This window comes from Micromonospora sp. DT15 (genome assembly GCF_049841475.1).
In the GTDB taxonomy this organism is placed as follows: Bacteria; Actinomycetota; Actinomycetes; order Mycobacteriales; family Micromonosporaceae; genus Micromonospora.
The window spans coordinates 1-49,037 of the sequence record NZ_JBNCKJ010000013.1; the positions used below are offsets into that span (position 1 = coordinate 1).

At 70.5% G+C, this 49,037-nt stretch carries 47 protein-coding genes and 3 tRNA genes; 23 read left to right on the forward strand and 27 right to left on the reverse strand.

Features of this window, described 5'->3' with window-relative positions:
• The 7 genes from ACLQ3F_RS25680 to ACLQ3F_RS25710 all read right to left on the reverse strand — a co-directional run.
• A partial coding sequence (locus tag ACLQ3F_RS25680) for a non-reducing end alpha-L-arabinofuranosidase family hydrolase (protein ID WP_425851922.1) occupies positions 1-884 on the reverse strand: 884 nt, incomplete at its 3' end.
• A 527-nt stretch (positions 885-1,411) separates the two neighbouring features.
• Positions 1,412-3,028, reverse strand: a complete 1,617-nt coding sequence (locus tag ACLQ3F_RS25685) for a serine/threonine protein kinase (protein WP_425851924.1) — start codon at positions 3,026-3,028, stop codon at positions 1,412-1,414.
• Between the two features lie 168 nt (positions 3,029-3,196).
• A complete protein-coding gene (locus ACLQ3F_RS25690; RefSeq protein ID WP_425851926.1) occupies positions 3,197-3,355 on the reverse strand; it encodes a DUF3455 domain-containing protein in 159 nt (52 codons plus the stop codon).
• Positions 3,356-3,973: 618 nt separating this feature from the next.
• Positions 3,974-5,089, reverse strand: a complete 1,116-nt coding sequence (locus tag ACLQ3F_RS25695; RefSeq protein ID WP_425851928.1) for a ricin-type beta-trefoil lectin domain protein — start codon at positions 5,087-5,089, stop codon at positions 3,974-3,976.
• A 418-nt stretch (positions 5,090-5,507) separates the two neighbouring features.
• The gene (locus ACLQ3F_RS25700; protein WP_357193777.1) at positions 5,508-5,789 is read right to left on the reverse strand and encodes an SCO0607 family lipoprotein; all 282 of its coding nucleotides are present in this window, start codon (positions 5,787-5,789) and stop codon (positions 5,508-5,510) included.
• Positions 5,790-5,971: 182 nt separating this feature from the next.
• Positions 5,972-6,047: transfer RNA gene (locus ACLQ3F_RS25705), tRNA-Arg, on the reverse strand.
• A gap of 35 nt (positions 6,048-6,082) precedes the next feature.
• A tRNA-Ser gene (locus ACLQ3F_RS25710) sits at positions 6,083-6,173 on the reverse strand.
• A gap of 239 nt (positions 6,174-6,412) precedes the next feature.
• On the opposite strand from ACLQ3F_RS25710, the gene ACLQ3F_RS25715 reads away from it, so the two are divergent.
• Positions 6,413-7,801: a hypothetical protein gene (locus ACLQ3F_RS25715; RefSeq protein WP_425851930.1), complete on the forward strand. Its 1,389-nt coding sequence runs from the start codon at positions 6,413-6,415 to the stop codon at positions 7,799-7,801.
• 4 nt (positions 7,802-7,805) lie between these two features.
• Here the strand turns inward: ACLQ3F_RS25715 and ACLQ3F_RS25720 are convergent, their stop codons facing one another.
• Positions 7,806-8,576 (reverse strand): CPBP family intramembrane glutamic endopeptidase, encoded by a 771-nt coding sequence (locus ACLQ3F_RS25720; protein ID WP_355004423.1) that lies wholly within the window; start codon positions 8,574-8,576, stop codon positions 7,806-7,808.
• 144 nt (positions 8,577-8,720) lie between these two features.
• On the opposite strand from ACLQ3F_RS25720, the gene ACLQ3F_RS25725 reads away from it, so the two are divergent.
• Positions 8,721-9,836 carry a globin domain-containing protein gene (locus ACLQ3F_RS25725; RefSeq protein WP_425851932.1) on the forward strand — a complete coding sequence of 372 codons (1,116 nt, stop codon included), beginning with the start codon at positions 8,721-8,723 and terminating at the stop codon, positions 9,834-9,836.
• Between the two features lie 68 nt (positions 9,837-9,904).
• Here the strand turns inward: ACLQ3F_RS25725 and ACLQ3F_RS25730 are convergent, their stop codons facing one another.
• Complete coding sequence (locus ACLQ3F_RS25730; RefSeq protein WP_425851933.1) at positions 9,905-11,434, reverse strand: peptide deformylase; 1,530 nt, start codon at positions 11,432-11,434, stop codon at positions 9,905-9,907.
• A 326-nt stretch (positions 11,435-11,760) separates the two neighbouring features.
• Here ACLQ3F_RS25730 and ACLQ3F_RS25735 point away from each other — a divergent pair, with 326 nt between their 5' ends.
• A complete protein-coding gene (locus ACLQ3F_RS25735; RefSeq protein WP_425851935.1) occupies positions 11,761-12,537 on the forward strand; it encodes a hypothetical protein in 777 nt (258 codons plus the stop codon).
• 21 nt (positions 12,538-12,558) lie between these two features.
• On the opposite strand, the gene ACLQ3F_RS25740 is transcribed toward ACLQ3F_RS25735, so the two are convergent.
• Positions 12,559-14,292, reverse strand: coding sequence for a hypothetical protein (locus ACLQ3F_RS25740; RefSeq protein WP_425852117.1), 1,734 nt, complete (start codon positions 14,290-14,292; stop codon positions 12,559-12,561).
• 314 nt (positions 14,293-14,606) lie between these two features.
• On the opposite strand from ACLQ3F_RS25740, the gene ACLQ3F_RS25745 reads away from it, so the two are divergent.
• The gene (locus ACLQ3F_RS25745; RefSeq protein WP_355004428.1) at positions 14,607-15,317 is read left to right on the forward strand and encodes a class I SAM-dependent methyltransferase; all 711 of its coding nucleotides are present in this window, start codon (positions 14,607-14,609) and stop codon (positions 15,315-15,317) included.
• A gap of 108 nt (positions 15,318-15,425) precedes the next feature.
• Here the strand turns inward: ACLQ3F_RS25745 and ACLQ3F_RS25750 are convergent, their stop codons facing one another.
• Positions 15,426-15,968 (reverse strand): YbhB/YbcL family Raf kinase inhibitor-like protein, encoded by a 543-nt coding sequence (locus ACLQ3F_RS25750; protein WP_357193753.1) that lies wholly within the window; start codon positions 15,966-15,968, stop codon positions 15,426-15,428.
• Between the two features lie 143 nt (positions 15,969-16,111).
• On the opposite strand from ACLQ3F_RS25750, the gene ACLQ3F_RS25755 reads away from it, so the two are divergent.
• Positions 16,112-16,267, forward strand: coding sequence for a hypothetical protein (locus tag ACLQ3F_RS25755; protein WP_357193751.1), 156 nt, complete (start codon positions 16,112-16,114; stop codon positions 16,265-16,267).
• A gap of 51 nt (positions 16,268-16,318) precedes the next feature.
• Positions 16,319-17,503, forward strand: coding sequence for a low temperature requirement protein A (locus ACLQ3F_RS25760; RefSeq protein WP_425851937.1), 1,185 nt, complete (start codon positions 16,319-16,321; stop codon positions 17,501-17,503).
• A gap of 89 nt (positions 17,504-17,592) precedes the next feature.
• Here the strand turns inward: ACLQ3F_RS25760 and ACLQ3F_RS25765 are convergent.
• A tRNA-Ser gene (locus tag ACLQ3F_RS25765) sits at positions 17,593-17,682 on the reverse strand.
• Between the two features lie 161 nt (positions 17,683-17,843).
• On the opposite strand from ACLQ3F_RS25765, the gene ACLQ3F_RS25770 reads away from it, so the two are divergent.
• Positions 17,844-18,842, forward strand: coding sequence for an NAD(P)H-quinone oxidoreductase (locus ACLQ3F_RS25770; protein WP_425851938.1), 999 nt, complete (start codon positions 17,844-17,846; stop codon positions 18,840-18,842).
• Here ACLQ3F_RS25770 and soxR read toward each other — a convergent pair.
• Positions 18,835-19,308, reverse strand: a complete 474-nt coding sequence (gene soxR, locus ACLQ3F_RS25775) for a redox-sensitive transcriptional activator SoxR (RefSeq protein WP_425851940.1) — start codon at positions 19,306-19,308, stop codon at positions 18,835-18,837. The two genes, ACLQ3F_RS25770 and soxR, sit on opposite strands and share 8 nt — an antisense overlap.
• Positions 19,309-19,355: 47 nt before the next feature.
• On the opposite strand from soxR, the gene ACLQ3F_RS25780 reads away from it, so the two are divergent.
• Both ACLQ3F_RS25780 and ACLQ3F_RS25785 read left to right on the forward strand, forming a co-directional pair.
• Positions 19,356-20,048, forward strand: coding sequence for a transketolase (locus ACLQ3F_RS25780; protein ID WP_425851941.1), 693 nt, complete (start codon positions 19,356-19,358; stop codon positions 20,046-20,048).
• An 8-nt stretch (positions 20,049-20,056) separates the two neighbouring features.
• A complete protein-coding gene (locus tag ACLQ3F_RS25785) occupies positions 20,057-20,950 on the forward strand; it encodes a transketolase family protein (RefSeq protein ID WP_425852119.1) in 894 nt (297 codons plus the stop codon).
• Here the strand turns inward: ACLQ3F_RS25785 and ACLQ3F_RS25790 are convergent.
• Positions 20,936-21,643: a glycosyltransferase family 2 protein gene (locus ACLQ3F_RS25790; protein ID WP_091397575.1), complete on the reverse strand. Its 708-nt coding sequence runs from the start codon at positions 21,641-21,643 to the stop codon at positions 20,936-20,938. The two genes, ACLQ3F_RS25785 and ACLQ3F_RS25790, sit on opposite strands and share 15 nt — an antisense overlap.
• Positions 21,644-21,766: 123 nt before the next feature.
• Here ACLQ3F_RS25790 and ACLQ3F_RS25795 point away from each other — a divergent pair, with 123 nt between their 5' ends.
• Positions 21,767-23,989 carry a glycosyltransferase family 39 protein gene (locus ACLQ3F_RS25795; RefSeq protein WP_425851943.1) on the forward strand — a complete coding sequence of 741 codons (2,223 nt, stop codon included), beginning with the start codon at positions 21,767-21,769 and terminating at the stop codon, positions 23,987-23,989.
• A 147-nt stretch (positions 23,990-24,136) separates the two neighbouring features.
• On the forward strand, positions 24,137-25,738 hold the full coding sequence (locus tag ACLQ3F_RS25800) for a ricin-type beta-trefoil lectin domain protein (RefSeq protein ID WP_425851945.1): 1,602 nt from the start codon (positions 24,137-24,139) through the stop codon (positions 25,736-25,738).
• A gap of 44 nt (positions 25,739-25,782) precedes the next feature.
• On the opposite strand, the gene ACLQ3F_RS25805 is transcribed toward ACLQ3F_RS25800, so the two are convergent.
• From ACLQ3F_RS25805 to ACLQ3F_RS25825, 5 genes are all read right to left on the reverse strand, one after another.
• Positions 25,783-26,382, reverse strand: a complete 600-nt coding sequence (locus tag ACLQ3F_RS25805) for a hypothetical protein (RefSeq protein WP_357193720.1) — start codon at positions 26,380-26,382, stop codon at positions 25,783-25,785.
• 57 nt (positions 26,383-26,439) lie between these two features.
• Positions 26,440-27,903: a sensor histidine kinase gene (locus ACLQ3F_RS25810; RefSeq protein WP_425851948.1), complete on the reverse strand. Its 1,464-nt coding sequence runs from the start codon at positions 27,901-27,903 to the stop codon at positions 26,440-26,442.
• Complete coding sequence (locus ACLQ3F_RS25815) at positions 27,896-28,588, reverse strand: response regulator transcription factor (RefSeq protein WP_328651712.1); 693 nt, start codon at positions 28,586-28,588, stop codon at positions 27,896-27,898. Before ACLQ3F_RS25815 ends, ACLQ3F_RS25810 begins: the two co-directional genes overlap by 8 nt.
• Before the next feature lie 73 nt (positions 28,589-28,661).
• A complete protein-coding gene (locus tag ACLQ3F_RS25820) occupies positions 28,662-29,168 on the reverse strand; it encodes a hypothetical protein (protein ID WP_357193713.1) in 507 nt (168 codons plus the stop codon).
• A gap of 111 nt (positions 29,169-29,279) precedes the next feature.
• Entirely contained in the window at positions 29,280-30,293 is a 1,014-nt protein-coding gene (locus ACLQ3F_RS25825; RefSeq protein ID WP_425851950.1) for an aminoglycoside phosphotransferase family protein, read from the reverse strand.
• A 182-nt stretch (positions 30,294-30,475) separates the two neighbouring features.
• Here ACLQ3F_RS25825 and ACLQ3F_RS25830 point away from each other — a divergent pair, with 182 nt between their 5' ends.
• Positions 30,476-31,414: a hypothetical protein gene (locus ACLQ3F_RS25830; protein WP_357193708.1), complete on the forward strand. Its 939-nt coding sequence runs from the start codon at positions 30,476-30,478 to the stop codon at positions 31,412-31,414.
• A gap of 81 nt (positions 31,415-31,495) precedes the next feature.
• Positions 31,496-32,380: a maleylpyruvate isomerase N-terminal domain-containing protein gene (locus ACLQ3F_RS25835; RefSeq protein ID WP_425851952.1), complete on the forward strand. Its 885-nt coding sequence runs from the start codon at positions 31,496-31,498 to the stop codon at positions 32,378-32,380.
• Between the two features lie 19 nt (positions 32,381-32,399).
• Here ACLQ3F_RS25835 and ACLQ3F_RS25840 read toward each other — a convergent pair whose 3' ends face one another.
• A complete protein-coding gene (locus tag ACLQ3F_RS25840; RefSeq protein WP_357223351.1) occupies positions 32,400-33,572 on the reverse strand; it encodes a thiolase family protein in 1,173 nt (390 codons plus the stop codon).
• Between the two features lie 124 nt (positions 33,573-33,696).
• Between ACLQ3F_RS25840 and ACLQ3F_RS25845 the strand changes: the two genes are divergently transcribed.
• The gene (locus ACLQ3F_RS25845; RefSeq protein WP_357193699.1) at positions 33,697-34,179 is read left to right on the forward strand and encodes a PH domain-containing protein; all 483 of its coding nucleotides are present in this window, start codon (positions 33,697-33,699) and stop codon (positions 34,177-34,179) included.
• Positions 34,180-34,195: 16 nt separating this feature from the next.
• Here ACLQ3F_RS25845 and ACLQ3F_RS25850 read toward each other — a convergent pair whose 3' ends face one another.
• Positions 34,196-35,107: a rhomboid family intramembrane serine protease gene (locus tag ACLQ3F_RS25850; RefSeq protein WP_357193696.1), complete on the reverse strand. Its 912-nt coding sequence runs from the start codon at positions 35,105-35,107 to the stop codon at positions 34,196-34,198.
• A 94-nt stretch (positions 35,108-35,201) separates the two neighbouring features.
• Positions 35,202-35,732 carry a peptidylprolyl isomerase gene (locus ACLQ3F_RS25855; RefSeq protein WP_272614231.1) on the reverse strand — a complete coding sequence of 177 codons (531 nt, stop codon included), beginning with the start codon at positions 35,730-35,732 and terminating at the stop codon, positions 35,202-35,204.
• Between the two features lie 84 nt (positions 35,733-35,816).
• Between ACLQ3F_RS25855 and ACLQ3F_RS25860 the strand changes: the two genes are divergently transcribed.
• Positions 35,817-36,596, forward strand: coding sequence for a hypothetical protein (locus tag ACLQ3F_RS25860; RefSeq protein WP_425851954.1), 780 nt, complete (start codon positions 35,817-35,819; stop codon positions 36,594-36,596).
• Positions 36,597-36,676: 80 nt separating this feature from the next.
• On the opposite strand, the gene corA is transcribed toward ACLQ3F_RS25860, so the two are convergent.
• From corA to ACLQ3F_RS25880, 4 genes are all read right to left on the reverse strand, one after another.
• Positions 36,677-37,831 (reverse strand): magnesium/cobalt transporter CorA, encoded by a 1,155-nt coding sequence (corA, locus tag ACLQ3F_RS25865; protein WP_357193692.1) that lies wholly within the window; start codon positions 37,829-37,831, stop codon positions 36,677-36,679.
• Between the two features lie 322 nt (positions 37,832-38,153).
• Positions 38,154-39,248 (reverse strand): PLP-dependent aminotransferase family protein, encoded by a 1,095-nt coding sequence (locus ACLQ3F_RS25870; protein ID WP_425851956.1) that lies wholly within the window; start codon positions 39,246-39,248, stop codon positions 38,154-38,156.
• Positions 39,249-39,354: 106 nt separating this feature from the next.
• On the reverse strand, positions 39,355-39,813 hold the full coding sequence (locus ACLQ3F_RS25875; RefSeq protein ID WP_357223364.1) for an ester cyclase: 459 nt from the start codon (positions 39,811-39,813) through the stop codon (positions 39,355-39,357).
• Positions 39,814-39,896: 83 nt separating this feature from the next.
• The gene (locus tag ACLQ3F_RS25880; RefSeq protein ID WP_030487774.1) at positions 39,897-40,289 is read right to left on the reverse strand and encodes a CBS domain-containing protein; all 393 of its coding nucleotides are present in this window, start codon (positions 40,287-40,289) and stop codon (positions 39,897-39,899) included.
• Positions 40,290-40,398: 109 nt separating this feature from the next.
• Between ACLQ3F_RS25880 and ACLQ3F_RS25885 the strand changes: the two genes are divergently transcribed.
• From ACLQ3F_RS25885 to ACLQ3F_RS25905, 5 genes are all read left to right on the forward strand, one after another.
• Positions 40,399-40,851, forward strand: a complete 453-nt coding sequence (locus tag ACLQ3F_RS25885; RefSeq protein WP_181518408.1) for an NUDIX domain-containing protein — start codon at positions 40,399-40,401, stop codon at positions 40,849-40,851.
• On the forward strand, positions 40,848-41,618 hold the full coding sequence (locus tag ACLQ3F_RS25890; RefSeq protein ID WP_425851958.1) for a hypothetical protein: 771 nt from the start codon (positions 40,848-40,850) through the stop codon (positions 41,616-41,618). The genes ACLQ3F_RS25885 and ACLQ3F_RS25890 overlap by 4 nt, the downstream gene beginning before the upstream one ends.
• Before the next feature lie 78 nt (positions 41,619-41,696).
• Positions 41,697-42,428 carry a phosphocholine cytidylyltransferase family protein gene (locus ACLQ3F_RS25895; protein WP_355004454.1) on the forward strand — a complete coding sequence of 244 codons (732 nt, stop codon included), beginning with the start codon at positions 41,697-41,699 and terminating at the stop codon, positions 42,426-42,428.
• Complete coding sequence (locus ACLQ3F_RS25900; RefSeq protein ID WP_425851960.1) at positions 42,416-43,483, forward strand: iron-containing alcohol dehydrogenase family protein; 1,068 nt, start codon at positions 42,416-42,418, stop codon at positions 43,481-43,483. The genes ACLQ3F_RS25895 and ACLQ3F_RS25900 overlap by 13 nt, the downstream gene beginning before the upstream one ends.
• The gene (locus ACLQ3F_RS25905; protein ID WP_425851961.1) at positions 43,458-44,177 is read left to right on the forward strand and encodes a CDP-alcohol phosphatidyltransferase family protein; all 720 of its coding nucleotides are present in this window, start codon (positions 43,458-43,460) and stop codon (positions 44,175-44,177) included. Before ACLQ3F_RS25900 ends, ACLQ3F_RS25905 begins: the two co-directional genes overlap by 26 nt.
• 37 nt (positions 44,178-44,214) lie before the next feature.
• On the opposite strand, the gene ACLQ3F_RS25910 is transcribed toward ACLQ3F_RS25905, so the two are convergent.
• Complete coding sequence (locus ACLQ3F_RS25910; protein WP_425851963.1) at positions 44,215-45,393, reverse strand: tetratricopeptide repeat protein; 1,179 nt, start codon at positions 45,391-45,393, stop codon at positions 44,215-44,217.
• A 367-nt stretch (positions 45,394-45,760) separates the two neighbouring features.
• Between ACLQ3F_RS25910 and ACLQ3F_RS25915 the strand changes: the two genes are divergently transcribed.
• From ACLQ3F_RS25915 to ACLQ3F_RS25925, 3 genes are all read left to right on the forward strand, one after another.
• Positions 45,761-46,090: an effector-associated constant component EACC1 gene (locus ACLQ3F_RS25915; RefSeq protein ID WP_425851965.1), complete on the forward strand. Its 330-nt coding sequence runs from the start codon at positions 45,761-45,763 to the stop codon at positions 46,088-46,090.
• Positions 46,091-46,116: 26 nt separating this feature from the next.
• Positions 46,117-48,375, forward strand: a complete 2,259-nt coding sequence (locus tag ACLQ3F_RS25920; protein ID WP_425851966.1) for a CHAT domain-containing protein — start codon at positions 46,117-46,119, stop codon at positions 48,373-48,375.
• A 28-nt stretch (positions 48,376-48,403) separates the two neighbouring features.
• Positions 48,404-49,037, forward strand: a 634-nt coding sequence (locus ACLQ3F_RS25925; protein WP_425851968.1) for a tetratricopeptide repeat protein, incomplete at its 3' end; no start/stop codon positions are given.

The window sequence follows — 49,037 nt, forward strand, 5'->3', positions numbered from 1 at the left end:
TAGAACAACGACGGCGCGACGGTCGCGTTGTTCATCGCGTTCTGGCTGGCCGAGCCCATCTGCGAGTAGTTCGAGAACAGACCGAAGTTCATCGAACCCCAGCTGGACCCGAAGTCGTGCGTGGTGGCGTAGACCAGTTGCTGGCCGTTGTAGGGGGCGACGGTGAAGTCCTTCAGCGACACCCAACCCGACCTCGGGTTCGCCAACACTCCGGTGGAGGACCAGCGGTACGTCGAGGGAAGGTCGCAGGTGCCGCCCGGCGGCGGGGTCGTCGGCGGCGGCGTGGTGGGGTCGGTCCCACCGCCGACGCGGACGAACTGCCACTGCTGGTTGGTGCCGTTCCAGTCGTCGTACTGCACGATGTTGCCACCGTCGGCGGTCGAGGCGCCCTGCACCTCCATCACCTTGTTGCTGTTGCGGTTGATCAACCGGACATAGCCGCTGTCCGAGTCGGCAAGCCGGAACTGCTGGTTGGTGCTGTTGTTGTCGCTCCACTGCACGATGCTGCCGCCGTTGGCGGTCGAGAAGCCCGAGACATCCAGCACCTTGTTGGACAGCCGCGACTTCACCCGGTAGTACCCACCACCGGAGTCGACGAACTGCCACTGCTGCTGGTTGCCGTTGTTGCGGGTCCACTGGGTGATCCGGGCCCCGTCGTTCGTGGCCAGGTTGTAGACGTCCAAGGCCTTGCCGCTGTTGCGGTTGACCAACACGTACCACGCGTTCGTGTCGACAGTCGCCGCAGCGGCGGGTGACGACACCACCGTTACGGCGGCGCCACCGACCATCAACGCCGCCGCGCTGGCGGCGAGGATGCGGGGCAACCACCAACGTCGCCGCCGCGAAGGCGTTGCAATCGATGGAGACCTATCGAGGGCAGACATGATCCTCCTCCAGTGACCAAGAGCCGAACGGCCTGCCCGAGGGTGGGCGTACCGCGACGCGTGGCCGAGCACGCAGGCGTCAGAGAGTTAGCGTTAACAAGACGCCGGCAAGCAGTAGCGCACGCCTGATTCGAGGTCGACGAAGCAAGGCTTGCCCGGAAAGCCGAGGTGTCGTCGTCCTTAGGCATCGACTGTGAGCGATAACATGCCGTTCGTCAAGACGTAACGTGCTGGGAACATCTACCGCTGTCGACCTGCGGATCTTGAGGTGAAACGACTTGAACCGCATTCCCGCAGGCATCGCCCCAGATCCCCGGGCAGGACCACCGCCAGGCCCTTGAGGAGGCCCTGCGAGCGCGTTAACATCGACGACTGCCCATTGCTGATGGCTCACTGACGGTGCCGGTGAATGCAGCCTGACGGGTCGACCGGCAGGAGCGATGGCGCGGCGACGGTAAGGACCGATCGCCATGTGAGCCAAAGCCCACCGGGTGGGCCGGTCCGCGGGGGCCGGGAGCACCCCCGAGTCAGACCGCGCCTCGATCGACCAGGCTGAACGTCGTGTTCAGCGGGGCGTCGCCGAGAAACTCGACGAAGATCTCGCTCTTGGTCGGGCTCCACTGCACCGGGCCGTACTCGTCGTTGATGATGCCGTAGGCGGGGCGCCCCTTGTCGTCCTTGCCGTCACGGTACAACGTGAACAACGTTGCCTTGCTCGGCCGACAGTCGGCCCCGACCAGCGCCGAGTACCCCTCCGAATCGACCTTGACCCCGAGGCACGGTCGGTGGGCGATCTCCGGGTTGACCGATTTGATCATGTAGTCGACACCGACTGGTTCGAGTACGAAGAGCGCATCCTTGCCGGTTCCGTTGCCGACCTCGACCTCGCCGTGGGACGGCAGCGACAGGTCACGGTCGATCTCCACCACGTGCAGCAGGACTCGCCGCTGACCAGCCAGCATGGCCTGGGCCGGGTCCACGCTGGCCGACGGTGAGGCGGACGACTTGCCCGACGCGGGCGTGGACGTCGTCGCCGCCGGCCCGGTCGTCGCCGGGCTACCGCTCGGCGTCGAGCCGGTTCCGTCCTGTTTGGACTGCCCACTCAACAGTTGCGGACCGAACAGGAAAGCGGGCACCAGCACCGCGACCACCGCGGCGGTCGCCCCCAACGCGGTGAGCCAGCCACGCCGGCGTGGATCCGCGCGGCCGGCCTTGGCCGGACCAGATGGCGTCGACCGCGCGCCTTGATCACCACCACCCGCAGCGGGCGACACACGTGGCGGCGTCGCGCCCAGGAGTTGGGCCGGATCGCCGGCACCCACCGGAGACGCGGCGGTCAACAGCCCGTCGAGCAACTCCCGGGACGTGGGCCGGGCAGCTGGGTCCTTCTCCAATGCGCGAGAGACCAGGTCCCGCAGCGGCCCACCGAGCCCGGTCAGGTCCGGTGGTTGAGTGAGGATCCGCATCGCGGTCGCGGTAGGGGAGTCGCCCCCGAAGGGGCTGCGGCCGGTCGCGGCGTAGGCGACCAGGGCCCCCCAGGCGAAGATGTCCGCGGCCGGGCCGGCCGGACGGCCGGAAGCCGTGTCGAACCGCTCCGGAGCCATGTACGAGACGGTCCCGACCATCTGGTTGGTCCGGGTGTGCTGGCTCGTCGCCTCGAAGGCTCGGGCGATGCCGAAGTCGATGACCTTGATCCCACCCGGTGCTACCAGGACGTTCGCCGGCTTGAGGTCGCGATGGATCACCCCGGCGCCGTGGATGGCGGTGAGCGCGGTGGCCACCCCGACCGCGATGCCGTGCAGGTGCGCCCCTCCCAGCGGGCCCTGCTCCCGAACCACCTGGGCCAGACTGGGGCCCTCGACGTACTCCACCACCAGGTAGGGCGGGTCATGGTCCGGGTCGGCGTCCAGAACCTCGGCCGTGCAGAACGGTGGAACCTGGCGGGCGCGGTTCACCTCACTACGGAACCGACCCCGGAACTCCTCGTCGTGCGAGAGGTCCGCACGGACGACCTTGACCGCCACCCGCCGCCCTTGCGGCGACCGGGCCAGGAAGACACTGCCCATGCCCCCGTCACCGAGCCGGTCGAGCACCTCGTACCCACCGAGGCGTGCCGGGTCACCGGGGCGGAGCCCGCCGCTCACGCCGGATGCCCGCAGACCGCGACCACAGCGCGAACCGATCCGCCCATCACCCGTCCCCCTAGGTCACTCCGACGCCGGCCGCAGCCTATCGTCCGCCCACCGAATCCCGTCGATGCTGTCCAACAGTCGGCCACCACCGGGGCTGCCGCCTCGTCGCGGCTGGGCCCCCTACCGCTTCGAGGCCCAGAAGACGTAGACAGCGCCGTACGGCACGGCCATCGTCGCGCCGTCGGTGCAGGCGCCGGCCGGTGCGACGCCGCCCGACGTCAGCAGACGGCTGATGTACACGACGTTGCTGAGAATGCCGGCGCTGGTATGGGTGTCCACAGTCAGCAGCAGCTCGGGGGATGGTCCCCGCCCGTGGGCTCTCCGCAGTCTTCTTCGCCGTGATCAGTGAGCCGTCACGCTCGGACTGCCAGCTCGGGCCCTTGAAGTGATGGACGCTGCTGCCGGTACCGAACAACTGGGCCTCCGGCACCGATGACCCGGTGAACACGCCGCCGGCACAGGTGTAGGTCTGCGTTCCGTGAGTGACGACGTACGCACCGACGGGGCGCGATCCCGCCGGTGGCTTGATTGTCGAGGCGATGCGCGGGATGTCGATTCGGCGTGCGTCCGCGCCCACGGCAGCCGGCGCGGCCACCTCGGCAGCGGACGCGTGCTGGGCGCCCATCGCCCCCACAACACCGGCCATACCGACGACGGCAACCGCTCGGACCGGGCCACGTCATCCTGCTGCTGGCCGCGTGGTGGACCTGGGCGGGCACCGCCATCGACACCGAGTACTACGACCCCCGACGGCGAGCGTGATGTCCCTGAGTCATCAATATGACCCACAGACATCACGGTCGTTCGGGCGCTGCCCTCCGCACGGCCAAGAGGCAGCGCAGGCGACGGTGGTCGGATCACCCGCGATCCGACCACCACCCGCTGCGACCGTACGAGCTATCGGCGGCTCCACTGCTGGTTGGCCTGGCCGGTGCAGGTCCAGAGGACGAGCTTGGTGCCGTTGCCCGTACCCACGTTGTACGGGTCGAGGCAGAGGCCGGACTGCACCCCGGTGATGGTGCCGTTGGCGTTGACGTTCCACTGCTGGTTCGTTCCGCCGTGGCAGTCGTAGATGGTGACCAGGGTGCCCGGCGAGGTGCCGTAGCCGGCGGCGTCGAGGCACTTGTTGCCGTACACGGTCAGCGTCTTGCTGCTTGTGTAGGTCCACTGCTGGTTGGTGCGGCCGTGACAGTCCCACAACTGCACCTGGGTGCCGTTGGTGGTGGAAGAGCCGGGGACGTCGACGCAGCGGCCGGACAGGGTACCCACGATCGCAGTGGTCTGCTGCCCGCCGCCGCTTCCCGGGTCGCCGATGCTGCCGGGCACCGCCTGTAGTGCGCTGTACCAGCGGGCGGCCATCTTGTCGTAACCGCCGGCCGTGGGGTGGACGCCGTCGATCAGGTCGGCGGTGGTGAGTGCGCTGTACATGTCGACCAGGCGTACGCGCTTGCCGGCGTTCACCTTGCTCTGCACGATGCCCGGGATCGCCGCGTTGAAGGTGCGGGCGGCCGCATTCTGGTTGCTGTTGGAGATCGGGATGATCTGCGCGACGAACACCTCGGCGTTGGGAGCTGTGGTGGTGATCCGGTCGATCAGGGTGGAGAGCCGGTTCGGGGCGGTGCTCACGTTGTAGTTCTGGAGGATGTCGTTGGTGCCGATGTGCAGCAGAACTGTCTGCGGCCGCTGGGTGTTCAGCCAGCCGACGATGTTCGCGTCGATCTGGTCGATGCGCCAGCCGGGATGCCCCTGGTGGTCGTGGTCACCCAGGTTGGCAGGCCCGTTGAACTGCGACCCGACGAAGTCCACAGTGTACCGCCCGTTGACGAGTCGCTGCCAAAGTCCGATGCGGTACCCGCCCGGCACCTGCGTGCCCTCGGTGATGGAGTCGCCGAGAGGCATCACCCGCACCCCGCCGTTGGATTCGGCGTTGGCTGGGCCGGTCGAGGTCAGCACCCCGGCGAGGACGACACCGAGCGCGGCGGTCGCCGCGAGCCATCTTGCCCTGGTTCGCATAGATTTCTCCCCTGCACTGGCAGTGCTGACCGAGGGGTCAAGCCGTCGCGACAGTCGCCGCATCGACATGACGATGCCGCCGCAGCACTGGGACGGATTGTTAACGCTAACAGCGATTCATGTAAATTCTTGTCGCTGATCCGGCCCACGTCAAGCGTCAGAAACCCGCGCGCCCTGGCCGGCGCGACGGCGGCCTGCGCCCTGCGTCGCCAGCTGCCACTCGCTGTCGCGCCGCTTGCGCCGCCCCGGTCCCAAAGAAGCGAGCGACTGATCGACTCCGCTTTCATGAAGTCGGGGTGTCCGGGCCCCAGGGATGCCGCGACTTCACGACGCTCACCGCCGGTGCCCAACTGCTCGGCTGATCATCCGATCACCCCGACAGTCGGGTAGTACGAGATGGGCAATCCGGGTGCCCGGTTCAGGTATCGATGATGTTGTTGTTCTCGTCGATGCCGTGGCTGCGCCAGTAGACGTCCCACTCGTCGTCGACGTGCTGCGGGACCTTGCCCTCCGGATAGCGGACGTACGGCGGGGTCGGCTCCTGGCCATCCGGGAAGCAGGCGCTGCCACCCTGCCCGCCCACCGCGATCGCCGGATACTCACCACCAGCGCAGATGTCCTCCCGGAACGAGCAACCGGTGGTGGCCATCAGCCCACCCAGGCCGACTGCGGCCAGAGCGATCATGATTCGCGTTCGCATGGAGGGAATTCTGGTCGCCGCAGCAGCGCCTGCCATGCGCACGCGTACTCATCTCGCGCCGGGCGTCACGATTCCTTGCCCGGATCGACCAGGCCGACGGGGCGAGCAGAACAAGCGCATCCGACACGTACGCCCATACGAAAGCAGGGAATATAGCCTATTGGCTATATTCCCTGCTCAAGTGGTGCGCCCGAAGGGACTCGAACCCCTAACCTTCTGATCCGTAGTCAGATGCTCTATCCATTGAGCTACGGGCGCTCGTGCTCAGCCAGCATACACACCTGGCTTTCGCGCGGAGACTCCGGGATTCGAACCCGGGAGGGGCTTTAAGACCCCAACCGCATTAGCAGTGCGGCGCCATAGACCAGACTAGGCGAAGTCTCCCCGGTGATCCTCAGACCACCGCGCCCGAGGATACAGGTCACCACCCACCGGGAGCAAAACGACTTCCGGGGTACGCCCACCGGGGTCCGTCTGCCCCCGTGTTTCCACGCTGTGCGCGGGCGTGATCGGGACTACGCTCCATCGATATGCAGGAGCAGCCGCCCAGCGAGTCGACCCGTCGAGAGCCTGCTGAACGAGCGCGTCGGCGCTCTCCAGGGGCCACGTTCACGCCGCCGGTCGTGGCAGAGGAGCCCACCGAGACGGTGGGGCCCGAGTCGGCGGTGCCGCCGGCCGCGACTCCGGCGAGCCAGCGTCCTCGACGGGCCAAGGCCGCCCCGGCGGTGCTCTTCCAACCGCCGGAGCCGGATCGCCCCCTGCCTCGACAGCCTCGGCGAGCGCCGGCCGAATTGACCACCAACGCCGAGCAGCCGGAGCAGCCGGAGCACTCGGAGCAGCCGACCGGCGACCAATCGAGCCCAGCAACCGGCCTCGCACCGACACCGCCGAAGGCTCGGACCGCCCCTGTTCGCAGGGCTGACCATCGGCAGGCAGCCGGCACGCCCGCCGAGGTGACCCCGGCCACGCCGACGCCCCGCAAGCGCACCGCAAAACCCACCAATGCCGTGAGCACCACCAAGTCCGCGAGCACCATCAAGACCGCGAGCACCACCAAGACCGCGAGCACCACCAAGACCGCGAGCACCACCAAGACCGCGAGCACCACCGAACCGCAGACCTCCACCGATGCGCAGACCAGCACGGCCGCGGGCACCTCCGGCGAGGCGAGCACCATCACGCCAGCGGCCCCGGCCAAAACCGCAAAGACCACCAGGCGCGCGGCCACCCCACGAAAGAGCACCCCGCCGACCAAGAGCACCCCGCCGACAGAGCCCGCCCCCGAACCCGTGGTCAGGCCGCAGACGGCACCCGCCGAGCAGCAGCTGACCCCGGCAGACCCCGCCGTGCGGCAGGTTGAGCCGGCTCTGGGGCGTACCCCGGAATCGGAGCTGCGCGCGGTCGCCGCGCGCGTGCTCGACCACCCCGGCTTCGCACCGGAGCTGTTGGCTCTTGCCGCGGTGCGGACGTTCGGGCCCGGCGCGGCCGGGTGGGCCGCTGGGTTGCGCGACAGGTACCCGGACGCCTCGGCGGACGGCCTGGCCCGGTTGGCGACCCGGCGGTTCGTCCGCTCGGCGGGTGCTGGTGGGGTGACCGCCGCGCTGGCCGGCTTCTTCGCGCCGCTGGCCGAATTGGCGGCGGTGCTGTGGACGCACTCGGAGCTGGTGCTGCACCTGGCCGCTGCGTACGGCAAGGATCCGACGCATCCCGACCGGGCCGTCGACCTGCTGGTGCTGACCCAGGTGCACCCGGATCGGGCGAGCGCTGCGGCGGCTCTGGCCGCCGCCGAGAGCGCTGGTGACCCGGTCGAGGGGGCGTGGCCGCGGGCGGCGGAGGCGGCCTGGCGGTTGGCCGCGCCGCTCACGGCGCAGGCCGGTGGTTGGGCGGCGTTGCGGCTGGTGGCCCGGTTGCTGCCGGGCGCGGCGGTGCTCGCGGCGGCGTTGGGTGACGCGGCGGCGGCCGACCGGCTCGCGGCCCGGACGGTGGCCGTCTACCGACCCGGCCGGCGCTGACGGGTCAGAGCCAGTCGAACCACTCCCGGGGCAGCAGCGCGTAGCCGACGAAGGCGAACACGTCGAGCAGTGTGTGCGCGATGATCAGCGGCATCACCCGCCGGGTGCGCAGGTAGAAGAGGCTGAACACGACGCCCATGATCGCGTTGCCGACGAACGCGCCGAAGCCCTGGTAGAGGTGGTAGGAGCCGCGCAGCAGCGCGCTGGCCGCGATGATCGCGGCCAGCCGCCACTGGAGCTGACGCAGCCGGGTGACCAGGTAACCGACCACGATCACCTCTTCCAGCACGGCGTTCTGCACGGCGGCGAGGATCAGCACCGGAACCGTCCACCAGATGTCCGGCAGCGCGGCTGGCACCAGCGTGGCGTTGAGACCCAGGTGGGCCGCCACCCAGAACAGCGCCAACCCGGGTAGGCCGATGAGCGCCGCCAGGCCGGCGCCGCGCGCCACGTCCTGGCCGGGCCGCCGGGCGTCCAGGCCGAGGGTCCGTGCCGGGTCGCCGGGGTCACGGGTGAGCAGGTGTACGGCGAGAAGCACCGGCAGCAGCGCGAACACGATGCCGAGCAGCTGGTAGGTGAGGTCCAGCCAGGGGCGGGCCGACGCCGAGGTGTTCAGCGAGGCGGTCTGCTTGGAGAGCGGACCGTCGGCGGTCAACTTCGCGATGATCGAGACCACCGCGTAGATCGCGGACTGGCCGAGGGAGAGGCCGAGGACCAGCAGCGTCTCGGTGCCCAGCAGTCGGCGGGACACCGGGCGGGTCAGCTCAACGGTCACCGCACCACTCTGCCCGACGTACGGCACCGGTGACATGGCCGACCGGCCACCGTGAGCCGATCGCACATTCTGTGCGACCAGTCGACACGCTCCGTGGAGATTCTATGAGCGCCCGATCCGTTGCCGTTTGGAGAAGGAGCGTCAGTGGACAACCTCGCGCGGTTGCTGAAGGAGAGCTGGGCCCTGGTCGAGGACGACCGGGTCCGGCTGAGCGGTCACTTCTACGCTCGGCTGTTCCTGCTCGACCCCGCCCTGCGGCAACTCTTCCCGGTGCAGATGACCGGCCAGGGCGACCGCCTACTCGAAGCGATCATCACGGCGATCCACACTGTGGACGACCCGGAGAGCTTCGACGAGTTCCTCCGGGCGCTGGGCCGCGACCACCGCAAGTACCACGTCGACGAGCGGCACTACGCCACGATGGGCGTCGCGCTGCTGGACGCGCTGCGCAGCACCGCCGGCGACGGCTGGAACCTGGAGTACGACCAGGCGTGGCGGGAGGCGTACGCGGCGATCGCCGCCCTGATGGTGGCCGGTGCCGCCTCCGACGACGACCCGCCGTTCTGGCACGCCGAGGTGCTGACCCACGAGCGGTACGGCCCGGACACCGCCGTGCTGACCTGCCGGGCGTTGCAGCATCCGCTGCGCTGGCAGGCGGGGCAGTACGTGAGCCTGGAGGTGCCGCGCTACCACCCCCGGGTGTGGCGCAACTACTCGGTGGCGAACGCCCCGAACGACGACAACGTGCTGGAGTTCCATGTGCGGTCTCCGGGGGCCGGCTGGGTGTCCGGTGCCCTGGTGCGGCGGGTGCGGCCGGGTGACCTGATCCGCCTGGCGGCGCCGATGGGGTCGATGACCCTGGACCGCGCCTCGGAACGGGACATCCTCTGCGTGGCCGGTGGCGTCGGGCTGGCGCCGATCAAGGCGCTGGTGGAGGAGTTGGCCACCTTCAACCGGACCCGGTGGGTGCACGTCTTCTACGGTGCCCGGCAGGCGGCCGACCTGTACGGCCTGGACGGGTTGCAGGAATTGGTAGCCGCACACCCGTGGTTGTCGGTCACCGCGGCGTGCAGCGAGGATCCGGACTTCGACGGCGAGCAGGGCGAGATCCCGGAGGTGGTGGCCCGGTACGGCCCGTGGACCACGCACGACTGCTTCGTCTCCGGTGCCGCCCGGATGGTCCGGTCCACCCTGCGGGTGCTGGCCGCCGACAACGTGCCGCCGCCGAACATCCGCTACGACACCTTCGGCGACCTCTAGACGTTCCTCCCCCCACACCGGGGCGCGTGCCCCTGCCCCCTGGGGCACGCGCCCCGGTCCCTTCCTGGTCAGTAGCGCCAGGGACGCCCGGCCTCGCGGTACTCCTCCACCGGCACCAGGGGCACGCCCGGCGCCATCCGGTCGACGTAGAGCCGGCCTTCCAGGTGGTCGATCTCGTGTGCGACCAGTCGGGCCATGCCGAATTCGAACGACGTGATGATCCGGCTGCCGTCCCACTGGGCGTGTTCCACGTCAAGGCGTAGCGGCCGGGGCACCAGACCTCGGTGGTCGAAGAAGGAGAGGCAGCCCTCGTACTGCTCGTCGGTCTCCGGGTCGGCGTCGACCACCCGCGGGTTGAGCAGCACGACCGGCTCCGCCGACCGGTCGGGCGGCCGCACCACGGCCGCCGCGCGGCCGATGCCGAACTGCGGAGCGGCGACACCAACGCCCTTGCTGAACGGGTGCAGCTCGTCGAGCCGGGCCAGGGCCATGACGAGCCGGTCGACCACGTCCCGGGCGACATGTTCCTCAGCGGGCAGGTCGAACGGGCGGGCCCGCTGGCGGAGCAGGTCGTCTCCGCGTTGCACGATGCCGAGGCCGCGCATCCGGTCGCTGGGTCGGACCCGGGCGGCGCCGGGGCCGATGTCCGGTTCGGTGTCCGGGCGGGCACGGAACCGCCACTGCATCCGGTAGCGGGCGTTCAACGGGGGGTCGTCGGTCTGCCAGTCGTAGATCACCCGGTCGCCCTCGTCGTGACGCTGCGGCGCCGTCCGCAGCGGGCCCTCCTCCGCGCTGAGCGAGGTCTCCACGCCCCAGACCTGCGGGTCGAGGGCAGCGGGCAGATCCAGGCGTACGGCGAGCTGGCGGGTGGGTAGTCGGACGGCCCGCTGGAACCAGGGGCCCCACTTCTCGTGGCCGACGCTGTACGCGTACTCGATGGTGGCCCGGTCGCCCGGGTAGAGGGGGAAGCGTCGCTCCCCGTTCTCGAAGAGCAGCCAGATCTCCTTGAACGCGTCCCGATCGTGCTTGGCTCGCCAGTGCATCGGCTCCGGGTCTCCGCCGCCGTCGTCTCGACGGGCCTGTATCTGCAGCTCGGCGAAGGTGAGGGGGTGCTCCCGGTGGTGCCGGTTGGAGCGGCCGGGGTCGTTCGGGTAGCGGTCGACGGCGACCCGGACCAGGTAGCGGGTGACCGGCTCGGTGCCGGCGTTGTAGAGCTCACGGTGGATGACGCACCGGTAGCCGTCGTCGGTGTGGGTGAGGGTGGCCAGCTCCCGTTCCACGACCAGCCCGGTGCCCGGTGGCAGCCACTGGCCTGGCAGGTACGACTCGCGGTGTGGATGACCCGCCCGGGCGTGCCGAAGGTCGTCGTACTCCCGGAAGCGCTGCCAGATCGCGCCGCTCGCCTCCAGGACGGCCTCCGCGCGGCGGGCGAAGTCCTCGGTCGGGCGGTGCCGGCGCCCCTCGACGTGGCTCACGTAGGACGGGTCGAACCCCATCAGGACGGCCAGTTGCTTCTTGGACAGCCCGCGCCCGGTCCGTTGCCGGGCGAGTTCGGCCGCGAAGGAGTCGGCAGCCCGTTCGAGGGGTGAGGTAGTCATCAGCTTCCTCGTGGCCGGGGCTATAAGTTTTCACGTTCCGTACGCGGGCACACACGCAAGTGGCATGTTTTCGACACACTGCTTGACAATTCACCGATGGCCATCGATTGTGCGACGGCGTTTCCCAGCACCGACTCCGGGTAGTAGGCGGAGCACTACTCCGCCGAATGCGGGGGTGACCTGGGCGTCCGGGATGTGACCAAGTGAGGCTTCCCTTACGGCCACGGGCTTGGTTAGGCTAGCCTTAGCTCAGGACGGCACTGGTTCGTCCGCCGGGGCGCACTCCTCGGTCAGACAGACAGGGGACGACTCAGGTGACAGCGGTGATGCCACGGCGCGAGGCCGCCACCACGCCGCTCGCCCCCGTCACCGCTGCGCTCCGGGCCATGTTCGGCACCGACGACCTCCCCGGCCTCGCCCGGGGCCTGCTGGTCGACGACGAGTTCGGCTGGGCGCCCGCCACCACCCTGATCGATGGCAGCCGACTGCCCGAGTTGCTGAACGGCGCGGCCGTCCGCTGGGGCGGCACCCCGCACGCCTGCGCGGCGCTCGCCTGGAAGTCCTACAGCTACTGGGCGGCCCTGCCGGTCGTGCTCGGCTGGGCCTCCGCCCGGCGGGTGCCACTGCTCGACCCGGCCGACCTGCTGATCCATTTCGAGGACCATCGGCAACTGCTCACCATGGGCCTGCGCCGGGGCACCACGGTGGCGGTGCTGCCGAACGACCCGCTGGCGCTGACCGGCCTGCCGGAGGTGCGGGTCGTCGCCGACGAGGCGGAGCTGCTGGCCGCGCTGCGCGCGTCCCTGCTCGACGCTCACCTGGCACCGCTCATCACGGCGATCCAGTCCGAGGTCCGGGTGGGCACCCGGACGCTGCTCGGCTCGGTCGCCTCCGGCATCGCGCACGGCATCCTGCGGGCTGCGGACGCCCTGCCCGGCTCCACGGTCCAGAGCATCGACACCCTGCTGGGCGCACTCGACCTGGCCGACCTGGTCGAGCTGGTGCCGGGGCCGACCGGTGAGCCGACAGTGCAGCGCCGCACCTGCTGCCTCGCCTTCACCCTGCCCCGCCCGAAGGTCTGCCAGGGCTGCTGCGTCCGCTAGGCCGGACCGGGGCGGTATCGCTCAATCGGTCAACGGCCGGACATCCCACACCCACACGCCGCCGGTGAAGACCGGTTCGATCCCGGTCAACTCGGTCATGCCCCGGCGCAGCGCGGTCTCGTGCTCGTGTGGCCCGAGGATGACCACCCCGGCCCGCCAGTAGCGCAGGTCGTCGACCGCTCGGACCCGGCTCTGCGGCGTGATCGGCGGCACCGCCCCGGTGCGCCGGATGGTGGTGAAGAAGCTGCTGGTGGGGCGGGGGGTCGCACCGAACAACGCGACCTTCGGCGGATCGGCGTCCGGACGGGTGTCCGGGCCGAGGAAGTAACCACGGGCCAACGGCATGTCCAGCCGGGTCGTCGCGGACCAGCGCAGCGGCTCGGCGTAGGTGGTGTCCGGCAGTGGCAGGGTCACCACACTGCGCCCACCGGCCACGTACGGCCGCCACGCCCCACTGGTCACGAAGCTGGGGACCGGATCGGGGCGGGCCACGGGCAGCGGGGTGGGGACGATCGGCAACAGGGCCATCGTGAGCACTGTGGCGGTGACGAAGCGGATCTGCCCCCGAGCGGCCGGGTGCGCGTGGGCCAACTCGCGGGCACGTTCGGCGCCGTAGGCGAGCAGCAGCCCGATGATCGGGGTGATCGCCAACGCCCAGCGTGTCGGCACCACCGAGTGCAGGATGGGCAGGTTCTCCAGCGCCGCCCAGGGGCCGGGCACACCCGTACCCCGGTTGTCGAAGCGGACCTCCCGCCCCAGCGACAGCACCGCGAAGAGCAACCCGAGCGCGGCCAGCGGGAGCACCACTATCGACCGGCGCAGCCACCAGACCAGGGCGATCACCAGCACCACAAGGCCCCACCCGAAGAAGCTGTTCTCCTCGGTCGGGTTCTTGGCCAGGCCCGCGGCGGTGCGCGCGCTACCGGCCAGCGACTCCCGGGAGTACGCGAGGAACGAGGCCACGTCGCTGGAGTAGCCGCGGATCAGGCGGGACAGCCCCGAGTACGCGCCCGGTCCGAAGAACTGGACATACAGGGGGTACGCGAGCAGGAGCCCGGCGACCCCGGCGGCGACTGCCAGCCCGGCGAGGAAGGATCGGGCCCGAGGCCGTAGATCCGCGCGGCCGAGGGCGAGCACGCCGACGACCACGCCGAGCCCGATCGCGGTCATCAGCAGGATTTCCAGGTTGAGGAACGCCTGCCAGACGATGACCAGCGCGAGAAGGATCCCGTTGCGCAGCCAGCGGCCCGGTTCACCGAGTCGTAGCGTGCGCCAAATGATCAACGGGACGACGAACTGCGACACGATGTTCGGGTGCCCATTGGCGTGGGACACCATGGCCGGCGCGAACGCGCAGAAGCCGGCGGCAAGCCACGCCGGCCCCCGACTGCCGATCAGAACCCGGGAGAGCAGGAAATACCAGGCCGTGGCGGTGGCAATCATGCCGGCGGTCAGAAAGATCAGAAATGACGCTCGCGGCCCGAACAGCAGGGTGATCGGCGTCATTGGCAATGAAATGGATAATACGGACGTATTGGCCATCAGATTGACGCCGTCGGGCACGTTCATCTGATTGGAATGGAACGGATACGCAAAGTGCGTGACTACTCGCGCACCGTGCGCCATCATCCATTCAAACTGCGACTGATCCGACTGGTTGTCCCGCACATCGCTGTCCGGGTCCAGCCAGAGTCGACAGGTGACCCAGAAGCCGAGCACCACGAAGCTCAGCACGGCGGTCAGATCGGCCCACATCCCCCTACGGGAAGGCCGATCGGCGCCGGAAGCCCCCTCCGCCGACGGCGCGACGGCCGGGCTGCGGTTGCCGCTGGGCACGTCCGGTTCAGGAGTAGTCATGACAATTCATAGGGTAGTCAGCGCCTGGCAGCGCCGTGACATGTTTCGGGGTACTGCCGTACTATGTGCCGGGTTCGCCGACCGCCGATCACGAACCCACCCCCCGACCACAATTCGGCCACCCCGATGCCCCGATTCTTTCGCCGTCCCAGCGGATGATTCACTCTGTCGGTCCAGGCACGGGTCGAGTTCATACCGTGAGGAATCGACGCATGGCAGAAATCACTGGGGACCAGCGCGTGCAGTCCGAGGTGCTGGAAGGCCTGGCAACCGCTGTCAACCACCGTCGCTGGTTCATCGAACTGGCCGTGCCGTACCTCGGCGACGACCCGATCGAGATCGGCAGCGGTCTCGGTGACTACGCGCTGGAATGGTCCGAGCGGCTGCCACGGTTCACCGCCACCGAGGCCGACCCGGACCGGCTGCTGCAGCTCAAGGAGCGCCTCGCCGACCGTCCGAACGTCGACGTCCGGCAGATGCTGCTGCCGCACAACGACCGGGGCGACTACAGCGCGGCCGTCTCGTACAACGTCCTGGAGCACATCGAGGACCACGTGGGCGCGCTACAGAGCATGCGCGACCTGGTCCGACCCGGCGGCGCCGTGATCATCATCGTGCCCGCGTTCCAGTTCGCGATGGGCCCGGCCGACATCGCCACCGGGCACGTCCGCCGCTACACGAAGAAGACGCTCGGGGCGGCGATGACCGAGGCCGGTCTGACCATCGAGAAGATGCACTACGCCAACGCGCTCGGGCTGATCGGCTACTTCATGGCCACCAAGGTCTTCCGGCTGATGCCGAAGGAGGGCCCGATGGTCAAGGTGTACGACACCCTCGTCCTGCCCGCCACCAAGGCCGCCGAGCAGCTCGTCCTCCCGCCGTTCGGCCAGTCCGTCTTCGCCGTAGCCCGCGTCCCAGCCTGACCCAAGCCCCGGCCCCGGCGATCTTGCGCTTCCTGTCGTCGTTGTGCCTGGTATGTCAGGAATGACGGGACAGGAAGTGCAAGATCGCGGGAGCTGGGAGGTCCCGGGTTAGTCCTTGATCTGGTAGGTCGGGCGGATCACGGCTCGGGCCAGGGTGTGGAACGTCAGGTTGAAGCCGACGTAGGCGGGCGTGGCGTCCGGGGTCAGGTCCAGGCGGTCGACGTCCAGGGCGTGTACCGCGAAGACGTACCGGTGCGGGCGGTCGCCGGCCGGCGGAGCCGCCCCGCCGTACCCCTGCTCGCCGTAGTCGTTGCGGACCGAGAACGCCCCGCCGAGATCGGTACCCGCCGCGCCTCCAGCCCCGGTGGGCAACTGGGTGACGTTGACCGGCACGTTCACCAGCACCCAGTGCCAGAAACCGCTGCCCGTCGGCGCGTCCGGGTCGTAGCAGGTCACCGTGAAGCTCTTCGTCTCGGCGGGAAAGTCCGACCAGGCCAGCTGCGGCGAGACGTTCTCACCCCCGGTGCTGCCATGCGCGTGCCGGGCGTCCATCGGCTCGCCGTTCTGCACGTCGTCGCTCGTCAGCGTGAACGAGGGCAGCGTCGGCAGCAGCTCGTACGGGTCCGGTGCGATCGGTCGTTCCAGGGTCATGGGGACGCGTCCTTCCGATGTGCGGAGATACCAGCCCCTTCTTACCCCGCTGCGGCCCTCCCGACGACCGGAAGCACACGCTGACCGACTGTGGTTTCGCAGAGCTACGGTTGAGTTCGGGCAACGTTCCGCAGGGGGACATCGTGGCCGGCATCTGGCGGGATTTCGCGGTAGCCGTCCTCACCGCGTTCCGCCGCCGGGACGAACGAGCCATCGCCGACGACCGCCGACGCGCGGTGGAGCGACTGGCCGAGGAGACGATCCGCCGGGAGCGGCGAACCGTCGACCCGCCGGAGTGACCGGGAGGCCGGACGCCGGAACCCTCCGGGACGAACAGACACGATGATCTGATGTGGCGGATCTTCCGGTCCCGGCCGGTGGTCACCGCGGAGAATCACCGACCGACGCTGTTCGAGGTCTTCTTCGACCTGGTGCTCGTCTTCGGGCTCATCCGGGTCACCACGTTCATGAGCGAGCGACAGTCGTCGGTGACCCTGGTGCAGGGCCTGCTCGTCCTCATGCTGCTGTGGAACTCCTGGCTCGTCTACGCCTGGCTGGGCAACTACGTCCGGCTCGACGTCGGGTTGATCCGGGTCGGCATCGCCGTGGCGATGGCAGCGGTCTTCCTCATCGCGTTGGTCCTGCCCGAAGCCTGGGAAACCGGCAGGGGTACGAGGACACCCCGGCTGATCCTGGTGCTGGCGTACCTCGTGGTGCGGTCGACCCAGTTCGTTCTCTTCTACTGGGTGTCGGTGGACGACCCCCGGCGACTCAGAACTGTTCGGCTCTACGCCCTCACCACAGCGCTGTCCTGGATCCCGCTCGTCCTCGGCGCGGTGGTCGGCGGCGCCGCGCAGATCCTGCTCTGGGCGGCGGCGCTCATCATCGACATGGGCGGTGGAGTGCTCGCCCTGCTGGTGGGCGGGTGGCCGGTACGCAGCCCCGGCCACTTCGCGGAGCGGCACGGCCTGGTGGTGATCATCGCGCTCGGAGAGTCTCTGATCTCGGTCGGCGCCGGCGTCGGAACTCAGATGATCCACTGGCCGACGCTGCTGGCGGCGCTGCTCACGCTCACCGTCACTGGTTGCCTGTACTGGCTGTACTTCCCCAGCGCGTCGAGCGCCGGGAACGCACTGACGACGGACTCCGGACTGCACCGGGGCTTCGTGGCCGGCAACGCCTACAGCGTCGCCCACCTCCCTCTGCTCGCCGGAACCATCTACGTGGCGCTGGGAGTCGAAGAGGTGCTCGCCGGCATGGCGCACGGGAAGTCGCACGAAACCCTGCACTGGATTCCGGCTGTCGCGCTGTTCGGCGGGACCGCCCTGTACCTCGCGGGCCGGGCGACGTTCCTGGCACTCAGCGTCCGGTGCGTGCGACCCGAGCAGTTCCTCGCCCCCGCTGTGGCGCTGCTGCTACTTCCCGTCGGCCGTTACCTGCCCGGCCTGGCCGCTCTCGGCCTGCTCACCGGGTTCCTCGTCATCCTGCTCAGCTACGAGGCGTGGACCAGGCGCAGTGCCGCCGGGATCGACTGACCCGCGCGAGATCCACTCGACATTCAGGAAATCGCGGCATCCGCGCGGCCGTAACACCCCGACTTCTTGGAAGTCGAGTGGATCAATAATGGCGGAGGGTGTGGGATTCGAACCCACGAAGACATCGCTGCCTTACCGGTTTTCAAGACCAGCGCCATCGGCCACTAGGCGAACCCTCCTTGGCCGTCACCCGTGGGCGTACGGCCACGCATAGTCTGCCACGGCTCGCTCCGGGCGGCCCGGCGTCCCTCCCCGGTACGCCGGCCAGGCGGTCTGCCGTGTCCACTGTGGGCTGGGTGGTGCGCCTGCGGCGCCCGGGGAGATCGGGAAGACTGGGCCCATGCGAGCCATCACGATTCCGGAGCCCGGTGGACCTGACGCGCTGGTGTGGGCCGAGGTGCCCGACCCGGAGCCGGGCCCCGACGAGGTGATCGTGGACGTGCGGGCCAGCGGGGTGAACAGGGCTGACCTGCTGCAACGGCAGGGGCACTACCCGCCGCCGCCCGGCGTGCCCGCGTACCCCGGGTTGGAATGCTCTGGGGTGATCACGGAGGTTGGCGCGGACGTCGCCGGGTGGGCGGTCGGGCAGCAGGTCTGCGCGCTGCTGGCCGGCGGCGGGTACGCGGAGCGGGTCGCGGTCCCCGCCGGGCAGTTGCTGCCGGTGCCGGCCTGCGACCCGGTCGACGCGGCGGCGCTGCCCGAGGTGGCCTGCACGGTCTGGTCGAACCTGGTCCAGGTGGCGCGGCTCGGCGGGGGCGACACGCTGCTGGTGCACGGTGGCGGCAGCGGGATCGGCACCTTCGCCATCCAGTTCGGGGCGGCCCTCGGCGTGACAGTGCTGACCACCGCGCGAGAGGCCAAGCACACCCGGCTGCGTGAGCTGGGCGCGGCGCACGTCATCGACTACCGGGAGCAGGACTTCGTCGAGGAGGTCCGGCGGATCACCGACGGACGCGGTGTCGACGTCATCCTCGACATCATGGGTGGGTCCTACCTGGGGCGGAACGTCTCCACGCTGGCCACCGGCGGTCGGCTCGTGGTGATCGGGATGCAGGGCGGGCGCAAGGCCGAGCTGGATCTCGGCGCGCTGATGACCAGGCGGGCCAGCGTCACCGCGACGTCGCTACGGTCCCGTCCGCTCGCCGAGAAGGCGGAGATCGTCCAGGGCGTACGGGACGAGGTGTGGCCGTTGGTCGAGGCGGGCCGGATCCGGCCGATCGTGGACCGGCGGCTGCCGATGACCGAGGCGGCGCAGGCGCACCGGCTCGTCGAGTCGAACGACCACTTCGGCAAGGTGCTGCTCACCCGCCCGCCGGGCGGAGGGTCGGCCGTCAGCTGAGCGAGCCGGCGGGCGTCGGGTCGACGGCCGGTCGGGGCAGCACCAGTCGGGCGCCCGGGCCCTCGCCGGCCAGCGCGTCCTCCGGGTTGTTCAACGTGCAGCGCTGCAGGGACAGGCAGCCGCAGCCGATGCAGCCGTCCAGGTCGTCACGGAGCCTGGTGAGCAGCCGGATCCGCTCGTCCAGCCGGCTGCGCCAGCTCGCCGACAGCCGCGCCCAGTCCTGCGGGCTCGGCGTGCGGGCCTCGGGGAGCGAGTCGAGTGCCTCCCGGATCTCGTCGAGCGAGACGCCGACCTGCTGGGAGATCCGGATGAAGGCGACCCGCCGCAGCTCGGCGCGGGCGTACCGGCGCTGGTTGCCGCCGGTGCGGTCGGCGCGGATCAGCCCGAGTCGCTCGTAGTAGCGCAGCGCCGACGGTGCCACCCCGGAGCGGGCGGACAGCTCACCGATCGTCAATGAATCCGGCATCCCCAGGTCCTTGAGTTGAAGTCCACTTCAACTAACACAGTAGTGGCATGGCCACCACACTGACCACCGACAGCAGCGCCCGACTGCCCGGGCTGATCCGACGACTGACCGGCGACGAGAAACACGCGCCGAGCGCGCACTCCACCGTCGACGTGCTCCAGGTGCTCTACGACCGGGTGCTGCGGGTCACCCCCGACACCGCCGACGACCCGGAACGGGACCGGTTCCTGCTCTCCAAGGGCCACGGACCGGCCGCCTACTACGCGGTGCTCGCCGCGCACGGCTTCATCCCGGACGCCTGGCTCGACGACCTGGCCGGACCGGAGAGCCGGCTCGGCCACCACCCGGACCGACTCCTGGTGCCCGGGGTCGAGATCGGCTCCGGCTCCCTCGGGCACGGCCTCGGGCTGGCCGTCGGCACCGCGCTCGGCCTGCGTGCCCAGGGACTGCTCAACCCCCGGGTGTACGTGCTGCTCGGCGACGCCGAACTGGACGAGGGATCCAACCACGAGGCGATCGCGTACGCCGGAGCGACCGGCCTGGACAGCCTCACCGCTGTCGTGGTCGACAACGCGTCGGCCAGCCACGGGTGGGCCGGTGGCATCGCCGGCCGGTTCACCGTCAACGGTTGGACCGCCGAGACCGTCGACGGCCGGAACCACGAAGCCCTGTACGCGGCACTGACCGGGCACCGACCACGACACCCGCACCTCGTGGTCGCCCGCATCGGGAGCAAGTGATGACCGACATGCGTACCGCCTTCATCGACACCGCCACAGCGCTCCTCGACGAGGACCCGCGTACCGCGCTGGTGCTGGCCGACATCTCGGCGAGCCAGTTCGCCCCAGCCGGCCACCGCCACCCGGACCGGGTGCTCAACGTCGGGATACGGGAGCAACTGATGATCGGAGTGGCCGGCGGGCTCGCCCTGACCGGGCTGCGTCCGATCGCGCACTCGTACGCGACGTTCCTGGTGGACCGGGCGTACGAGCAGATCAAGTTGGATCTGGACCACCAGGGCGTGGGCGCCGTCCTGGTCAGCATCGGCGCGTCGTACGACGGGTCGGCTGAGGGTCGCACCCATCAGTCGCCCGGAGACGTGGCGCTCTTCGACTCCCTCGGTGACGGCTGGACCGTCCGGGTGCCCGGCCACCCGGACGAGGTGGGGCCGCTGCTGCGCAACGCCGCGACCACCGACGATCCGATCTACCTGCGGCTCTGCGAGCAGCGCAACGCCGAGGCGTACCCGGACGCCACCCGGCTCCGGGTGCTCCGGCAGGGCCCGACGAATGCGCCCCTCGTGGTGGCGGTCGGACCGATGCTCGACCCCACCCTGGCGGCGACCGAGGGAATGGGCGTGACAGTGGCGTACACCCACACACCCCGGCCGCTCGACACGCCCGGGCTGCGGGCGCTCGCCAACACCGACGTGGTGTTGGTCGAGCCGTACCTGGCGGGAACGTCGAGCGCGCTCGTCAGCCGGGCCCTGGCGGACGTGCCGCACCGGCTGCTCGCCCTCGGGGTGGGTCAGACCGACCTGCGACGGTACGGCGATCCGGCCGACCACGCCCGGTGGCACGGGCTGGACGCCGACGGCCTGCGGCGGTCGATCAGTGCGTTCCTGGGGTCAGTTGGCGGCTGAGACGGCGGGGCGGCGGCGAGCGCGCTCGCGCCCGAGGATCCAGATCGCCTCGACGCCGTCCTTCCAGGTGATCTTCTTGCCCTCTTCCCGGCCGCGTGCCCGGTAGCTGATCGGCACCTCGTACGGCCGGATCCGGCGACGCAGCAGCTTGCCGGTCACCTCGGCCTCCATGCCGAAGCCGCGCGAGCGCACCCCGAGCGACCGGTAGAGCGCCACCGGCATCAGCTTGAAGCAGGTCTCCAGGTCGCCGATGTACGAGTTGAACAGCACGTTGGCCGCCATCGTGACGCCCTTGTTGCCCATCACGTACCAGAAGCTGTAGGCGCTGTGGCTGCCGAAGGTGCGATTGCCGTAGACCACAGTGGCCCGGCCGTCGAGCACCGGGTCGAGCAGCTTGGGGATGTCCTGCGGGTCGTACTCCAGGTCGGCGTCGAGGATGACCATGTAGTCACCCTCCGCGCTGTCGACCGCCGTCTTGATGGCGGCACCCTTGCCGGCGTTGCGCTGGTGGGTGATGACCCGGAGGCGCGCGTCGTCGGCGCGACCGAGGACCTCGCCGGTGCCGTCGCGGCTGCCGTCGTCGACGACGACCAACTCGATCTCACACGGATAGTCAACCGCCAATGCCTGCTTGAGGGCATCCGCGATGCGTTCTTCCTCGTTGTAGACCGGCATGAGGATCGAGAGCTTCACGGGGATCTCCACGGTGGCGGCAACACGTCGGCCATAGCCTAACCTGGTTGGTTTGTTTACCGCGTACCGCTACCGCTGGGCAGTCGACGCGGCGGCCTCAGATCAATGGTGTTTACTTCCGCCATGTCGGCTGCCGGCTCCCTGCTCGCGGTGATTCCTGCCGCCGCGGTGCTTTTGCTCATCGTCGCGGCGATGCCACGAGAGGCTGGCGCGGTGGCACCGCTGCGGCTCGCCGTGGTGCGCGCCGTCCTGCTCAGCGGGGCGTACGCGGTGCTCGTCGTCGAGGTGCTCGGCGCGTCGCACGCGCTGACCCGAGGCGCGTTCACGGTCGCCTGGCTGCTTCTGCTGGTCGCAGCCGCTGCGGCGGTCGGTCTGCGCTGGCGACGGGCGACCCGACCGGGGCAGCCGAGCGCCGCCGCACCGGTGCCGGTGAGCGCTGCGCCGGCAGTCAGCACCGCACCGCAGCCGGTGCCGGTCGGCGCTGTGGCATCCGGAGGCGGACCCGAGGTGTCAGCCCCGGCCGCCGCCGAGCGCGGTGAGCCCGGCCCCGCGCCGATCCGGGCCGCACGGGGGTTCGCTGACCTTCGTGCCGCAGCGGTCGAGGCATGGCGTACGGCCCGGCCGGGCGAGCGGCTCCTCGCCGGCACGGTCGGCGGGCTGGTCCTGGTGGAGCTGCTGGTCGCGCTGCTGGCCGAGCCGAACAACTTCGACTCGCAGACGTACCACCTGCCGAAGGTGGAGCACTGGGTGGCCCAGGGCGACCTGGACTTCTGGCCCACCGCCATCCACCGGCAGGTGACCATTCCGCCCGGAGCCGAGTACCTGCTGCTGCACCTGCGCCTGCTCACCGGCGGGGACCACCTGCACAACCTGGTGCAGTGGGCGGCCGGAGTGGTCTGCCTCCTGGTGGCCGCACGGATCACCGCGCAGCTCGGCGGCGGCCGGCGGGCCCAGTTGCTCACCGCGTTCGTGCTGGCGACCACGCCGATGGTCGTGCTCCAGGCGACCAGCACCCAGACCGACCTGGTCTGCGCGGCGTGGGTGGCCTGCGCGGCGACCCTGACGCTGGACGGGCTGAGTCGGCGGACCGGCTGGGGCACGCTGCTCGGGCTGGGGGCGGCCACCGGGTTGACCGCGGTGACCAAGACCAGCGGCCTGATCGCGGTCGGCCCGCTGCTGGTGCTCTGGGGATTGGCCCAGTTGAGGCTGGCCCGGGCCGATCGATCGGCGCTGGCAGGCCCGACAGCGCCCGGCGGGGGTCGGCGCGCCTGGCCGGTCGGCGGGCTGGCCCGCACTGTCGGCGGTTCGGTGCTGATCCTTGTGGTCGCCGCCGTGGTGGTCGGCCCGTTCCTGGCCCGGGTGACCGCCGAGTTCGGGCACCCGCTGGGGCCGCCCCGGCTGCGCGAGTCCATCCCCATGGAGCGGCACGACCCGGCGTCGATAGTGGTCAACGCGCTGCGGATCGGGCACACCGCGTTCGACACGCCGCTGGCGCCGCTGCGTCGGGCCGGAGCCGAGGCGATCATCAGCGGCGCCGAGGCGATCGGGGTCGACCCGCAGGACCGCGCGATCACCTTCGGGCGGGAGCTGTTCCCGGAGCCGGCCTGGTATCCGGACGAGGACCGGGTGGCGTTCCCGCTGGCCGGAGCGTTGGCGGTGATCGGTGCCGTGATCGCGCTCGCCCGACCGCGGCGGATCACTCCCGAGCGGGCGGGGTCGCTGCGGGCGTACGCCGTGGTGATGCTGACCGCCGTGCTGCTGCACACCGCGATGATCAAGTGGCAGCCGTGGGGCAACCGGCTGCTGCTCTACGCCGTCGTGCTCGCCACGCCCCTCGCCGGCCTCTGGCTGGACGCTCTCCTGCGCAACCGCGCGGGTGGGCGTCGAACTGTTGCCACCGTGGCAGCCGTCACCGTGCTGGCCACCTCGGCGCTGGCCGGAGTGCTCGCACTGTCGTACGGCTTTCCACGCCGGCTGGTCGGCGCCGGCTCGGTGTTCACCACCTCGGACTGGGACACCCGGTTCCTGCGCCGCCCCCAGTGGGCCGACGAGTTCCGCTGGGCGGCGACAGTGGTCCAGGACAGTGGTGCGCGACGGATCGGGCTGGTGCAGCAGAACGACAACTGGGAGTACCCGTGGTGGCTGCTGCTGCGGCAGCCCGACGGCGGCTCACCGGACCTGCTGGCGTTGCAGTCGGTGTTGCCGGAACGACCGCCGGCCGATCCCGCCTCGGTCGACGCGATCGTCTGCACCGGCAACAAGGCCGCCTGCGCCAAGCTCGTCCCGGCCGGCTGGCGGCTGGAGTTCCGCAGCTATGTCGGCTACGCCCTGCCGCCGGGCCGCTAAAGCCGCCGTGGGGGGTCGGATAGTCCGATCCGGGCGGTTCTGCATTCCGCGCGCAAGGATCTGAGGCGCATTCACATCTGCTGATTCGCACGTTACCGTCTGGTAACTCAATCGACGTCCCGCGATTGAGCCGAAAGGAGTGCGTCGATGCCTGCAATCCCCGCCAGGCCCGAACGCGCGACCCGACGACGGGCCATCACCGTCGCCGTCGCCGTCGCCGCTCTCGTCCTACCGATGCTCGCCGGACCGGCCACCCCCGCCACCGCCGCCGACCGACCAACCGTCCAACCACTCCCCGCCAACCTCGAAGCCATCCGGGCCGCCGAGGCGACCGCCCTCTACGGCAGCCCGGCGATCCGTCCGATCGAACAACGGCGTACCGCGCTGATCACCATGGGCGACAGTCAGATCTCCGGTGAGGGCGTCGGCAACTACGTCCCCGGCACCCACCAGGACGGCAACTGGTGCGACCGCTCGTACGACCAGGCGGTGTTCCGCACCGGCATCCCGTCGGACGCGCGCTACAACATCGCCTGCTCCGGTGCCACCCCATGGAACCTCATCGCCGGCGGCCCCACCCAGCACAACGAGCTCAACCAGGGCGACTACCTGGGGATCAAAGCGCGCAACACGCACGTGAAGCTGATCTGGGTGGTGGTCGGCGCGAACGGCGACGGCACCATCCAGTTCGGCCCGGTAGCCACCGACTGCGCTGTCAGCCGGGTCTTCCTCCAGGGCAACTGCTACCCCGACTACACCGACCAGTGGACGATCCGCACCGACGGCAGCCGCCGGGCGGTTGCGGACGCCCTCACCGACATCCGGCAGACCATGACCAGGGCCGGCTACCTGCGCACGGACTACGAACTGGTGCTCATGTCGTACCCGAGCCCGGCCAGCCCGGACGTGGAGGACAACCCGAACTTCCCCGGCTGGTACTCCGGCGGCTGCCTGCTCTACCTGGCCGACGCCGCGTTCGCCCGGAACAAGGCGGTGCCGCTGTTCGAGTCGGCGCTGCGGGCGGCGGCCGCGCAGACCGGCACCCGTTATCTGGACGCCAGCCGGCTCTTCCACGGCCACGAGGTGTGCACCGACAACACCTCGGTACGCGGCCTCTTCATCGAGGTCGGCATCTGGAACGAGAACGCCGCCCGGCAGTCGTTCCACCCCAACGCGCGTGGGCACGGCATGTTCGCCCAGTGCATCACCCAGTTCTGGAACTCCGGGCAGAACCAGGCCACCTGCGTCGACCCGGCCAGCACCGGCAGCGGCGTGCTCTACTCCGGCCTGATGCAGTTCAAGCAGTTGCGCAACCTGGGGACCAGCACCTGCGTCGACGGTAAGGGGTACGACTCCCGCAACGGCACCGCCCAACAGTCGTACGGCTGCCACGGCGGGCGCAACCAGGGCTTCTGGTACGACTCGGCCAAGCGGTCGCTGCACTCGGAGCTTTCCCACGACCGTTGCCTCGATGTCGCCGGCGGGTCGATGACGGCCGGCACCGCGGTCAACATCTACGACTGCAACGGCACTGCCGCCCAGCAGTTCGCCTTCGTCGGCAACCAGATCAAGCCGGCCGCCGCCAGCAACCTCTGCGTGGCGTTCGACAGCCCGTCGTCGGGCGCTCCCCGGCTGCGGTTGGCCACCTGCTCCACCAGCAGCAGGCAGCAGTGGTCGTTCGAGGCACGTACCGCCGCCAACCCGGTCGGCTACGGTCACGACGACTTCATCGGCTCCCGCGTCTACTGACACCGGGAAAGGGGGCCCTGGCGTCGGCCAGGGCCCCCTTTCGCTCACTTGGCTCGGGGGATGAGGATGAGCCGGGCCACGCCCTTGTCGCCGTCCTTCGCGCCGGCGACGCCCAGCGTCGCGCCGACCTTCACCTCGCTCGGCTGCACCGTGGCACGCCGCTCGACCACCCGCAGGTCGTCGCCGAAGGTCCAGGTCATCGTGAAGCCGTCGGTGGACTTGACGGTCATCGAGTCGCCGTCGATCGCTGTCACCTCGCCGCGTTGCACGGCGACGGTCTGCGTACCGCCGTCCTTCGTCTTCACCACCGCCTCACCGTGCAGGGTGTTCTTACGCAGCAGCACGCGGGCCTGGCGGCGCTTGCGCCACTCCTCACCGCGCTTCTCCCGGGCCTTCTCCTTCGCGCTGGGGGACGAACCCGGCGTCGGCGTGGCCGGTGCGGCGACGGTCAGCACGTCCAGGTCGTCGGCGTCGAAGCCCATCGCGGCCAGTGCCTGACCCTCGACTCCCATGGCGGCGGCGACCTCGACGGCGACATCCCGGGCGGGCTGGCTGGCCACCTCGGCCGCGCCGCAGCCGCTGACGCCGAGCGCGACCGCCGCGAGCAGTGCCGTGGTGCCGGTGGCGATACCCCAACGTGGCATGACTCTCCCTCTCGGTCAGTGGAGCCCTCAGCCTTGCCGGGAACGACGAGCGGAGCGTCAGGACGATGTTCGAGTCAGGTAAGGATCACCGGGCAGCCGGACGGTGAAGGCGGCACCGCCCTCCGGCGCGTGCCCGGCGGCGATCTCCCCGCCCAACCGGCGGACCAGCCCGGCGGCCAGCGCCAACCCCAGCCCGCTGCCCACCTTGCGCACCCCCCGGTACCGCTCGTGCAGCGCACCGCGTTCGAAGGCCACCGCCAGGTCGTCGTCGGTGAAGCCGGGTCCGCCGTCGCGGACCTCGAACACGCCGCCGTGCGCCGGGTCCGCGCCGGCCGGCCGGACCGCGAGCACCACCGGCGACCCCGGGGGTACGACCCGCAGCGCGTTCTCCAGCAGCCCGTCCAGGACCTGCCGGATCCTCCCCGGATCGGTGTACGCGGGCACCGGCTGACCGGGCGTCTCCACCCGGAACGGCACGCCTACCGCCGCGCACCGACCGGCCCAGGTCGGCTCCGCGTCCACTGCCAGTTGAGTCAGGTCCACCGGCACCGGTTCCAGGGGAAAGTCGGCGGCCTCCAGCCGGGCCAGTGCCAACAGGTCGCCGATCAGCCGGTCCAGGTGCTGGGCCTCGGCCAGCATCGTCCGACCGGTGTCCACCGTGTCGTCGGCGCCGAGCACCCCGTCGGCGAGCGCCTCGGCGTACCCCCGGATCGCGGTCAGCGGGGTGCGTAGCTCGTGCGAGACGGAGAGCAGGAACTCCCGCTGTCGGCCCTCGCTGGTGGCCAGAGCGGCAGCCAGACCGTTCAACGCCTCGGCCAGGTCGGCTACCTCGTCCGGCGACTCGACCGGCACCCGAACGGCCCGGTCACCGGCGCGCAGCCGGGCGGCTGCGGTGGCCGCGACCCGGATCGGCCGGGCCAGCCGACGGGCCAGCAGCAGCCCGGCCACCACACCGGCGGTCAACCCGGCCAGCAGCGGCAACCAGAGACTGAGCAGCACCCGGGCCCACAGCCCGTTGGCCAGCGGACGGGAGAGCACCACCCCGTTGCCGCCGGGCAGGGCCCGACCCTCGACCAGGGCCCGCTCACCGTTGACGGAGCGGCGGGCCGACACGTTGCGGCCCTGCCCGATCCGCTGCACCACCCGGGGTGGCAGACCGGCCCGGTCGACCGCCCCACGCCGGATCAGGTACGCGTCGATGCCCTGGTCGCGCAGTTGTTGGATGAGCCGTTCCTCGTCGGCGCTGCGCCCCCGGTCGAGGCGGGTCCGCAGCACCTCGGCGGCGAGTCGGGCCTGGGCGGCGAGCGCCTCCTGCTCGCTCCGCTCCGCGCCACGGATCGCCAGCGGCACCGCGACGATGGCGGTGACCAGCACCGACACCAGCGCCACCGCGCAGGTGACGAGCACCGCGCGGGCGGTCAGCGTACGGCCGGGTCGGCCTCGTCGGGGTGCTCTGGGTGGGGCGCCGACCACCGGCAGGGCCATGGTCGGCGACTCGACGTGCCGGGGGTGGTCAGGCATCTACCGCGTACCCGACGCCGCGATGGGTCCGGATCACGCTCGCCGGGCCGAGCTTCGCCCGCACCTGGGCGACGTGCACGTCCACCGTCCGGGTGCCGGCGTGCGCCGCGTAGCCCCAGACTCCGGCCAGCAGCTCCTCCCGGGTGAAGACCCGGCCGGGCCGGGCCATCAGGTGGGCCAGCAGGTCGAACTCGGTGGAGGTGAGCTGCACCGGGGCACCGGCGGCGGTGACAGTGCGGCGGGCCGGGTCGAGGGTCACCGGGCCGACGACACGTGGGCGGTCCGCGCCCTCCGGGCCGCCGGCGGATCGGCGCAGCACCGCGCGGACGCGGGCAACCAGTTCCCGAGGGCTGAACGGCTTGGTGACGTAGTCGTCGGCACCCAACTCCAGGCCGACGATCCGGTCCACCTCGTCGTCGCGGGCGGTGAGGAAGATGACAGGGGTCCAGTCGCCGGCCTCGCGCAGCCGGCGGCAGATCTCGGTGCCGGGCAGACCCGGCAGCGCGATGTCCAGGACGCAGGCCACCGGGCGCATCCGGCGGGCCGCGCTCAGACCGGCCTCGCCGTCACGTTCCAGGTGGACGCCGAACCCGTCCCGGGTCAGGTAGAGCCGGACCAGGTCGGCGATGGCCGGCTCGTCCTCCACGACGAGGACGAGCCCGCGATGCGGTGGTTCGACGGTCACCGGCCCATGATTGCCGACCGCGGAGGCTCGGCGCGATCGGTGTGTGTTCGAGTTCGGTAAAGGCGGGGTCAGCTCACCAGGATGGAGCGAACAGCCCGGGTCGGGCGGCGGCCGGCGCGTCACCGATGCTGGCGACGACCCGCGCGCCGGGCGGCCGCAGGCGGGTCCGGAACGCCTGGTTGAGCAACGCGTCGAGCTGCCACACCTGCTTCGGGTGGCTGGTCCGGATCAGGAACCGCTCACGGATCCCGTCGATCGCGGTGGCCGCCATCTCGACCGACTGCAGCCGCGGGTCCGGGCTCCAGGTGACGTTGCTCAGCTCGCGCAACTCGGTGTTGAGGTGCAGGCGCAGTCGGTGCAGGAGGCGGGTCTGCTGGGTCACCACCAGGCGGCGGTGCGTGAGGAGCAACAGGTAGTCGCCGGTGACCGGGCGGTCGGGGCGGCTGCAACGGGTGACCAGGATGGTGGCGTCACCGGAGCCGACGCAGCGCCGGAAGACCGGCATGTGCCGGCTCACCGTCTGCACGGCCAGGCCAGCCTCAGCGGCGGCCGGGAGGAACGTTCGGGAGAAGACGTCCATGACCTGCCCAACGACGTCCCCAGCAGGGTGACGTGGGTCACGCGGAATTTTTGGAAGTTCCACGCCGCCTGTCGCACTGCCTGTCCGACTTCCGACTCGGACGGATCATGGTCAGCAGTTCGGCTGAAGTGGACTGGCGGCGAACAGCTCCTCCAGCCACCCCGGAACCGCGTCGGCGTACTCGGCGCGGGACTCCTCGGCGGTGTCCAGCGCCCGACGCCAGGACAGCGACCGGCTCACCGGACCCAGGCCGATAGCGAGGTCGGCGGCCTCCACGAGGGTCCGCCGGTCGTACCGGTCGGTCCACACCTCCAGGTACGCGTCGCGCAACCGCACCAGCCGGGCGTCGTCGGGGGCAAGCTTCCCGGCGTGCCCGACGGTGCGCAGGGTCACCAGCAGCGTGCCGAACGGGTGCGCCACGGAGGCGTCGCCCCAGTCGAAGTACCGGTACCCGGCCGCGCCGGCGAAGACGTTGCCGTCGTGCAGGTCGTCGTGTTGCACGGTCGCCGGAATGCCGAGGTCGGCGAGCCGACGGCACCGCTGCGCGTACGCCGGCAGCTCGGCCCGCAACCGCTCGTGCATTTCCGGACGGAGCCCACCCTCGGCGCCGATCAGCAGCGCCTCGTGATCATCGAGCAGCTCGGCGAATAGACCGGCCAGCACCTCCGGACGCTGATCCGGCACGCCCGAGGCGACCAGCTCGTCGGCGTGCGACGCGCTCGCTAGTTGCAGCGCCGCGTACCCGGGCAGCGCCCGCTCCCAGTGCGCCAGGTCGGGGTCGCGCGCCAGCACGTCGCGCAACGACTCGCCGCCGTCGGGCAGCAGCGACCAGCCCTGCGCCGGGTCCACCGCGATCGGCGTGAGCACCCGGTCGGGCGTCAACTCGGCGAGCGCCGCGATCAGGACCGCCTCGTGCACGGTGCCCGGGTTGTTGGCCTTGAACCAGACCGGGCCGTCGTCGGTGGGCACCCGCCACACCAGCGACCACGGCCGCAGCCTCGGCTCCACCGGCCCGGTCACCCGTCGGCCGGCACGGCTGAGCTGCGCGTCGACCCAGGACCGGGCCCGCACCTGCCACTGCTCGCTGGACCAGTCGGGGGCACGCTCACCGGCGATCGTCGTCACGCTGGGCACCCTAGGCCGTCTGCCCGACGTTGGGGACCGCTTTTCCGGCCGGCACGTCGCGGCGTCCCACCGAAGGCCCGCACCTCTGCCGATTGCGCACTCTGCGAGATGCGCCGGGACAACCCTGAGCGACATCATCGCTGCGCATAGTCACGCGCGAATCGGCCCGGGGAGTAGAAGCTATGACGGAAACGCCGACCACAGGCACCCGAGACTTCGCGAGACCCTTCGTCGCGGAGCGTCCACACCGCAACGGGCTCATCATCGCGGTGAGTGTGGCGGCCGGAGTCCTGCTTGCCGTGCTCTGGTCCTACGAGTTCGTCGACTCGGTCATCGGTGACAGTGTCGCCAGCGGGCTCCTCGGTCACGACGCGAAGGCGACGGCGATCTCCGGTACCGCCGCCGGCCTGGTGTTCGCGTTCGTGTCGGGCCTCGCTGGCACCTTCACCGCGTGCAACATCGCGATGCTCGCGTCCATCGGGCCGCTCGGCGCGGCAAGCGGCGGCAACGGCGACCGGCTCCGGCTGCTGTTGCGGCCGGTCGGCTACCTCACCTTGGGCATGGTCGCCGTCGCTGCGGCGTACGGATTCATTGGAGTCCTCCTGGGCGACCGGCTCCCTCAGCTGTCCACCGAGACCGCCGGTGGGGTGCCGGTACGCATCATCCAGTCGTCAGTGGTGTTCGGTGTCATCGGACTGGCCCTCATCTACCTCGGGCTGGCCGCGATCGGGACGGTGCGCGACGTGTTCGCCGACCGACCGGTCGCGCGGGTGATCACTCTCGGCGCGCTCATCGGCGGCTTCCTCATCGGCCGGCCGTACCCGCTGTTCAACAAGTTGTTCCACTGGGCGGTCGACAGCGGCAACCCGCTGTACGGTTCGGCCGCGTTCGTCCTGCAGTCCCTCGGCAACATCGTGGTGGTCACCGCGCTGTTCGCACTGCTGATCATGCTCACCCGCGGCCGGTTCATCGGCTGGCTCGCCGCCGACGTGCGGCGCAGCATGGTGCTCAGCGGCGCCCTGCTCATCGCACTCGGGGTCTTCACAGTCGTGTACTGGGACGTCCGGGTGCCCTCGATCTTCGGCTTCGGCTGGTTCCCCACCATGTTCTACAACCACTGACGCCGGTCCGGACCTGCCGCCCGAGGCGAAGACGGCACGTTCGAAGATGCTCCGGCACGTCAGGTCGCCGATGCTGTTCGGATGACTGGCGCGGCAGATCCGGACCGCTGGAGTGTGGCCAACACGGCACTGCGAACGGCAACCGACCGGTTCACCGACCTGGTGGCCGCCGCGCCCTCGCCCGTCGTCATGGCGACCGCCGACTGGACAGTGGCCGACACGCTGGCACACGTGGTGTCGATCGCGATGTTGTACGTGTCGAGACTGGAGGGCACCGAGGTCCCCATCCGGGTGCCGGGGCTGGAGGACCTGCTCGCCACCACGAACGTGGACACGGTGGCCGACGTCAATGCCCACGTGCTCGCCCACTTCACCGAACGCGACCCGCAGGTGCTGCTGACGCAGCTGAACACCATGGTCGACCGCCTCCTGGCGACGTCGGCTGACCCGCGATCGACGGTGAGTTGGTTGGGCAACGCGCGGGTGACGGTCGGCGGCCTGTTCGCCCATCTGACCAACGAGCTGCTGGTGCACGGCTGGGACATCGCCCGGGCACTCCGCCGGGCGTGGCCGATGCCGGACGAGCACGCCGCGCTCTACTGGGACCTGTTCATGTTCGACATGCTGCGCGACACGTACGGGGTGCTGCTCAACACCGAACTGCCGACGCCCCGGCACGATGTGTCGGTGCAGTTCCGCTCACGGTACGTACCGACGACGACGCTGACCCTGGGCGACCGCCGGGTGTGGATCGCGGCTCCCGACGCCCCGTTCGACGCGAGCGTGACGTTCCGCCCCGCCCGGTTCAACCTGATGATGTTCGGCCGGATCAGCACCGCGCAGGCGGTGCTGCGGCGCGACGTCGTCATCGGTGGGCCGAAGCCGTGGCGACTGCCCGCGTTCCTCCGGGTCGTGCACATGCCCAACGGCCGGCTCGCGCCCCCACCAGCGCCCCGGCGGAGGTGACCGGTGTGTGGCGGTGTCCTCAGACCAGCTCGACGATTGTGGCGTTGGCCATGCCGCCGCCCTCGCACATGGTCTGAAGGCCGTAGCGGATGCCGTTGTCCCGCATGTGCTGGAGCATGGTCGTCATGATCCGGGCACCGGAGCCGCCGAGCGGGTGGCCGAGGGCGATCGCCCCGCCACGCGGGTTGAGCCGCTCCGGGTCCGCCTCGGTCTCCGCCAGCCAGGCCAGCGGCACCGGGGCGAACGCCTCGTTCACCTCGTACACCCCGATCTCTTCGATGCCCAGCCCCGCGCGGCGCAGCGCCTTCGCGGTGGCCGGGATGGGTGCGGTGAGCATGGTGACCGGGTCGTCGGCGGCGACCACCGCGGTGTGGATCCGGGCCAGCGGGCGCAGGCCGTGTCGGCTGGCCCAGTCGGAGGTGGTCACCGCGAGGGCCGCGGCACCGTCGGAGATCTGGGACGCAGAACCGGCGGTCACCACGCCGTCGGCGCGAAACGGGGTGGCGAGCTCACCCAGCTTCTCCAGGGAGGTCTCCCGGCGGATGCCCTCGTCGGCGGCGAACTTGCCGCCGTCGGCGAGCGGCACCGGGGTCAGCTCCGGGTCGAACGCGCCGGCGTCCTGCGCGGCGGCCGCCTTCTCGTGGCTGGCCAGCGCGAACTCGTCCAGTTGGGTACGCGAGAGACGCCACCGTTGGGCGATCAGCTCGGCCCCGACCCCCTGGTTGAACGGCAGCGGCGCGTCGTCGGCGAAGCCCTCGACGCCCCGGTAACGGGCGCGCAGCTGGTCGCTGAACGGCATGCCGCCGGCCACACTGGAGCCCATCGGCACCCGGGTCATCGACTCGACGCCGCCGGCGACCACCAGGTCGGCCTGACCGGAGAGCACCGTCGCGGCGGCGAAGTGCAGGGCCTGCTGGCTGGAGCCGCACTGCCGGTCGAGCGTCGTGCCGGGGACCGTCTCGGGCCAGCCGGCGGCGAGCACGCCGTTGCGGGCGATGTTCCACGACTGCTCGCCGACCTGGGACACGCAGCCCCAGAAGACATCGTCGACCTGGGCCGGGTCGAGCCCGGTGCGCTCGGCGAGGGCGCGCAGCACGTGCGCCGAGAGGTCGACCGGGTGGACGCCGGCGAGGCTGCCCTTGCGCCGTCCGACCGGGGTACGTACCGCGCCGACGATGACCGCGTCACTCATGTTTACTCCCCGGTAACTTGGGCTGCCCCGATCCTACGTCGTCCCTCGACCCTCCGGCGTCGATCATGGACTTGTGGTGGGCAGAAGCTCCTGCTTCGCACCAAATGAGGGGCACCCCAACTGCATGATCGACCCGCGCGGGGGCGGCGATTCGGCGTACCGCTGGCATGCTGGGCGGGTGACTGAGACCTCCCCGGCCCGGCAGTGGCGAGTGCCGGCGAGCCTGCCGGCGGCGAAACTGGCCGGTGCGGTTCTGCTCATCGCGCTCGGTCTGCTCTTCGCCGACGGCGACCCGGTCCGGCTGGCACTGGCCGTCCTGGCCGCCGCCGCGCTGGCCGGCTGGGCGGTACGTGACCTGGTCGCGCCGGTCCGGTTGGCGGTGGACCCGGCCGGGCTCACCGTCATCCACGGCTTCGCCGGCCGGCGGCTGCTGCCCTGGTCGACGGTCGAGGCGATCGCCGTCGACCGGCGGCCCCGCCTCGGGCTGACCAGCGAAACCCTGGAGATCGACGCGGGCAACTCGCTGCATCTGTTCGGCCGGTACGACCTGGGGGCCACCCCGGAAGAGGTGGCCGCCGCACTGCGCGCCGTCCGCCCTGTCAGGTGAGCAGTGCGGCGGTCTGTCAGGTGAGCAGTGCGGCGGTCCGGAAGAGCACCAGCGCGAGCAGGATCAGCAGGATCAGCGCCCCACCGGTGACCTGCACCAGCGTGCGCCGACCACGTGGCGCGTACGCGAGCACCAACGCCATCAGCGCGCCGACCACCAGGCCGCCCAGGTGCCCGGGGATCGAGATGCCCGGCACGGCCAGCGTGAACACCAGGTTGATCACCAGGATCGGGATGATCCGGGAGATGTCCCGGCCCAACCTGCGCTCGATGATGATCAGCGCGGCGAAGAGACCGAACACGGCCGTCGACGCGCCGACGGTGGCCGCCCGCGGGCTGCTGAACAGGTAGGCGGCCACGTTGCCGCCGAGGCCCGCGATCAGGTAGAGCGCGGCGAACCGCACCCGCCCGAGGTTGGCCTCCAACGACCGGCCGAGCACCCACAGCGCCCACATGTTGAGCAGCAGGTGAAGTACGCCATAGTGCAGGAACATCGCCGTGACCAGCCGGTACCACTGGCCCTCGGCGATCCCGCCCAGCGTGTAGTCGGAGAGGTAGGCCCGGCCAAGCACCGCACCCCACTCGGTCAGCGGCGTGCTGCCACCCATCAGGCCGCCGAAGCCGGAACCGCCGACCGCCGCGTCCCCGCCCCGGGCGGAGGCGATGGAGGCCAGCAGGAACAGCACGTTCACGGCGATCAGCGCCTTGGTGACATAGCCGTGCCGGCCGGCCGTACCGCCGCCGAAGGCGGTACGCGCCGGCCGGACACTGCGACGTCCCTCGTTGACGCACTCCGGGCACTGGTGCCCGACCGCGGCATCCCGCATGCAGTCCGGGCAGATCGGCCGGTCACAGCGGGAACACCGGACGTAGGTTTCCCGGCCGGGGTGCCGGTAGCAGACCGGGGTGGTCGGTGGAGACTCGCTCACCGGGCCGACCCTCCGTCCGCCACCGCACGGTCCACCGGCACCGGCTGTGCTCCGGAGCGCTCAATCATGCGAGCAAAGGTACCTCGCCGGTCGCTCAGGAAGCGGACCGCTCGATCTCGACCCGCTCGATGACGACGTCCTGGAGCGGACGGTCGCTCGGACCGGTCGGGGTGCTCGCGATCGAATCCACGATCTTCACCGACTGCTCGTCGGCGACCTGGCCGAAGATCGTGTGCCGGTTGTTGAGGTGCGGCGTCGGGGACACCGTGATGAAGAACTGCGAACCGTTGGTGCCCGGTCCGGCGTTCGCCATCGCCAGCAGGTACGGACGGTCGAACCGCAGCTCCGGGTGGAACTCGTCGGCGAACTTGTAGCCCGGGCCGCCCCGGCCGGTGCCGGTCGGGTCGCCCATCTGGACCATGAAACCGCTGATCACCCGGTGCGAGATGGTGCCGTCGTAGTACGGACCACTGCCCGGCTGACCGGTGCGCGGGTCGGTGTACTCACGGTTGCCCTCGGCCAGGTCGACGAAGTTGCGGACGGTCTTCGGCGCGTGGTTGGGGAAGAGCTCCAGCCGGATTGGGCCAGCGTTGGTGTGCAGGGTGGCGTAGACAGCCTCGGCCACGGGTACTCCTCACTCGTTGGTCAGTTCCATGCGGATCCTCCCATGTGCCCGATCTGGCATCGCGGAGGCATCCGAAGGTGGAGGATGACGAAGGAACAACTCCCAGGAGGTAGGACCGTGTTTGGATTCGGGCGGCGTAAGTCCCAGGGGCAGTTGGCGAAGGCCGAGCTGAACCAGAGCATCAGCCACCTGATGCTGGCAGCCAACCACGCCGCGAAGGGCGCTGGCGCGACCGTCGGCCCGCGGGTCCAGGTGGCCCGAGGTTACGTCGCACCGACCGCCGCGAAGGTACGCGACCGCGCGTCGACCGGCTGGGGGACGACTCTCACCACGCTGGCACCGCTGGCGGCGGCTGCTCGTGACGGCGCCGCACAGGCAGGGCCGCTGACCAGGAAGGCCAAGTCGAAGACCATGCGGATCACCGGTAAGAAGAAGCAGCCGCGTCGTCGCGGTTCGATGATGACCGGCCTGTTGGCGGCGGGTGCCATCGCCGGCCTGGCCGGCGCGGTCGCGCTGCGTCGCCGCCGGGAGCAGCAGGAGTGGGCCGAGTACGACCCGACCCGCAGCACCCTGGAGCCCATGCGCGACGAGGTCGACTCGATCGAGGTGCGTACGCCGTCCGTCGCCCGGGGCTCCGACGGGTCCGCCATGTCCGGCGCGGCGGGGATGACCGGCGCGGGCAGCTCGGCGGTGGCCGGCGGCTCCAGCGCCAGCACCACCGCCCCGGCCAAGCAGACCGGTGTCCGCCCGACCGACAAGGTCCCGTCGGTCGCCGAGGGCGCCACCGACGTCTCCGGTCGGCCGACCGACGACCTCACCAAGGCGCTGGGCAAGGACACGGCCCGCACCAACGGCCGCCGCTGAGCTCAACAGCAGCGCATCGGAGCGCCGGCGAGTGGTCACCCACTCGTCGGCGCTTCCGCGTGCGCGGCGCTGTCGCCGGTTCAGAGCCAGCCGTTGCGGCGGAACCAGCGGTAGAGGGCCAGTGAGACGCCGAGCATGAGGGCGAGGGCCACCGGATAGCCGTACGTCATCTTGAGCTCGGGCATGTTGTCGAAGTTCATGCCCTCGACGCCGGCGATGGAGGTCCAGACCGCGGCGATGGCCGCCCACGCGGCGATCTTGCGCATGTCGTTGTTCTGGTCGACGGTGACCTGGGCCAGCCGCGCCTGGAGGATCGAGTTCAGCAGGTCGTCGTAGGAGTTCACCTGCTCGACGGTGCGGCTCAGGTGGTCCTGCACGTCCCGGAAGTACTTGCGGATCTCCTTCGGCACGTCCCGGTTGACCTGGGAGGTCAGCGTCATCAGCGGCCGTTGCAACGGCACCACCGCCCGCTTGAACTCGACCAGCTCCCGCTTCATCTGGTAGATCCGCTGGATCCGCCCGTGGCCCTGCCGGTCGAAGACCTCCGCCTCCAGCACGTCCAGGTCGTCCTCGATCTGCTCGGCCACCTCCAGATAGAGGTCGACCACCCGGTCGGTCACCCCGTACGCCACCGCCCACGGGCCGTGCAGCAGCAACTCCTGCTTGGTCTCCAGGTCGGCGCGGATCGGGGCGAGCCGGCAGGCGTCGCCGTGCCGGACGCTGATCACGAAGTTCGGGCCGATGAAGAGCATCACCTGCCCGGTCTCCACCACCTCGGAGTTCTCGGTCAGCTCGGTGTGCTCGCAGTAGCGGGCGGTGCGCAGCACCAGGAAGACGACGTCGCCGAACCGCTCCAGCTTGGGGCGCTGCTCGGCCTTGACCGCGTCCTCGACCGCCAGCTCGTGCAGGCCGTAGGTCTCCGCGATGGCGGTCATCTCGGCAAGCTCCGGCTGGTGCAGACCGATCCAGACGAAGCCGTGCTCCTCGCGGCGGGCAGCGGCCAACGCCTCCGCGTAGGTCCAGTCGCCGGGCTGCCGCTTGCCGTCGACGTAGAGCGCGCAGTCGACCACAGCGCTGCGGCCGGTGCCCGTGCCCGTCGGGGCCGGCGCGGGCGGCGAGCCGTCGGCGTTGAGGATCCGGGTCATCGCCCGGACCGGGGAGGGCCACGCCCGAGGTCGCAGCACCCGACCGGTGGTCGACGGTGCCGTCCGGTCCCGCTCTGTCCGATCCGTCATCGCGTCACCTCCCGCGCTCAGTCAGCGGCTTGCAGGCTACGCCGATCGCGGTCGAGGACCGGTGTGACGGCGGTCGCGTGGGGCGGCGCCGGGCGGGCCGGGCCGCATCGGGGGGTGTGCGGGGGACGACACGGCCCACCCGGCACCTGTGGGGGCGGGAGGTTGTGCTGCCGCGTCGACCCAGCGGGACCGGGCCCGGAGGCCGGCGGTGAACACCGCAGCTCGCGGGGTGACGCTCGCAGCATTGTGGGCCAGCCGGCCGCCCGGAGGGGAGCCCCGGGACGGCCGGCATCGTCGTTCTGTCAGGAACCCGACAGTTGAGTCAGCTGCGGACGGCCTCGACGGCCGAGGCGAGCCGCCGGACACCCTCGTCGATCCGGTCGGCGGTCACCGCCGAGAAGGCCAGCCGGAGAGCGTGCCGCCCGCCGTCCAGCACGAAGTCACTGCCCTTGACCACGGCGACCCCTCGCTCGGCCGCTGCCGGGGCGAGCCGGTCGACAAGCACGTCCTCCGGGAACTCCACCCAGAGGAAGTAGCCGCCGTCGGGCTCCACGAACCGCGCCTGCGGCAGGTGCCGGCGCAACGACTCGGCGAGCACCTGGGCCCGCTCGCCGAGCGCCGCCCGAACCGTCTCGATCGAGCGGTCGATGTCACCGGAGACGCAGAACTGGTGCACGATCGCCTGGGACACCATCCCGGGGGAGATGTAGAGGCTCGTCGCGTTCTTCGCGATGGAGGCGATCAGGTCGGCCGGGCCGACCAGGTAACCGACCCGCACACCCGGGCAGACCGTCTTGGTGAAGCTCGACGCGTGCACCACCACGTTGCGGGTGTCCAGCGAGAGCATCGACGGCAGCGCCTCGCCACGGAAGCGGATGTCCGCGTACGGGTCGTCCTCGAAGATCGTGAACTCGTACTCGGCGGCCAGGTCGAGCAGCTCCCGGCGCTTCTCCAGGGACAGCGTCATGCCGGCCGGGTTCTGGTAGTTCGGGATGACGTGCGCGAGCCGGGGGCGGACCCCGGACTCCAGCAGCTTGCGCAGCTCCGCAGTGTCCAGCCCGTCCGGTTGCACGGCGACGCTGTGCAGCTCACTGCCCATCCGCTGGAGGTTGAGCAGCGTCCGGTCGTACGTCGGGCGCTCCACCACCACCGCGTCGCCCGGGCGGACCAGGTGGTCGAAGAGGAACGCGTCGGCCTGGAGCGACCCGTTGGTGACCAGCACCTGGTCGGCCCCGACCCCGTGCTTCTCGGCGATCCACTTCCGCAGCGGGAGGTACCCGACGGAGGTGCCGTACGCCGTCACCCCCGCGGGGTCGGCGTCGAAGGCGCGGACGGCGGCGGCCTTGAGCCCCTCGACATCGACGATGTCCAGGGAGGGAGCCCCACGGGCAAAGGAGATCAACTGCTCGGCGGTCATGGATATTGAGCGTACGGGCGGCGGCGGGGGACGCGCGGTCGGCACGGCGATGTCCGCATCCTGAGCCACCGGGTCGGGTGACCCCACTCGACCGGTCGGCGGCAGATCAGACCGGAAGGGCGAGCGCGTCGTGCTGCGCGCCCCGGGAAAGTCCCTCCAGCTGCACGCCGAGCGCGTCGAGGAGCTGACTCCAGTCGAAGTAGGAGCGCCACGCGGTGATCCGACCCTTGCGGGCCCGGACCACGTCGGCCACCTCCCAGCTCACCAGCCGGCCGGTCGGCGCGACGGTGCCGTACGGCGAATGCAGGGTGCCGGTGTGGGTGCCGGTCAGCCGCAGCTCGACCGCGGCGCCACCGCCGGTGCGGACCGCGCCCATCGGGTCGACGCGCAGATCCGGGAAGGCGCCGGTCCAGGTGCGCAGCAGGGCGGGCAGCTCGATCGGACGGACCGTCACGCCCGGCATGGCGTAGAACGCCTCCGGGGCGTAGAGATCCGGCAGCCGGGCCACGTCCCGACGCAGGAGCATTGCGTACTGCTGCTCGACCAGCCGCTCCGCGTCGCGCATCGGGACCTCCCCCGCGGGCCACGGCATCTCCGCGCCCGCAAGGGATGTCTACCCATCAATCCGGCCCCGCACACCACCCCCGGTCAGGTGGTGGCGACCGCCTGGCTCTCCGACCAGACCCGCATGATGTCCCGCACGGAGATCACGCCGGCCACCTCCCGGCCGTCCAGCACCACCAGGTGCCGGAATCCGCCCCGCGCCATCGCGGCGGCGGCCTCGGCCACCGTCCACTCCGGCCCGGCGTAGACCACGTCCCAGGTCAGGTGCGCGCCGGTGCGTTCCACGTCGCAGTCCAGACCGGCGCCGATGGCCTTCAACACGTCACGTTCGGTCATGATCCCCACGCCTTCGGAATCCGGGTCGATCACGACCGCCGACCCGACACCGCGGGCCGACATCATCCGGGCCGCCTGGCGGAGCGTGTGCTCCGGACCGACGACGAGGACCTGGCTGGACATCGCATCCCGTACCTGCATCACACATCACCCCTTTGGGACGGTGGCATTCGGTACGGACATGGTGGTCGGTGGATGTTTCCGGGACAAGAGCGGCATCGCACAAGCTGCGGACGCTGGCTACTGTCGGATGGTGTCCACCGAGCCCCTGCGCTGCGCCGGCGCGCTGATCGTCGACCATGACGGCCGCATCTTCTTTCAGCGCCGCTCACCACACCGACGCCTGTTTCCCAACTGTTGGGACATCGTCGGCGGCCATGTGGAGCCCGGTGAGGACATCGACGAGGCGTTGCGCCGGGAGATCACCGAGGAGACCGGCTGGGTCCTCTCCCACGTCCTGGGCCAGGTGGGCGAATACAGCTACGTCGGCGACGACGGCCTGGCCCGGACCGAGTACGACTTCCTGGTCCGCGTCGACGGTGACCTCGACCGCCCGATGCTGGAGGCCGGCAAGCACACCGAGTACCGCTGGCTGGCCGAACACGAGGTGACGGTGCTCGACGAACACCGCGACGTCAACGACGGGCTGATCCGGCGGATCGCGGAGGAGGGCTTCGCCGTCCTGCGGTCGATCGGTCTGTGAACGCCGTCGACCTGGCGCCCCACCGGATCGCCGGGCTGCTCGCACCGGCCGTGGACCGGACCTTCCGCGCCGGCATCCTGGCCGGCCGGGACGGCGGTGGCGCCGAGTTGTCCCAGCGCTACGGCGGCATCACCGCCACCGGCTTCCTGGTCGACCTGCGCACCCGGCTGGCCGCACCCGGTGGCACCGTCGACGGGCAGGGGTTCGCGGCGATCACCCGCTACCAGGACCCGGTCGCCTGCCGGCGGAGCGTGGACAAGCAGGTGGCCCACGGGATGATCTACCGCGGCCCGGACGGGTCCCTGTCCGCCACCGAGCGGGGCGCAGCGTTCCTCGCCGAGCTGTACCAGGTGCACGCCGAGGTCACCGAGGAGTTGTGGACCGGCCACGACGACCGGGTGGCCCGGCTGGTGTCCATGCTCGGCCGACTGCTGTCGTACGCACTCGTGCTGGCCGACGAGGAGGCGAACCCGGTCGCCTCCTCGGCCTTCGCCGCGCTGGCGCCCCCGTACGAGCCGGACGGCACACCGTCGGGCGTGCTGCTGCTCAACCGGCTCGGCACCCTGCGACACCACCGTGCCGACGCGCACGCCGCCGCCTGGACCGCCGCAGGGCACACCGCGTCGAGCATCGCCGCCCTGCCGGCCGGTCCCGAGCGACTCGCCATCGAACTGGAGACCGACCGGCGGGCCGCCGCCCCGTACGCCGCGCTCAGCGCGGAGGAGCGCCTGACCATGCTCGCCGACCTGGCGGCCTTGCCCGGCTGACCCGGTTGGCCGGAGCGGCGCACCCGGCCGGCGCTATCCTCCACCGGTGACCGGAGCAGGACTAGGGAGGATGTCGCGATGATCGGAATGGTGCTCGCGGCCGGAGCGGGACGACGGCTGCGCCCGTACACCGACACCCTGCCCAAGGCGTTGGTGCCGGTGGACGGCGAGACGACGATCCTGGACATCGCGCTGGGCAACCTCGCCGAGGTCGGCCTCACCGACATCGTGATCGTCGTCGGCTACGCGGCGGACGCGGTCGTCTCCCGCCAGGCGGAGCTGGAAAAGAAGTACGGGGTCACGCTCACCCTTGTGCACAACGACAAGGCCGAGGAGTGGAACAACGCCTACTCGCTCTGGCTGGCCCGGGAGTACTTCGCTCGCGGCGTGCTGCTGGTCAACGGGGACACCGTGCACCCGGTGAGCGTGGAGAAGACCCTGCTCGCCGAGCGTGGCCCGGGCATCCTGCTGGCCGTGGACACCCTCAAGCCGCTGGCCGAGGAGGAGATGAAGACCACCTTCGACGCCGCCGGCCAGCTCACCCGAATCACCAAGATCATGGACCCGGGCGAGGCGTACGGGGAGTACATCGGCGCGACACTGATCGAACCGCAGGTCGCCGACGCCCTCGCCGACGCGCTGGAGGCGACCTGGCGACGGGACCCGAACCTCTACTACGAGGACGGCTACCAGGAGTTCTCCGACCGGGGCGGGGAGGTGCGGGCGGCACCGATCGGTGACGTCCTGTGGGTCGAGGTCGACAACCACGCCGACCTGGCCCGCGCGCGGGAGATCGCGTGCCGCTACTAGCTCGGAGCGTCCTCACCCCGCTGCACATCGACGTGCGACGCGGGGCGGTCGCCGACCTGGGCGCGATCCTGGCCGACGGGCGGATCTCCTCCGGAGGCGACGTCGCGGTGGTGGTCGGCCCGGGTCAGGGTGCCCAGATCGCGGAGCTGATCCGACCGTCACTGCGCTCGGCGGACGTGTTCACCGTCTCCGGCGGGACACTGGACGCCGCCGACGACCTGGGCGGCAAACTCCGCGCCCGGTCCTACGACGCGGTGGTCGGCATCGGCGGCGGCAAGACCATCGACGTGGCCAAGTACGCGGCGACCCGCCGAGGGCTGCCGATGGTGTCGGTGGCGACCAGCCTCGCCAACGACGGGATCGCCTCCCCGGTGGCCAGCCTGATCACCGACGGGATCAAGGGCTCCTACGGCGTACACATCCCGATCGGGGTGATCGTCGACCTGGACTTCGTGGAGAGCGGCCCCGACCGGCACAACCGGGCCGGCATCGGCGACGTGATCAGCAACATCAGCGCGCTGGCCGACTGGGAGCTGTCCCGGCAGGTACGCGGTGAGCCGGTCGACGGGCTGGCCGCTTCGCTCTCACGGGCGGGCGCCGAGGCGGTGCTCAACCACCCCGGCGACATGAGCGACGACGCCTTCGTGATCGTCCTCGCCGAGGCGTTGATCTCCAGCGGTCTGGCGATGGCAGTCGACGGCACCAGCCGCCCGTGCAGCGGCGGCTGCCACGAGATCATGCACGCGGTCGACTCGCTCTTTCCGGGAACCGCCTCGCACGGCGAGCTGGCCGGGTTCGGTGCGCTGTTCTGCACCTGGCTGCGCGGAGATCTCCGCCGCTTCGGGGAGATGTCGGCCTGCCTCGCCCGGCACGGCCTGCCCCGACTCCCCGCCGAGGTGGCGCTCACCGACGACCAGTTCATCGAGGCGGTGCAGTTCGCGCCGCGTACCCGGCCGGACCGGTACACCATCCTCGAACACCTGGCACTGTCGCCTACCGAGACCCGGGAGCGGCTGGCAGACTACGCCGGTGCAATCCGCGACCAGCTTGGCTGACCCCCGTCCCACCGTCGCCGACTTCCACCGGGTGAACCGGGGCGGCGGCCTGTTCAGCGAGTCGATCAGCCAGTGGCTGGGGGCCGTCTTCGCACTCGTCGCCCAGCGGCTCGGGCTGCGACCGACAGCGTTGACAATCACCAACCTGCTGCTCGGACTGGCCACCTCGGTCACCGTCGTGGCGCTCGCCGGCCCGGTCGCCGCCGGGGACGTACCGGCCTGGGTGGTCGGCCTGCTCGCCCTCGTCGGCTGGCAGGTGGCGTACTCCCTGGACTGCGCGGACGGGCAACTGGCCCGGGTGACCGGCCAGGGCAGCGCGGCCGGCGCGCGCGTCGACGTGCTCTGCGACGTGGCCGCGCAGATCGCCCTGGTGGCAGCGCTGGCCGCCACCGCCGTGGCGCAGGAGCCGGCCACTCCGACCTGGCTCGTGGCGACCTTCGCGGGCACCTGGATGGTCAACCTGGTCACGTCGGTGATGCAGGCCGGCCCGAACGCGGCCAGCATGGTCACCTCGACCTCGCTGCCGGTGCGCCTGGTGAAGCTGGTCCGTGACTACGGCGCGGTGATCTTCGCGGCCGCCGTGGTGCTCGCCGTCGCCCCCGCGCTGGTCCTCTGGGTGATGGTCGCCTTCACGATCGTCAACGGCGGCTTCCTGCTGGCCAGCATCGCCTTCTCCGCCCGAGCCTCCTGGTAACGAAGGACGCCCTACCAACGCCTGCGCGCCGCCACCATCACGATCCCGAAGGCAGTTCGGTCTCGCCGTCCTGCGCGCGTTGTTGGCGGAGTTGTTCGAGGAGGGCGGTGTCGGCTTCGAGGTCGGGGTGGTCGACCTGCCGATCGAGGTCGACCACGTGTTCGAGTTCCCGGATCGCCTGGTCCAGGTCACCATCCGCCTGGTGGACCATCGCGATGTTGTAGCGGGTGACGGCTTCGCCGGCTCGGTCGCCGACCTCCCGTCGGATGGGCAGGGCCTGGTGATAGTGGTCGAGGGCCCGCTGCCGATCCCCCAACCCCTTGTATGCGCCGCCGATGTTGTTGAGGGTGGTGGCTTCGCCGGCTCGGTCGCCGACTTCCCGTTGGATGGGGAGGGCTTGGCGGTAGTGGTCGAGGGCCCGCTGCCGATCCCCCAACCCGTTGTACGCAAGGCCGATGTTGGTGAGGGTGGTGGCTTCGCCGGCTCGGTCGCCGACTTCCCGCCGGATAGGCAGGGCCTCGTGGAAGTAGTCGAGGGCCCGCTGCGGATCCCCGAAGTCGTTGTACACGCTGCCGATGTTGTTCAGGGTGACGGCTTCGCCGGCCCGGTCGCCGACTTCCCGCCGGATAGGCAGGGCCTCGTGGAAGTAGTCGAGGGCCCGCTGCCGATCCCCCAAGGCGGCGTACACGCTGCCGATGTTAATCAGGGTGGCGGCTTCGCCGGCTCGGTCACCGACTTCCCGCTGGATGGGCAGGGACTGGTGGTAGTGGTCGAGGGCCCGCTGCCGATCCCCCAACCTGCCGTACACGTGGCCGATGTTGGTCAGGATGGCGGCTTCGCCGGCCCGGTCACCGACTTCCCGCTGAGCGGGCAAGGCCTGGTGGAAGTAGTCGAGGGCCCGCTGCCGATCCCCCAACCTGTTGTACACGCTGCCGATGTTGTTCAGGGTGGCGGAAGCGTTGCCCCGGTCGCCGGCCTGCTGGTACATGGTGAGGGCCTGCTGAAAGTCCTCCAGTGCCGGCCGGGGCCGACCGGTCGACGACCGCGCCCAGCCACGTTGGTAGAAGGCGCTGGCATCAGGGCCGAGGGTCAGCGTCGCGGTGGCCATGACCTCGACCGCGGCGAACCGCGAGGTACGCAGCCACACCCGACACACCCGGACACCGACATGCCGGGCGATCAGCGGCTGCCGACCGGCGACAGCAAGCCGATGCACCTCCACGCGTCGGGCGACGGCGGTCGCCGCAGCGTGAGGGACGGGGCGCAATGGTGATGGTTCTCGATCCTCCATGCCGAATCCCCCTCGCTCTTCCCGCTGCTCCCGGTTGCCTGTTCGACGTGTCCACTGACCGGACCGTGGCACAAGAGCGGTGTCGCACGGTTGCATGGGTCGTCATTGTTCTTCCCACGATGACCGGGACTTGGTCAGCGAGTCGGAAACCCGTCAGCCGGGTTCACCGAGCGGTCCCGGGACGCGAATAAACGTACAGTGGCCGCCAAGGTCCACCCGTTGATCGCCCGGCCCGGGGCCAGGGATCAGCGGTCCTGGGCGGCTCCAGGCGCATCAGGGGAGGGTGCGGGTAATGGGAAACGCCACAGTGGAGGTGTCCGGGGCGCAGGCCGCGCGCTGGGCGGCGGAGCTGCGGTCCGCCCTGATCGGGGCGATCGGGCCGGACGACAGCGTGTCGCCAGTGCAGGTGCAGCGGTCGGCCGAGATGGTGATCGCGGTCATCGGGCTGGTGTTCTCCGGGGTCGAGGTGGCCAAGACGATCGCCGAGTGGTGGAGCGCCCGCCGCCGGGAAGGCGTTGCGGTGACAGTGCTGCTGCCGGACGGCACCCGGATCGAGCTGGCCGAGGGCAGCCAGGCTCGGCTGGAGATCGCCATGCGGCAGGAAGGCACCGAGCCGCACTGAACTGACCGCCACGACGGGATGGGCAGATGGGCACCTTCGAACTGGAGGTCTTCGCGCAGACCTCGAACTACTACGAGCTGCGGCTGTCCGCCGACGGCGCGGCACCCCAGACCCGCAACCTGGACCGGGCGGCGGTCGATGAGCTGATCACGCTGGTACAGCGTGACTACAGCAGTGACGCCAACGCACAGAAGGTGTACGGCGCGGTCCGGCTGGCTGAGCTGGGGGCGAGGCTGGCGGAGTTCCTCGACGGCGATCAGCGGTGGCTGACCCCGATGCTGGCCCATCCTGCCGGGGCGGTGTTGCGGATCGCCGCCGAGGAGCGGTTGCGGCACCTGCCTTGGGAACTGCTTGCCCGGGAGGGCACGTTCCTGACCGTGGCAGGGCGGGCACCGCTGTTGCCGGTTCGTGCGGTTGGCACCCACGCGGCACTGACCAGCCCGGTCACGCCGAAGAACCGGCCGTTGCGGGTGTTGTTCATGGCAGCCTCGCCCGAAGGCGTCGAGCCGGTGCTCAACTTCGAGGCCGAGGAGGCGGCGATCCTCGCCGCGACCCGACGGACCGGCACCGATTTGGTGGTCGAGGAGAGCGGCACCCTGGACGGGCTCCGGTTCCTGAGCCGCGCCTACGGGCCCGACCATTTCGATGTGCTGCATCTGAGCGGGCACGCCACCACCGACGGCGGGGAGCCGGTCTTCGTGGTGGAGGGCGAGTTCGGCGGGCGCGCCACGGCGACGGCCGACCAGATCGCCCAGGCGATGCAGGGACACTGGCCGCGACTGGTGTTCGTTTCCGGCTGCCTGACCGCTGACGCCCCCGGGGGTGGGGTTTTCCCCTCGATGAGCGAGAGCCTGGTCGACGCCGGCGCCCCTGCGGTGCTGGGCTGGGCGCTACCGGTGGGAGACGTCTCCGCCACCGATTTCGCCGCAGCTCTCTACCAGGCGCTGGCCGACGGCGGGTCGTTGGACCATGCCGTCATCGAGGCTCGCCGTCACCTGTTCCACGACAGGAAGAGCAACTGCTGGCATCTGCTCCGGGTCTATGCCGACCGGTCCCCGCTGAAGCCCCTGGTCACGCCGCTGCACACCCGGGGCCGCAGACAGTCGCAGGTGCGCGCCGCCGACCAGCAGTTCCTGGACCCGCAGACCCAACTGTCCCGGGTCGCGTCCCGCGCCGAGTTCGTCGGCCGACGGCGGATCATCCAGCGCTGTCTGCGTGCCCTCCGGCAACCCGCCGACACCCCCGGCGCGGCACAGGGCCTGCTGCTCGCCGGCATGGGTGGGCTCGGCAAGAGCAGCCTCGCCTCCCGGCTCCTGGAACGCATGCCCATCCACCAGCATGTCGTCTGGTACGGCCAGGTCGACGCCATCAAGTTCCGCGAGTTGACCAGCAAGATCCGCTTCGACAGCGTCGAGCAGTCCGAAGAGGCCGGCAAAATTCTCGACAACGAGCAGGTTCCGCTCCCGACCCGGCTGCGGCACCTGCTCGACGTCGACGGGCTCCTTGGTGGGACACCCTGCCTGTTCGTGTTCGACGACTTCGAGACCGGCAACCTCGACATCCGCGACGACGGCAGCCGCGTGCTCGCCCCGGCGATGGCCGAGATCCTGCCCGCCCTACTCGGTGCGATCCGCGACACCGGCAGCCCGAGCCGCGTGATCATCACCAGCCGCTACCGCTTTCCTACGCCGGCCGGCACCACCGTCGCGGTCGAGGCTCTGGAGACCCTCAGCTCCGTAGAGCAGACCAAGAAGATCGCCAATCTGGTCAACCTGCGTCCCGAATCCACCGTTGGCCCCGCCATCCGGGACCGGGCGATCGAGGCCGCGGCGGGCAATCCCCGCCTGCTCGACTGGCTCAACCGGATCGTCAACGATACCGCCCTCGACGTCGATGGCCTGCTCACCGCCATCGAAAACGAGACCGACAGGTTCCGCCGCGAGACGGTGCTGGCCGACAACCTGCTCGACTCCCAGCCCCTCGAACTCCGTCGCATGCTCGCCAGGATCAACGTCGTCGAACTACCCGTACCCGCCGCCACCGTCCACGCAATGCACCAACATGCCGACGCCGATCGGCACATCCAGCGGGCCGTCCAACTCGGCCTGCTCGAAGAGGGCATCGACCCCGAGACCCGCCAGCCCCGCTACTACGTCTCCAACGTCCTGCACCCCCTCGTTCGCCCTTTGATCACCGACGAGGAGTACATCGAGGCATGCGCCGCCGCCGCCCAATCCCTCTACCAACTCTGGGTCCTGAACCCCGCCGATTCCGATGGCCACTGACCCAAGGGACCTCACCCGAGGGGTCGAGGTGCATCGGCTGGCCGTCGCCGGTCGGCAGCCGCTGATCGCCCGCGATACCGGTGTCCAGGTGTGTTGGGTGTGGCTGTCTACCTCGCGGTTCGCGGCGGTCGAGGTCATGGCCACCGCGACCCTTACCCTCGGCCCGGATGCCAACGCCCTCTACCAACGTGGCTGGGCGCGGTCGTCGACCGGTCGGCCCCGGCCGGCACTGGAGGACTACCAGCAGGCCCTGACCTTGTACCAGCAGGCCGGCGACGGGGCCGGCGAAGCCGCCACCCTCAACAACATCGGCAGCGTCTACAACCAGTTGGGGGATCGGCAGCAGGCCCTGGACCACTACCACCAAGCCCTACCCATCCAGCAGGACGTCGGCAACCGGGCCGGCGAAGCCGCCACCCTCAGCAACATCGGCAGCGTGCACGACGCTTTAGGGGATCGGCGGCGGGCGCTGGACCACTACCACCAAGCCCTACCCATCCTGAGGGACGTCGGCGACCGGGCCAGCGAAGCCACCACCCTCAACAACATCGGCCACGTGTACAACCGGTTGGGGGATCGGCAGCAGGCCCTGGACCACTACCACCAAGCCCTACCCATCCTGAGGGACGTCGGCGACCGGGCCAACGAAGCCACCACCCTCA

Bases quoted from the DNA above. Each gene is read 5' to 3' on its own strand.
- ACLQ3F_RS25695 (WP_425851928.1), bottom strand. From the start codon at position 5,089: ATGCGAACCAGGGCAAGATGGCTCGCGGCGACCGCCGCGCTCGGTGTC.
- ACLQ3F_RS25700 (WP_357193777.1), bottom strand. From the start codon at position 5,789: ATGCGAACGCGAATCATGATCGCTCTGGCCGCAGTCGGCCTGGGTGGG.
- ACLQ3F_RS25730 (WP_425851933.1), bottom strand. From the start codon at position 11,434: ATGACTACCTCACCCCTCGAACGGGCTGCCGACTCCTTCGCGGCCGAA.
- ACLQ3F_RS25735 (WP_425851935.1), top strand. From the start codon at position 11,761: ATGCCACGGCGCGAGGCCGCCACCACGCCGCTCGCCCCCGTCACCGCT.
- ACLQ3F_RS25740 (WP_425852117.1), bottom strand. From the start codon at position 14,292: ATGTGGGCCGATCTGACCGCCGTGCTGAGCTTCGTGGTGCTCGGCTTC.
- ACLQ3F_RS25745 (WP_355004428.1), top strand. From the start codon at position 14,607: ATGGCAGAAATCACTGGGGACCAGCGCGTGCAGTCCGAGGTGCTGGAA.
- ACLQ3F_RS25750 (WP_357193753.1), bottom strand. From the start codon at position 15,968: ATGACCCTGGAACGACCGATCGCACCGGACCCGTACGAGCTGCTGCCG.
- ACLQ3F_RS25760 (WP_425851937.1), top strand. From the start codon at position 16,319: ATGTGGCGGATCTTCCGGTCCCGGCCGGTGGTCACCGCGGAGAATCAC.
- ACLQ3F_RS25770 (WP_425851938.1), top strand. From the start codon at position 17,844: ATGCGAGCCATCACGATTCCGGAGCCCGGTGGACCTGACGCGCTGGTG.
- soxR (WP_425851940.1), bottom strand. From the start codon at position 19,308: ATGCCGGATTCATTGACGATCGGTGAGCTGTCCGCCCGCTCCGGGGTG.
- ACLQ3F_RS25780 (WP_425851941.1), top strand. From the start codon at position 19,356: ATGGCCACCACACTGACCACCGACAGCAGCGCCCGACTGCCCGGGCTG.
- ACLQ3F_RS25785 (WP_425852119.1), top strand. From the start codon at position 20,057: ATGCGTACCGCCTTCATCGACACCGCCACAGCGCTCCTCGACGAGGAC.
- ACLQ3F_RS25795 (WP_425851943.1), top strand. From the start codon at position 21,767: ATGTCGGCTGCCGGCTCCCTGCTCGCGGTGATTCCTGCCGCCGCGGTG.
- ACLQ3F_RS25800 (WP_425851945.1), top strand. From the start codon at position 24,137: ATGCCTGCAATCCCCGCCAGGCCCGAACGCGCGACCCGACGACGGGCC.
- ACLQ3F_RS25805 (WP_357193720.1), bottom strand. From the start codon at position 26,382: ATGCCACGTTGGGGTATCGCCACCGGCACCACGGCACTGCTCGCGGCG.
- ACLQ3F_RS25810 (WP_425851948.1), bottom strand. From the start codon at position 27,903: ATGCCTGACCACCCCCGGCACGTCGAGTCGCCGACCATGGCCCTGCCG.
- ACLQ3F_RS25820 (WP_357193713.1), bottom strand. From the start codon at position 29,168: ATGGACGTCTTCTCCCGAACGTTCCTCCCGGCCGCCGCTGAGGCTGGC.
- ACLQ3F_RS25830 (WP_357193708.1), top strand. From the start codon at position 30,476: ATGACGGAAACGCCGACCACAGGCACCCGAGACTTCGCGAGACCCTTC.
- ACLQ3F_RS25835 (WP_425851952.1), top strand. From the start codon at position 31,496: ATGACTGGCGCGGCAGATCCGGACCGCTGGAGTGTGGCCAACACGGCA.
- ACLQ3F_RS25840 (WP_357223351.1), bottom strand. From the start codon at position 33,572: ATGAGTGACGCGGTCATCGTCGGCGCGGTACGTACCCCGGTCGGACGG.
- ACLQ3F_RS25845 (WP_357193699.1), top strand. From the start codon at position 33,697: ATGATCGACCCGCGCGGGGGCGGCGATTCGGCGTACCGCTGGCATGCT.
- ACLQ3F_RS25860 (WP_425851954.1), top strand. From the start codon at position 35,817: ATGACGAAGGAACAACTCCCAGGAGGTAGGACCGTGTTTGGATTCGGG.
- corA (WP_357193692.1), bottom strand. From the start codon at position 37,831: ATGACGGATCGGACAGAGCGGGACCGGACGGCACCGTCGACCACCGGT.
- ACLQ3F_RS25870 (WP_425851956.1), bottom strand. From the start codon at position 39,248: ATGACCGCCGAGCAGTTGATCTCCTTTGCCCGTGGGGCTCCCTCCCTG.
- ACLQ3F_RS25875 (WP_357223364.1), bottom strand. From the start codon at position 39,813: ATGCGCGACGCGGAGCGGCTGGTCGAGCAGCAGTACGCAATGCTCCTG.
- ACLQ3F_RS25880 (WP_030487774.1), bottom strand. From the start codon at position 40,289: ATGCAGGTACGGGATGCGATGTCCAGCCAGGTCCTCGTCGTCGGTCCG.
- ACLQ3F_RS25885 (WP_181518408.1), top strand. From the start codon at position 40,399: ATGGTGTCCACCGAGCCCCTGCGCTGCGCCGGCGCGCTGATCGTCGAC.
- ACLQ3F_RS25895 (WP_355004454.1), top strand. From the start codon at position 41,697: ATGATCGGAATGGTGCTCGCGGCCGGAGCGGGACGACGGCTGCGCCCG.
- ACLQ3F_RS25915 (WP_425851965.1), top strand. From the start codon at position 45,761: ATGGGAAACGCCACAGTGGAGGTGTCCGGGGCGCAGGCCGCGCGCTGG.
- ACLQ3F_RS25920 (WP_425851966.1), top strand. From the start codon at position 46,117: ATGGGCACCTTCGAACTGGAGGTCTTCGCGCAGACCTCGAACTACTAC.